Origin of the sequence: Collinsella aerofaciens (assembly GCF_015670795.1) — a bacterium.
Taxonomy (GTDB): domain Bacteria; phylum Actinomycetota; class Coriobacteriia; order Coriobacteriales; family Coriobacteriaceae; genus Collinsella; species Collinsella aerofaciens_Q.
This window is the reverse complement of record NZ_JADPCJ010000020.1, coordinates 1-46,897: the sequence shown is the minus strand read 5'-3', so window position 1 is coordinate 46,897 and position 46,897 is coordinate 1. Positions and strand designations below refer to the sequence as shown.

Genomic DNA, 46,897 nt, shown 5'->3' with positions numbered 1-46,897 from the left:
AACCTCGTTGCGGCGCGGCTGCGCCTATGGCACTTCAACATCATTGTCGCAGCCCCGACCCGCGGTCACGAGCGGGGGCTCCTATCTTTTTAGTGCCCTCGGATTGGGTCATAGTGTCTGGCCTGCATATTTATAGGTATTTGGGGACGGGCCCCAGATTGCTGCGGCGTGCTTTTGCGCGCGCATGGGCAATCTGGGGCCCGTCCCATTTTTCGCCACTTGTCGTCGCGGTGGTGGGCCGCACGTGCCTTGGGTGGGGGAGTTTGGGGGCGATGTGAACGCCATGTAAAAGGACGCAAAAATCGCCTCAAGGTCAACTTGAAGGTTGAGGTTGAAAGGCGGGGTGCCACAGGTGGCATCCCGCCTTTGCTGTAAACACAACATATTGTGTTTTCGAACATATGCTCGGGGGTGTTTTACAACATATTGGGGGTGGAATGGTGGGGCGGGGTGGGGGAAGGGGTGGGGAAAGGTGTTGAAAAATGGGGCGGTTCCCCATATTATTGATGACGTCGACAGGCGGGGTGGTTCCCCGCGTACGTGCCATCTGAGTAACCGAGGGGAGGGCGCACATGGGAATGACTGGTGCATACGAGCGCAATCTCGATGCAAAAGGTCGTCTATCCCTGCCTGCACCCCTTCGCGAGGAGCTTGGAGAGCACGTTCGCGTGTTTAAAGCCCTGGATGTCGATGCTCTGTACGTGTTCTCTGCCGAGGCCTTCGATAAGTGGGTCGAAGGACTCTTCGCGGGTCGTGAGGGCCACGAGGGTTTTAACCCGCGTGACATTAATGACCAGAAGCTCATGAGGGCGATCAACAAGCGCACCACGTCGATGGACGTGGACAGCGCCGGTCGTATCGGTCTTTCCGAGTCTCTCCGCAAGCAGGCGAACCTCGACCGCGAGGTCACGGTTGTGGGCAACTACGACCACCTTGAGGTTTGGGATCGCGCCGCGGCCGATGAGGACGATGACGATGAGGCCCTGCTGGACCTCTTCTTCTCGTAAGGGCAAGGCACGGGTAACGGATGGAGCGTGGGATCTTGACACAAGAATATCGGCATGAACCTGTCATGCTCGGCGAAGTGCTTGAGTCGCTGCGGCTAAAGAGCGGCTCCGTTGTCTGCGATTGCACCCTTGGCGGTGCCGGCCATTCGGTAAAGATGGCCGCGCAGGTGGGGGAGACGGGCCTTTTGCTCGGCGTCGATCAGGACGACATGGCCCTCGAGGCCGCTGGCGCCCGTCTGGACCGCGAGGTTCCCGGAGTTCCGCATCAGCTGCTGAAGGGCAACTTCGGCGACTTGGACGAGCTGCTTTGCTCGGCCGAGGTGCCCGGGGTCGATGGCTTCCTGTTCGATTTGGGCGTTTCGTCACCGCAACTCGATATCCCTGGCAGGGGCTTTTCGTATAACGAGGACGCCCCATTGGACATGCGGATGGATCCGGGTAATAACACCTTAAACGCAGCTGAGGTCATCAACACCTATAACGAACACGACCTCGCCCGGATTCTACGCGTCTACGGCGAAGAGAAGTTTGCCTCGCAGATCGCGCGCGAGATCGTGCGCCGCCGCGAGCAAGAACCGATCGAAACCACCGGCCAATTTGTCGAGATCATCAAGGCGGGTATCCCGGCTGCCGCTCGTCGGCATGGCGGACACCCGGCCAAGAAAAGTTTCCAGGCCATTCGCATCGAGGTCAATCACGAGCTCGATGTGCTCGAACGAGGGCTTGATGCCGCCACCAGGTGGCTCAACCCGGGCGGACGTATCTGCGTCATCTCGTATCACTCGCTCGAGGACCGTATCGTAAAGAACCACTTTAAGGAGATGAGCCAGGGGTGCACGTGTCCGCCGGAGATTCCGGTGTGCGTGTGCGGCAACGTGCCGATACTCAAGGTCATCACCCGCAAACCCTTGGTTGCCCAGCCTGATGAGGTTGAGCGCAACCCTCGGGCGAGATCAGCCAAAATCCGCGTGGCGCAGCGTCTGTAGGCGCGACCGCGCGATATTGGACCTCCCGCTCGCACCATAAACGAAGCTTAAACACACTACCAACGTACTCGGGATGGGAGGCGGCATATCATGGGCTACAACACTTCAAGCGCAGCACTTGCCTATGATATGAACGCCATGCCCGCCTATCGTGAGACGCCGCAGGCCCCCGTTGCTCCCCGTGAGCAGCGCACGCCGCGCTTTGATGTCTACACGGGCGCGGGCCGTCAGGCAAACCAGGCGGTAAGCCCGGTTTTCATGAGCGTTCTTAAAACGTTTTGCATCATTGCGGCTATCTTCATGACGATCGGCGTCGCCCGCGTGGCACTCGCCGGCGTTACGGCCCAGGTGCTCAACAGCAACGCCGAGCTTACCAACACGCTCGAAAAGGCGACCGATGAGAGCTCCGACCTGGAGGTCATGCATTCGGTCTATGGCGCCGACACGCGCATTCGCGACCTTGCGGGCGCTTATGGCATGGTGGAGCCCAGCGAGAGCGTTACACTTGACTTTTCGCAGGATGCAGCCGCGGGCGCCAACGCGACCGCGACCGCTCAGTAGCAAGACGGTAGCTGAGTATGACAAATGACTATCGCCGCGGTTCCGATGGGGGCCGCGGTTCTGGACGTCCCTCGTCGCGGGGACGTTCTGGTTATCAAGGAACGGGTCGGCAATCTTACAACGCCGGGCAGTCCCGTGGCAACGACCCGGCGTCGCGACTTCGCGGCTCGGACGGCCCTCAAATGCATAACACCAGGTCGCGCAAGAGTTCGTCGACCGAATGGCTCACAGGCACGCCTCTGCCTCGCCGCAAAGCCATCATGGGCTTCATCGGGCTTGGTTTGGGCTTGGGCGTCTTTCGCCTTGCCGACTATCAAATTGTCGAAGCCGATAAACTGCGCGAGCGTGCCGATGCGCGCCGCCTGCTTGCACAGACCCTCTATGCCAAACGCGGCACCATCTACGACCGCAACGGTAACGTGCTGGCGTCGTCGGTCGAATGTCGCAACATCGCCGTGAACCCGCAGCTTGTCGAGGATGTTGACAAGACGGTGTCGGCGCTGGTCAAGGCAACTGGAATCGATAAAAAGACCTGCCGCAAGCTCGTCGAGTCCGATGGCACCTGGGTGTATATCAAGCGCCAGGTGGACGAAGACGATGCTGCGGCGCTGGAGAAGAAGAACCTGCCCGGCGTGCTTTTTGAGCAGGCCATGAAGCGCGTATATCCATACGGCAATCTGGCATCGCAGGTGCTGGGTGTAGTGAATGTAGACAACGACGGCTTGACGGGTCTCGAAAAGCAATACAACAAGCTTCTGACCGGCACGAATGGTACCCTCGTGCGCGAGCGCGCGAGGGACGGCAGCTATATCGCGGGCGGTGCCTATAAAAAGGTGGCTGCGGTCGACGGCGTTGACATCGTGACGACGCTCGACGTCAATATGCAGCGAGCGGCTGAGGATGCTTTGGCGGAGGCTGTCGAGAAGACAAAGGCCAAGAACGGCTCGGCTTTGGTCACCGACCCCACGACTGGTGAAATTCTCGCCGCCTGCTCGTACCCGACCTACGACCAGACCGATCTGGAAAACGCCAAGACCGAGGATATGAACTTGCGCCTGGTCACCGACGCCTACGAGCCCGGCTCGGTCTTTAAGACGCTCGTGGCGGGCGCCGGCTTCGACTTGGGCGTCGTGCGATCGAGTACGTCGTTTGAGGTGCCGGCGAGCATCAAGGTGGGTGACGATACCGTCACCGATGCCGACAAGCGCGACTATGCCATGACCATGGATGTGCGCGAGATGATGCGCCGTTCGTCCAACGTGGGCTTTGTCCTGGTGGGGCGCAAGATCGGTGCGGATGACTTTGCCGCCTATGTGGACAAGTGGGGCATAGGTCACAGCTCCGGTGTCGATTTTCCGGGCGAGAGCCTGGGCATCGTCAAGGAGCGTGACCAGTATGACGGCGCCACGCTGGGTTCGATGAGCTTTGGACAGGCGCTGTCCGTCTCGCCGATTGAGATCGCACGTGCCGTGGGCGGCATCGCCAACGGCGGCGTGATGATGACCCCGCACTTCTATAAGTCCAGCAAAGGCGACGAGAAGGACTGGGGCGAAGGCGAGCGCGCGATTTCGGAGGACGCCGCATCCCAGGTGACATCGTGCATGCAGACGGTCGTGTCCGAGGGAACGGGCGTTGGCGGCGCGGTTGACGGCTATGACGTGGCGGGTAAGACCGGTACGGCCGAACGAGCCGACGAGAACGGCGGCTACCTCAAGGAGAACTACATGTCGTCCTTTATGGGCTTTGCACCGGCACAATCGCCCAAGGTGCTGTGCTATATCACGCTCGACGGAACGCCGAGCGGCTCAGATGCCGCTGCGGTGCCGTTCCAGTCCATTATGGCCAACGCGCTCGACGTGCTGGGTATCCCGCACACGAAGTAGGGGGTTACAATCTTTGGGGCGTGGTTTGTTGTCCCATATGAGGGGTGTTCACATGCCCTGCACCACGCATGCGCGGCGCTGGGATACAATACGCCGATAGCATTATTAGGTTTACAGGGGAGCTGCAATGATAGAGATCGCCGTCAACAACCTCGCGGCCGCAACAGGGGCCCGAACCGTGACGGGAGAAGCCGATCAGGTATGCCGCGGGTGCGTTATCGACTCGCGCCAGGTCGAGGAAGGGACGATTTTCGTCGCCTTTCCCGGTGAAAACGTCGACGGCAATGATTTTGCTTCCCGTGCCGTCCAGTCGGGTGCCGGCGCCGTCGTGATGACGCGTGAGCCCGAGGCCGAGCTGGTCTCGCTGGCGCAGGACAAGGGCTGTGCCATCTTGCTGACCGATGATCCCGAGGAGTTTCTGCTGCGTTTGGCGCACACGTACCGTCTGGAGCTTGGCTGCCTGGTCGTTGGTATTACCGGTTCCATCGGCAAGACGACGACCAAGGACGTGCTCGCCGCTGTGCTCGCCAAGCGCTATCGTGTCTGGGCCACCAAGGGCAATTTCAATAACCTGATCGGCATGCCACTCACGGTGCTTTCCGCTCCGGCCGATACCGAGGTCCTGGTGCTCGAGATGGGCATGAACCATTTCCACGAGATCGAGCGCCTGTCCCAGTCCGCCAATCCCAACCTTGCCATCGTGAGCAAGATTGGTACCTCTCATATCGGCATTTTGGGTAGCCGCGAGAACATCGCCCGCGCTAAGGCCGAGATTGTCCAGGGTATGTGCGCCGCTGGCGATTTCTTGCCGCTGCTGGTTTTGGGCGGCGAGGACGACTTTACGCCGTTCATTCGCGATACGTTCGCCCAGCCTGCTGGTATCGACGTGATGCTGGCCGGCGTCTCGGACGATGATGAGGTCCGTGCCCGCGACGTTCGAGTTGATGACGAGGGCCGTCCGGTCTTTACGCTCGATTTTGGTCAGGGCGAGACAATCGATACCATGCTTGCCATCCCCGGCGTGCAGTCCGTCCCAAATGCCGTTAAGGCCGCCGCGGTTGCCTATCGCCTGGGCGTGACGCCCGAGCAGATCGATGCTGCCTTTAGGGGCCTCACGATCACCGGTCACCGCCAAGAGATCAAGCGCGCCAAGAGCGGTGCCCGCGTCATCGACGATTCCTATAACGCCAGTGCCGAATCCATGGCTGCTGGCCTCGATCTGCTGTGCTCGCTTTCGTGCACGGGGTCTCGCATGGCGATCCTGGGCGAGATGGGCGAGATGGGCGATGAGGCTCCTCGCATGCATGAGCTCGTGGGCGCCTATGCCGCCGCCAAGAAGCTCGACATGCTGGCGTGCGTGGGTGGTGAGCTGGCCCAGCTTATGGCCGATGCCGCGCGCATGATGGGCATGGACGAGGACCGCATCCAGGTGTTCTCCGATTATCAGCAGGTGCTCGACCGCATGGGCGGCGCGCTTGAAAAACATGATGTTGTACTGGTCAAGGGTTCCCGTTTTGTTGAGCTCGACCGCTTTGTGGAAGGTGTGTGCTAGCCCATGTTCGGCAATCCCTCGTATCCAACGTATCAGGCTTTTTTGGGGCTTGGCATCGCCGCTGCCATTGCGCTGCTGCTCATGCCGTGGTGGATCAAGCTGCTCAAGGTCGAGGGTATCGGCCAGCAGGTTCGTGCCGACGGCCCCAAGCGTCATTTGGTTAAGCAGGGAACGCCCACCATGGGTGGCGTTGTCATCCTCGTCGCGATCTCGCTGACCTGCCTGCTGATGGGCAAGCTCACCACCGAGCTCGTGCTCGTGCTGCTCGCCACGCTGGCGACCGGCGTGCTGGGCCTGATCGACGACCTGACCTCCGTTACGCACGGGCGCTCGCTCGGTCTGACGCCTCATGCCAAGATGATCGGCCTAACCATTATCTGTGTCACCTTTACGGTACTTGCCGTCAACTGGTGCGGCGTCGCCCCCGAGATTCGTTTTCCCGGCGGCCTGACGATTGACCTTGGCGTGCTTTCGACCACCATCTGCGGCCTTTCGTTCCCGTGGCTCTACATTGTCTTTTGCTGGCTGATGATCGCCGGTCTTTCTAATGCCGTGAACCTGACCGATGGCCTTGACGGTCTTGCCGGCGGCACCTCCATGATTGCCATGCTCGCCATGGCTGCCATGGCGTTTTTGCACGGAGACGTGAACCTGTCCATCTTCTGCACCGCGTGTGCCGGTGCCTGCTTGGGCTTTCTGTGGTTCAACTGCTATCCGGCGAGCATCTTTATGGGCGATACCGGCTCGCTTGCCCTGGGCGCCGCGTTTGCCTGCACGTCCATCATGACCAACACCGAGGTCGTCTCCCTCATCATCGGCGGCCTGTTTATCGTTGAGACCCTGTCGGTCATGATTCAGGTTGTCTACTTCCACTTTACGCACAAGCGCGTCTTCCTTATGGCGCCCATCCATCATCATTTCGAAAAGAAGGGCTGGGCCGAGACCAAGGTCGTCATCCGTTTTTGGATTATCGCTGCGGCCTTTGGTGCCGTTGGCCTTGCTTTGTTCTTCCAGTTGGGATAGTGGTCTTTCATGCCTCTTGCTGATGTCTTTAGCCTGCTCGTTTTGGGTCAGGGCAAATCCGGTCTCGATGTCGCCCGCTGGGCGCTGGCACATCCCGAGCGCGTAAGCGCCGTTACCGTGTATGGCGGCGGCACCTCTGAGCCCAATGACGCCACGCGTGCGCTCGAGGCTGCTGGTGCGTCGTTTGTCTATGGGGCCGAACAGGTCGAGGGCGCCTATGACGTGTGCGTGACATGCCCGGGTATTTCGGAGTTCTCGTCCTTCTTTAAGGCGGGGCGTGAGCATGCCGCTCAGATTATGGGCGAGCCCGAGTTTGCCTATCGCTTGTCTCCCCAAAATTGGATTGCCATCACGGGCACCAACGGCAAGACAACTACCACGTCGCTGACTGATTATCTGCTCAAGGCCGCCGGTGAAGCCAGCGTGGCCGTCGGCAATATCGGTGAGCCGCCGGTGAACGAGATCGACGGCCGCGCACATAATGAGTGGTTTGTGGCCGAGCTGTCGAGTTATCAGATTGCTACGACCGCCGAGCTTCATCCTCGCGTGGCGGTGCTGCTCAACATCACGCCCGACCACCTGGGCTGGCACAAGAGCCACAAGAACTATGCGCTTGCCAAGATCAAGTTGTTCGAGAATATGGTCGACGACGACCTCGTGGTTATCGACGTTGAGGATGCCGGCATCCATGAGTTCGATGAGTACATCTACATGCCGGGCCGCCGCATCTGCAAGGTCGCTTTTGACGAGCCCGAGGGTGCAGACGCCGCCTTTGTGCGCGACGGCAAGTTGGTCGTCCGCCTGAAGGGCGTCGAGACTCAGCTTGTCGCCACTTCCGAGCTCAAGATCTCGGGCCATCACAATGTCATCAATGCCCTATGTGCTGCCACGGCTGCTTTGGCCGTCGGTGCCGATCCCGAGGGCATTTGCCGTGGTTTGGCATCGTTCCAGCCGCTGGAGCACCGCGTTGAGCCCTGTGGCGAGATCGATGGCGTGCGCTACGTCAACGATTCCAAGGCAACGAACACCGATGCAGTCGAAAAGGCCCTGACGGCGTTTCCCGACGACGATGTGATTTTGCTGCTCGGCGGCCACGATAAGGGTACGCCGCTTGCGGACTTTGCCCGCGTCGTTATGGACAACGTGCGCTCGGTCGTTTGCTTTGGCGATGCGCGCGAGCGCTTTACCGCCGCTATGGACGAGGCCGATGTCGATGGTGACGTGGATATCGCCCAGGCGGATGACCTGCGCGATGCCGTGGACGTCGCCCGTTCGCTGTCGAGCCGTGGCGACGTGATCTTACTTTCTCCTGCCTGCTCTTCGTTCGATGAGTTCTCGGGCTATGAGGAGCGCGGCCGCGTGTTTAAGGACTATGTGGCCCAGCTTGCCGCTGCGGCGAAATCGCAAATGGAATAGGGGTTGCCGGTGAGAGAGGAGAGCCCCCGACAAGGTATGAGGAGGCCCGACTCGGACCGTGCTTCCTCACGGCGCAGCACACCGCGTTCCGGTCGCGGCGGGCAGACGTTTAGCGAACGCTATATTGCCGGCGTTCCCGCCCGTATCATGCGCCCCCGTTTGATATTCATGGCCTGCCTGTTTACCTTGGTGTGCTTTGGCCTGCTGATGGTGTACTCGGCGTCTTCGGTCGAGGCGCTGCACGAGAATGGCTCGGCGACGTTTTTTCTGTTTCGACAAGCCGCGTTTGCCGGAGTTGGCGTGCTGGCTATGGTTGCCATCGTGCGCATCTTGCCGGACAGTTGGTTTGGGGAAGACGTGCTCAGGATCTTCCTCATAGGCATGATAGGGCTACTGTTTCTGGTGTTCTTGGTGGGCAGCGGCAGCCGTGGCGCCACGCGCTGGCTCAACATCGCCGGCATTCAGTTCCAGCCTTCCGAGTTTTTAAAGCCATTTGCCATTGCGTATTCGGCCATCATGCTCGATCGCTTCTTTTCGCCCGGTGGCAACATCAACGAATTCCTTCGCAAGATGGGCATCTACCTGGGCATTTCGCTCTTTCTGATCTTTATCCAGCCCGATTTCGGTACTGTCCTGATCATCCTGTTGACCCTCATGTGCATGGCGTTGTTTGCGGGTCTCGACCCCAGATTTATCATCGGCGTGCTAATCTTCGGCATTCTCGTGATCGTGATTGCGCTTGTTGCAGAGCCGTACCGTATGGTGCGTATTCAGGTTGCCTTGAACCCTTGGGCCGACGAGTATGGTGACGGCTATCAGGCCACGCTTGCCATCATGGCCTTTGCCTCGGGCGGTCTGTTCGGCCGTGGCATCGGCAACTCAACCATGAAGTACTCGTATCTGCCCGAGGCGCACAATGACTACATCCTGGCCATCATTGGCGAGGAAGTCGGTTTTGTCGGAACCGTGCTGTTCTTCTTGGTGTTTGCGATGCTGATCTATTCGGCGTTTCGCATTGCCGAACAGGCGACCGATCGTCGGGGCGCGCTTATGGCGTCTGGCTCCGCGGTCATTCTCGCGGTGCAGTTTTTGATTAACGCGTTGGGCATCCTCAACGTGTTTCCCATGACGGGCAAACCGTTGCCGTTTATTAGCTACGGCGGTTCGTCGATTATTGTGTCGCTTATGCTTGCCGGGTTGATCCTGCGCGTTTCGTACGAGAGCGCCCGTCGCGATGAGTACGACCGTCGCCGCGAGAGCTTTGCCGTTATGGATGAGAGTACCGCCGGCGTGCCCCACGTGCGCGGCGAGCGATCTTCGCGTAACGGTTTTACCGTCCTGGATGGCTCTGCGACCGAGCCGGCAGCCCGCCCGCGTCAGCGAACGGCGCCGCAAGGTCGTCCTCAGCGCCCCACTCCTCGCAATGCGGGCGGCGGATATAATCGGATCGATTTGAACTCGGACCCGTCGGCGCGTCTGCGCACCGACGACCAGGGACCGCGTGTACGAAGGGACTACCATGACCGATAAAATGACCGTTGCTATTGCAGCTGGCGGCACGGCTGGACACATCAACCCCGCGCTCGCCTTGGCCGAAGAGCTGCGTGACCGTGGCCACCATGTTGTGTTCGTGGGCCAGTCGCGCAAGCTCGAGGGTCGTCTGGTCCCCGAGGCTGGGTTTGATTTTGTGCCCATTACGGTCACGGGCTTCGACCGCTCCCGTCCTTGGACGGCGCTGACCTCGCTGTGGCGTGTCAACAAGGCCAAGCGTGCGCTCGCCAGTCATTTCTCAAAGGTCGGCAAGCCCGATGCTGCCGTCGGTTTTGGTGCCTATGTCGAGGTTCCGCTGCTGGGGTGGTGCAAGGGCGCAGGCGTTCCGTATCTGCTGCATGAGCAGAACTCTGTTCCGGGACTGGCCAACAAGATGATGAACTCCCACGCCGCCCGCGTGTGCATCTCGGTGCCGGCAGCGCGTTCGGTCTTTGAGCGCGAAGGTGACCCTGACCACGTGCTCATGACCGGCAACCCCGTACGTCGCTCGGTAATCGAAGGCGATCGCGCTCGCGGCCGCAAGGCACTTGGCGTTCCCGAGGACGCTACGCTGCTGCTCGTCTTTGGCGGTTCACTTGGCGCCCAGCACCTCAACGAGCGCGTGGTTTCGCTCAAAAACGAGCTGCTTTCGTGCAAGAACCTCTATGTGTTGCATTCGACGGGTGCCGACGGCTTTGAGGAGACCGAGCGCGCTTTGGCGCTGACGCCCGAGGAGGCGAAGCGTTACCGCGTCCAGCCTTACATCGACAACATGGGCGATATGTTGGCTGCTGCCGATTTGGTGCTCTCGCGTTCGGGCGCATCGAGCGTGGCCGAGATCGCTGCGCTCGCCGTGCCCTCGGTGCTCGTGCCGTATCCGCATGCGACGGCCGACCACCAAACCACCAATGCCCGGTATTTGGTCGACGCCGGGGCCGGCGTGCTCTGCGCCGATGCCGATATCGACGGTTCTGCCTTTGCCGATGAACTGCTGCACCTGGTCGATGACGCGGCGGCGCGCGACGCCATGCGTCAGGCGGCGCGTGGTCTGGCTCAGGATAGGGCCGCCGCTCTTCTGGCGGATGCGGTAGAGGGTTTGCGTTAGTTAGACGGGATATCGTCGGTCGCCCTCGCGCTGATGCGGTAGGTGCGGTACAGTTAACGGGTTACAGGCAGTGTTTACGCAAGGAGTACACGAGCACATGGCTGATTCCCAGACTGCAACCTCCGCGCCCGAGTTTAAGAGCGCCCACTTTATCGGTATCGGCGGCGCCGGCATGAGCGGCATCGCCCTCGTTCTGCACGAGCGCGGTTATGCCGTTACCGGCTCCGACCTTAAGACGTCACGTTATATCCGCCAGCTTACCCGCGCTGGTGTGAAGGTACATGTGGGCCATGAGGCCGCCACGATCGACGAGGTCAAGCCCGACGTGGTTGTTGTCTCCACCGCTATTCCGGAGTCCAACCCTGAACTCGTGCGCGCTCGCGAGCTTGGTATTCCCGTGTGGCCCCGTGCCAAGATGCTCTCTGCCTTGGGCCACGGCTACACTACCGTCGCTGTTGCCGGCACGCACGGCAAGACCACCACGTCTTCGATGTGCGCCACCATGCTCGACCGCATGGGTCTGGATCCGAGCTTCCTGATCGGTGGCATCGTCGAGGGCTATGACACGAACGGCAAGAACGGCTCGGGCGACTACTTTGTCGCCGAGGCCGACGAGTCCGACAGCTCCTTCCTGTTCCTGAACCCCAACGTGGTCATTGTGACCAACGTCGAGGCCGACCACCTCGATCACTACTCGGGTATCGAGGAGATCGAAGCGACTTTCGCCAAATTCATGAGCCTGGTGGGCGAGGACGGCACCGTCATCGTCTGCGGTGAGGACCCGCATCTGGTCGAGCTCGCCAAGTCGACGGGCCGTCACGTGCTTTCCTACGGCTTTGCCGAGAGCAACGACATCGTCTGCATGCACCCGGATGTCAAAGGCATCCAGAGTGACTTTATCGTTCGCTTTGAGGACGGCACTGAGCATGCCGTGGAGATCAAGAGCAATCCCGGTCGCCACAACATGCTCAACGCCACGGCGGTGCTCACCGTCGCCCATGTCCTGGGCCTTGACATCGACGCCGCCGCCAAGGCGCTCTCGAGCTTTGAGGGCGTCCGCCGTCGCTTTACCTACGTGGGCGATATCGATGGCATCACCGTGGTCGATGATTACGGCCATCACCCCACCGAGATCAAGGCGACGCTTGCTGCCGCTTCGTCGCTGGGCTACAAGCATGTCGACGTCGTGTTCCAGCCGCACCGTTATTCGCGCCTGCAGGCCCTGTGCGACGACTTTGCCGATGCATTTGCCAATGCCGATAAACTGCTGCTGATTGATGTGTTCTCGGCTGGCGAGATGCCCATTCCGGGTGTTACCTCTAAGATGCTCGCCGATACCGTGCGCGCCAAGCATCCTGGCAAGGAGGTCGTGTACTGCTCCAGCCGTCTTGAGCTCAATCAGGAGCTCGAGCAGATGGTGGGCGAGGGCGATCTGCTGCTCACTATGGGTGCCGGTGACGTTACGACCATCGGTCCCGAGTTCATTGAGTATCTGACTGCCAAGAAAGACGCTTAAGTCTAATGGGTCTGTTTAACGCCGTCATGGCGCTCTCGGGCATGATCGACACGGATGTGATCGAGGACGAGCGCCTTGCGCGTCATACGAGCTATCGTATCGGCGGCAAGGCCGACCTCTTTGTGACGTGCCATAGCTATCATGCCCTCCGCCGCGCCGTGGCGGTGCTCGATCGCGAGCAGGTGCCGTGGGTCATCATCGGCAAGGGCTCCAATCTGCTGGTTGCCGATGGCGGTTATCGCGGCGCCGTCATTTCGCTCGGACGTGAGTTTCAGCGCACGGTTGTTGCCGATGACGGTTGTACGCTGACGGTCGGTGCGGGCGTGATGTTTGCGCGCCTGGTCAACGATGCCCTGTCGCGTAGCCTCTCGGGCCTTGAGTTTGCCGTTGGCATCCCTGGCTCGGTTGGCGGTGCGATATCTATGAATGCCGGCACACGGACCGAGTGGATTGGCTCGCTGGTTGAGGATGTCGTAACGTTTGACCCGGCATCCGGTATCAAGCATTATGCGGGGTCCGAGATCACTTGGGGCTACCGCGAATGTAGCCTTCCCCGCAATGAGATTATCCTCGAGTGCGTGCTCAAGCTTAAACCGGCGCCCAAGGCCGACATTCGCGAGCGCATGGAGCGGTACCTGACGAGGCGCAAGCGTACGCAGCCCATGGGTCGCGCATCCTGCGGGTCGGCCTTTCGCAACCCGCCCGATGCGAGTGTGGGCAAGCTTATCGAGGATTGTGGATTAAAGGGTTTTTCGATTGGCGGCGCGGAAGTTTCGCCCGTTCACGCTAATTTTATCGTTAATAACGGAACTGCCTCGGCCGATGACGTTGCCGCGGTTATCAGACATGTGCACGGAAAGGTGAGGGAGGCGTATGGCATCGAGCTCAGACCGGAAGTTAAATTCCTCGGCTTCTAGAGCATCGAAACCCACCTTCCGCCGCGCCGGAGGGCGTTCCGGCGCGCCTGCCAAACCTCAACGCAATACCGTCGCGCACTCTAAGTCTGTCGGGCATGCTCGACAGACCAGTCGTCCGGTTGTCGGCTCGCAGCTCGGTAATCGTCCGGCCGCAAAAAAGTCCTCGCGTCCCTCGGTGACGTCAAAGCCTGTTATGGGCGCCAAACCCGCCCGTCCCATGGCAACTCCTAAGCCCTCGACGGGAACTAAAGCGCCGCGTCCAGGTCGCACGCTGGGCGCATCGAAACCGCGCTCGCTGACATCGGTGCCGGCTACCGCCAAGAAGCCTTCGGGTAAAAAAAGCGTCAACCCGTTGTCTTCACTTGGGGCGATGGTAAATAAAACATCAGACGCCGCTTCTGTCGTTGCAGGCAAAGGCAAAATCGTGGGCGGCGTTCTGGCCGCCTTGGCCGTGCTCGTCGTCGTTGCCATCGTGGTGATCAACTCTGGATTGTTTACCGCCACTGATATTCAGATTCAAGGTAGCGAGCATGTGACGAAGCACGATGCTATCCAGCTGATCGATTTGCCCGAGGGAACGTCGCTTTTTAACGTCGATCCCGACCAGATTACCGAGGACCTCAAGCAGAATCCGTGGGTCTCGGGCGTGGATGTCCAGCGTCAGTTCCCGCATACGCTCATCATTACGCCGATGGAGCGCAAGGTCATCGCAATTGCCTATATCAGTTCCGATGACCTTGCCTGGGCCATCGGGGATGATGACACCTGGATCGCCCCACTGTCGACGTCGGTCGAAGTGAACGACCAAGGCAACGTCATCACGACAGGGCAGGGCTCAAATACCTTGACCGGAATCGATGCCGCGCTGGCGCTCGCTAAGCACTATGGCGCGGTGTTGTTGACTGATGTCTCGGCGGATGTCGCTCCGGTTTCCGGCCAGGCAGTGAGCTCCAAGGCCGTTAAGGCTGGCTTGGATTATGTGCGTGGTTTTTCGAGCGAGTTCTTGGGACAAGTCAAGGATATTTCCACGCCTTCGGTCGAAGCCATCTCGGCAAACCTCAATAACGGCATTGAGGTGTCGCTGGGCGATTCGAACGATATCGTCAAGAAGGAGCGCGTAGTCACCAAGCTGCTTTCGCAGGTAGAGGGCGTAACGTATATCAATGTGCGCTCTCCGGGTAACTATACATTTAGGAACGCTCCGACCTCGTAGCGCTGGTTGATGCTTTGTTGAGGGGCCATACCACGCCGTTTATCTGGTTTGTTTGGTTTTCACGGTCAATTATTTGACTGATACGTTCATAATGTGCAAACATAATACGGTTTACCTTTGCATTTACTTTCAACCTGAAGGTTAATGTGCGCAGGGGTCGACCCATGCTATGGCTATAACCTTTGTTCGGAGGACCGACATGCACGAGACAGAGATCAACAACTACCTTGCCGTCATTAAGGTGGTCGGCGTCGGCGGCGGCGGTACCAACGCGGTCAATCGAATGATCGAAGAGGGCATCCGCGGCGTCGAGTTTGTTGCCATCAACACCGATGCTCAGGCACTCGCGATCTCTGATGCCGATATCAAGGTGCACATCGGCACCGACCTTACCCGCGGCCTGGGCGCCGGCGCCAACCCCGAGGTTGGCCGCAAGGCTGCCGATGAGTCCCGCGACGACATTGCCGAGGCGCTCGCTGGCGCCGACATGGTGTTCATCACCTGCGGCGAGGGCGGTGGCACCGGTACCGGCGCTGCTCCCATCGTTGCCGATATCGCGATGAACGAGGTCGGTGCGCTGACCGTCGCCGTCGTGACCAAGCCCTTCACCTTCGAGGGCCGCAAGCGCAAGAAGAGCGCCGAGGAGGGCATTAAGACCCTCTCCGATTGCGTCGACACCATGATCGTCATCCCTAACGATAAGCTGCTCGACATCGCCGAGAAGAAGACCACCATGCTCGAGGCCTTCGCGATTGCCGATGGCGTCCTTTCCCAGGGCACCCAGGGCATCACCGACCTCATCACCGTCCCCGGTATCATCAACCTGGACTTCGCCGATGTTAAGACCATCATGAAGCAGGCCGGTACCGCCATGATGGGTATCGGTACCTCTTCTGGGGACACCCGTGCCGTCGACGCTGCCCAGCAGGCCATCTCCAGCCCGCTGCTCGAGAGCTCCATCGATGGTGCCACGCGCGTGCTGCTCTCCATCGCCGGTTCCAAGGACCTGGGCATCCAGGAGATCAGCGACGCCGCCGACGTTGTCGCCAACGCCGTCGACCCCGAGGCCAACATCATCTTCGGTACCGTTGTCGACGAGTCCCTGGGCGATCAGGTGCGTATCACCGTCATCGCTACGGGCTTCTCCGACTCCAACGTCAACCGTCAGGACGAGCTCTTTGCTGCTCAGCAGTCTCAGAGCAAGGCCGCTGCCTCCGCTGAGCCGCAGCGCACCGCTCCTGCCACGAGCCCGGCTCAGGCCGCTCCGACCCGCAACGTCGGTGGCACCGAGCTTCCTAACTTCGGCAACGATCAGTTCGAGCTTCCCGACTTCCTGAAGCGCGGTAGCTTCTAAGTCGTTCTTTGCATTGTTGTGCACAGGGGCGTGTCCGTATGGACGCGCCCTTTTTATTTCGACTTTGTAAACTAGAACCTCCAATCTCTTTACGTTCCCTTTACGATTGCCTCCAGCGCAGCAGGTATCCTTTTAGAGAAGTATGACAGCCGTATAAACGCGGGCTGTAGCGGCGATGCCGCGGTACTTGTGTTATTAGGAGGCTTTAGTATGGCAGCACGTGCGGACAAAGTTTCGCGTGTCGACCATGATGGAGTTACGTTGGTGGAGGGCGCGACATCCGATGTTCGCTTTGCCTTCACCGAGCGCGCCGGTGGCGTTTCCGAAGATGCGTACTCCTCACTCAACTTGGGCTCGCATGTTGGCGATGACCCCTTTGCTGTTCAAGAAAATCGTTGTCGTGCGCTCGAGGCTATGGGTGCCGCCGAGTGCGAGCACAACCTGCTCGTTCCCAATCAGGTCCATGGTGATCATATCGTTGCGGTGACCTCGAACGGCGCCGATGACCTTGAGGACGTTCGCGAGCAGATTGCCGAGGGCTGTGATGCCATCGTCTGCACGGCGCATAACGTGCCCGTGCTGCTCTGCTTTGCCGACTGCGTTCCCGTGGTGCTGGTGGCCCCCGGCGGATTTGCCGTGGTGCACTCCGGTTGGAAGGGCACGATTGCACGTATTTCCGCCAAGGCGTGCCAGGCGCTTTGCGATGCTGCCGGTTGCGATGCGAGCGACGTTTCCGCCTATATCGGCCCCCATATCTTGGGTGACGAATATGAGGTATCCCAGGAACTCATGGATCGCTTTGCCGCCGAGTTCTCTTGCATCGATGCGAATACCTCTCGCATGCTTGATCTTTCCGCTGCCATTCGCGAGGCGCTGGTAGATGTCGGTGTCGACGCGGATAATATCGTGGATACCCAGCTTTCGACCGTGCGTCAGAACGACCGCTTTTATTCCTACCGTAACGAGGACGGCACCTGTGGGCGCCATGCTGCGATCGGCGTGATGCTATGAGAAAGATCGTATCGGTCCTGAGCGCCGCTGTGCTTACGCTTACGCTGTGCGCCTGTTCTTCGGGATCTTCTACCTCTTCCATTACCGTGGCCGGCTCCACGACCTGCCTTCCTATCGCCGAGATTGCGGCCGAGGGCTTTAAGGAGGAGACCGGCATCGACGTGCTCGTTTCCGGTTTGGGTTCTTCCGCTGGGATCGAGGCCGTCAGCGCCGGCACGGCCGATATCGCCAGCTCCTCCCGTGGACTCAATGCCGACGAACAGGATCTGGGCCTGACTCCCATCGTCATTGCCCACGACGGTATTGCGGTCATCGTGAACGACGACAACCCCGTCGATAACCTCTCGACCGAGCAGCTCCGCGATATCTACGCCGGCAAGATTACCAATTGGAAAGAGGTCGGTGGCGAGGACCTGAGGATTCAGGTCATCAACCGAGACGAGGCGTCCGGTACGCGCGAGGCCTTCCGTACCATCGTGATGGATGGCACGCCGTTCGATCGCCGCTCGGCTGTTCTTTCGGGTACGGGCCAGGTGCGCGACGTGGTATCTCGTTCGCGTGGGGCCATCGGCTACATTTCGCTGGGCTTCGTCGATAGCCTCAACGCCAAGACCTCGGTCAAGGCCGTCTCGGTCAATCATGTTGAGGCGTCCGAGAAGACGGTCGCGAGTGGCGGCTATCCCATCTCGCGCGACCTTTACTTCTTTGTGAAGGGTGTGCCTTCGCAGCAGGCGCAGGATTACATCGACTATGTGACGTCCGAAAAGATGGACAAGCAGATTCGCGAGGCGGGCTTTATTCCCGTCACCAACGACGAGAAGGGGAGTGAGTAGCATGGAAGCACAGGAAAACTCCCAGACTGAGCAGAATGTTCAGACGCCCAAGAAGCGCGAGCTGGCGCTCGTATCGCGCAGTACCTATATCAAGGAGAAGGCGCTGCAGTGGATCTTCTTTGCCTGCGCGTTCTTGGCGGTCGTTACCGTCATCCTGATTTTTGTCTTTACCACGTACTCGGCGCTGCCCGTCTTTACTGACATCGGTCTGGCTGACTTCTTTAGCTTTACGTGGGCGCCTTCCGAGGGCCACTACGGCATCTTGTCGCTGCTTGCTGACTCGGGTCTGGTGACCGTCGGTGCGCTCGCCATGGGCGTGCCGCTGGGCGTGGGTACGGCCGTTTACCTGGTCGAGATTGCCAGCAAGCGCGTGCGCAAGCTCATCAGCCCCGCCGTTGACCTGCTGGCGGGCATACCCTCCATCATCTACGGCTTCTTTGGCATGATCATCATCCGCCCGTTTATCGCACAACTGACCGGCGGCCTTGGTTTTGGTGCGCTGACGGCGTGGTTTGTGCTCGCCATCATGATCGTCCCTACCATCACCACGCTCACCATCGATGCTCTCAATTCCATTCCCATGGGCATTCGCGAGGCATCGTATGCCATGGGCGCCACAAAGTGGCAGACCATCTATAAGGTCGTGCTACCTGCCGCGAAGCTGGGTATCGTTGATGCCATCGTGCTGGGTATGGGCCGTGCCATCGGCGAGACCATGGCCGTGCTCATGGTCGTAGGTAACGCCCCGGTTATTCCCGACAGCATTGCGAGCCCCATCTCGACGCTCACGAGCCAGATTGCGCTCGACATGAGCTATTCCTCGGGTCTACACCGCTCGGCGCTGTTCGGCATGGGTGTGGTCCTGTTTATCATCTCCGCCACGCTGGTGGGTATCGTTCGTCTGATTTCCAAGAGGAAGAGGGGGTAGGCTATGTCCGATTCCGTTGACACGACGGTCGATACGACCTCGTCGCGCGAGCGCATCAAGCGTGCCCTTTCCCACGGCAAGAAGGGCCGCATCAACAAGGACCTGTCCAACAAGATCATGCTTGGCGTGTTTCGTGCCGCTGCCTACATCACCACGCTGGTGCTGGTCGCTATCATCGCCTACGTGGTCATCAACGGCCTGCCACACATCTCGCTCGACTTTATCTTCGGTTGGCCCCAGGGCGTCAACGCCGAGGGCGGAATTTGGCCCACGATCGTCTCGACCGTCTACGTGACGGCGCTCGCCATGCTTATCTGCACGCCGATCGCTGTGCTGGCAGCCGTCTATCTGGCCGAGTACGCCAAGCAGGGCAAGGTCGTCGAGCTCATTCGCTACGCTGCTGACGCTTTGGCCTCGGTGCCCTCCATCGTTATGGGCCTGTTTGGCTACGCCTTGTTTGTCGAGGCTATGGGCCTGGGCCTTTCGATGGTCTCGGCCGCTCTGGCGCTCGCGCTCTTGATGCTTCCCATCGTCATGCGCACCACCGAAGAAGCCATTCGCGCCGTTCCGCGCTATATCCGTTGGGGCGCGTACGGCCTGGGCGCTACCAAGTGGCAGGTCGTCTCCAAGATCGTGCTTCCTTCGGCCTTTGGCCGCATTGCCACGGGCATCGTCCTTGCCATCGGCCGTGCCATCGGCGAGACCGCCGTGGTGCTCTACACCATGGGCCAGGCCATCAATCTACCTATCTCGCCGCTCGATTCCGGCCGCCCCATGACCGTTCACCTGTACCTGCTTGCCAACGACGGCATCAACATGAACGCAGCCTACGGCACCGCGCTCTTGCTGATGGTGATCATTTTGGCCTTCAACCTGTTTGCGCGCTTCCTGTCGCGCAAGCGCCGCTAGTTAAGGAGTCCCATGTCCGTCTATCAGTCCGCTCCCACGCTGGAGCAAGCGGCCATCACGGCCAAGGATTTCAACTTTTGGTACGGTGACTTTCATGCGTTGACGGGGCTTGACCTCAACATCGCCAAAAACGCCATCACCTCCTTCATTGGCCCTTCGGGCTGCGGCAAGTCGACGTTTTTGCGCTGCATCAACCGCATGAATGACCTGATCGAGGGCACGCGCGTCGAGGGCACCATGACGCTCGACGGCAACGATATCTATGCCGAGGGTGTCGACCCGGTCGACCTCCGTCGTCGCGTGGGCATGATCTTTCAGCAGCCCAATCCGTTTCCCAAATCCATCTACGAGAATGTCGCCTTTGGCCCTCGTCTGCAGGGCGTGACTAGCAAAAGTGACCTCGATGACATCGTGGAAGAATCGCTCAAACGCGCCAACCTCTGGAAAGAGGTATCCAATCAGCTCAACAAGGATGGTTTGGCGCTCTCGGGCGGTCAGCAGCAGCGTCTGTGCATCGCGCGCGTGCTTGCGGTGCAACCCGATGTCCTTCTGATGGACGAGCCCTGCTCCGCCATCGACCCCACGTCCGTCTCTAAAGTCGAGGATCTGATGGCCGAGCTGGCGCCCGAGATGACGATCATCATCGTCACGCATTCTATGCAGCAGGCAGCTCGTATCAGCGACTACACCGCATTCTTCTTGCAGGAAGTTGCCGGCGAGCCCGCCACGCTCATCGAGTATGGTCAAACCGACGCGATCTTCACCAGTCCGGTGGACTCGCGGACGGAAGACTATATCACCGGCCGCTTTGGCTGATCGGTGCGACTAGTCCCAAGCTGATCGGACCTGGTCCGGTGTGTATTCACTGTGCGGGCGGCATGACCGCACCCAACTGATTGGAGTGAACCATGCGCAAACTGTTTTCCCGTCAGCTCATCGAGGCCCGTCACGAGATGCTGAGCATCTACGAGGCCGTCGATCTGGCCCTCCACGATGCCGTGAAGGCCTATGTGACCGACGACCGCAAGCTCGCCACCAAGACCAAGAAGCGCACGCTTTCGGTTGACGCACGCTGCGCCAACCTGGAGGCCGTCTGCTACAACCTGATTGCCACGCAGTCACCGGTCGCCTCCGACTTCCGCTTGCTGCAGACGATCATCTACGTCGACTTTAACCTGCAGCACATGACCGATAAGGTTCGCCAGATTTGCCGCGCCACGCGTCATATGATCAAGGCCGACATCTCGCTGCCCAAGGAGCTTGTCGGCACGGTCGAGGCCGAGGCTGAGGCCGTCTACCAGGTGCTGGGCTCTTCGCTTTCCGCGCTCGTCACCAACGACATGTCCATCATCTGCAACTTGGCCGTCGAGGACGAGCCAGTGCACGCCGCCTACGAGAAGTTCTTCCGCACTTTCAACCGTATGGATACGGGCGACTTTATGGACGACGACAGCAACTATGACGACCTGCGCCGCGCCATCATGGTTTCGCGCTACCTCGATCGCATCGCTTCGATTTCCATCGATGCCGCCTGCCGTCTGACCTTCCTGTTGACTGGTCAGCGCATGAATGCCGGTGATATCGCCCGTACAGACGAGGATGAGCTCGAGAGCATGCGCGTGCCTTCGGGCGAGGGTGTCATCATGAGGCCCGCCGTCGACGCTCACTACGTTGCCAAGGTGCCCGCTAACGAGGTCAGCGAGGGTCTTCGCTACCTGCTCGATCATCTTGAGGACGAGGACGATGGCGAGGACGACGAGGAGTAAGTAATTCCGTTCGTCGAAAGATTGTAAATACCTAAGTGAGCGCGGCCTTGCACATGCGGGGCCGCGCTCTTGCGTTAGCATGGGACTACTTGTTTGGCTGTCAGCGGAGGCGATTGGCAATGGATAACTATTTGGACTTGATGCGCGCTCGCCGCGAGCAGATTCTGGAACGTTTTTATGCGGCGCTCGATCGCGCAGGCCGTCCCCACGACGCCGCGCGCCTCATTGCCGTGTCCAAGACCGTTGGTGTCGATGAGACCGTTGCCGCCATCCAGGCGGGGTATCGCCATTTTGCCGAGAATCGCCCGCAGGAGCTGGTTCGCAAGCTCACAGGTTTGGCGGAGCATCCGGAGCTGCCCGAGGTGCGCTTCGATATGATCGGCAACCTGCAGACCAATAAGATCAATGCGGTGCTGGGCTCAGCCGAGCTGATCCACTCGGTGGGTTCGCTGCATCTGGCGCAGGCGATCTCGAGCCGTGCTGTCCGCAAGATTGAGGCAGGCGAGCTCGCCGGCCCCCAGCGTGTGCTCATTGAGGTCAATGTGAGTGGTGAGGAGTCGAAGGGAGGCTTTTCGCCCGATGAGATTCGCGTCGCCGTGGGTGAGCTTGCGGAACTTGAGGGAATTTGCGTACAGGGGCTTATGACTATGGCGCCCCGGGGGAATAAGGATGTGGCACGCCGCACCTTTGCGGGGCTTCGTGAGCTGAGGGATGAGCTGGAGGCGGCGCATCCCGATTTGAACCTGCCTGAGCTTTCCTGCGGCATGAGCGAGGACTTTGAGCCTGCCCTTGAGGAGGGCTCTACGCTCGTTCGCCTGGGCAGGGTAGTATTTAGCCCGGAGTTTGCAGTAAAATAAGGCTCTGAAGTGCGCACTGATTATCGGGGCGCCTGCACTAAACCGCGAGAGGACACAACCATGGGCTTCCTTGACGAGATTAAAAATAAGATGCACCTGGGCGGCCAGCAGGGTTACGACCAGGGTTATGGCCAGGACGACGACTACGGCTACGATGACGGCTATGACGATAGTTATCAGGGCAACGGCTACAGCGGTGCTTCGGGCGAGGGCTTCTACACCCAAGACGAGCCGAGCAACGGCCTGCTTGGTCAGACGCGCCGCGGTGAAGCTGAGTCGGTTGCCGTGTATACGCGCTCCGGTCAGCTGGTCGGCGATGACTCCCGCCATGCTACGACGTATAACCCGCCTTCGCGCTCGCAGGACAGTGTTGCGAGCGGTTATCGTCCTGGTGCCTATGACACGCCGTCGAGCTACGCCGAGAACACCCGCGCCCGTGCCGTCGCTGCGCCCGCGCCTGCACCGAGCGATGCCTCGGCCTATGCGAGCAATATCATCAACGCCACACCGCAGCTGCCGGCCTATGTCCTGCGCCCCGAGAGCTATGACGACGTGGAGACCGTGGTGCGCCGCGTTCGCACCAAGCAGCCTGTCGCACTGATTTTTGTGGGCGTACGCACCGAAGTTGCCAAGCGCGTCTTGGACTTCTCTTACGGCTTTGCCTGCGGTCTGGGTGCCACGGTCAAGGAGGTGGGCGACCGCGTGTTCATGGTGCTGCCCGCCGGTTGCGAGGTCAAAGATTCCGATCTCAAGAAGCTTCGTGCCGACGGCTACCTTAAGTAAAGACAAGACGAGGAGATTCCCATCAACATCTACACTATCGTCCAGCTGGTCAACACGCTGTTCAACTTCTATTCCACGCTTATTGTCGTCTACTGCTTTATGACGTGGATTCCCATGAAGCAGGGTGGTTTGCTTCAGGATATTGCCGCGGTGCTTGATAGCGTGTGCGGTCCGTGGCTTAACCTGTTCCGTCGTTTCATCCCGCCGATGGGCGGTATCGATTTTTCGCCGGTCGTTGCGATTATTGCGTTGCAGTTGGTGCAGAGGCTGGTTCTGCAGCTTCTTATAGGTATACTCGTGTAGAACTGACTTAGTAACTTACGTCGGGCGTGTAGCGCCGAGGCGATGAAAAAGGAGACTTGTTATGGCTATTACCCCTGCAGACATCCAGGCTCAGACTTTCTCTGAGGCCAAGCGTGGCTACGATCCTGCTGAGGTCGACGTCTTCTTGGAGACGCTGTCCTCTGAGGTTGACGCTATGCTCGCTAAGATCGTCGACCTTAAGGGCCGTCTGACTGCTACCGAGCAGCAGCTTGCCGATGCGCAGGCTCAGCTTGCCCAGGCTCAGGATGCCCCCGCCCAGGCCGTTCCTGCCGCCCCCGTGGCTGCTCCCGCCCCTGACTTCTCCGCTCAGGAGCGCCAGATTTCCGCTGCCCTGATCGCTGCCCAGCAGACCGCTGAGACCATCGTCAACGATGCCAACGAGAACGCTGAGCGTATCCGCAACGAGGCTGACGCCAAGGCCCGCGAGGTTATCCGCCAGGCTCTGACCGAGAAGCAGGCCGAGCTCGAGGAGATCGATCGTCTCAAGGCTTCCCGTGAGGAGTTCAAGGCAGAGTATCTCAAGCTCATCCAGCACTTCATGGACGATGCCCAGAATTCCTTCCCGGCCGATCTGATGGCCTCCACGCCGGTCGGTTCTGCCGCTTCTCCTGCAGTGACTGTTCCCGCCGAGCCGCTGCCCGTCGCTGACCCGGTTGTCCCCGTGGCCGATCCCTTCGCCCCGATCGACAACTTTGCTGCCGACGACCTGGACTAACATTCGGCCTACAATTTAGTGCCTAGAAAGGACCCGCAGCTTGCGGGTCCTTTTTTATGACTGTACCGGGGCGCGCAACATAAAAAACCGAGCCCTGCACATAGTGGCGCAGAACTCGGCGAACCGGTGAGCGGTCAAGGATAGGTTTTAGGGCATGTCCCAAAATCTACTTGAGGAGGAAGCCGGAGAGGGGAATGTTACGGGCCTCGCGATGCTCGGGATCGGCGATGTGGTCGGCAGGATATCCGCAGACGAGCATGTGATAGGGATAAACGCCTTTGGGCAGGTTGAACTGCTCCTGTGCCACCTCGGGCTTAAAATGGCATACCCAGCACGTTCCCAGGCCCTGCTCGGTGGCCTCCATCATCATCTGATCGCACACTATGGACGTATCGATTTCACTGGAATTCATCTGGTCATACGGGCGCACCCAAGCGTCTTCGGTAACGCTACAAATAAGGAAGATGAGGTGAGCGCCAAAGATAGATCCATCACGAGCAAACCGAGGCTGACAAGCAGCAGCCTTCTCCAGAAGCTCAGGCGTATCCAACACCATCACACGGGTTGGATGATTATTGCAAGCAGAAGGAGCAATACGCCCAGTCTCAACAATGGCATCCACCACAGCCTGCTCAACAGCCCGAGCTTCAAATTCACGACAAGAATAACGAGAACGGGCCAGATCCAAATATCCCATAACCAAACCCTCCAAAGTCAGCAAATCAATCCAAAGTAAAACAAAAGGTACCCAGAGCCCCATCCAGCCAAACGCCCATCACCGCCCCAAAGTATCCAATCGGGCATAAAAGGTCGCATCGGCCAAGTCCCCATCGCATTCTAACTATCAGCCAAGGTTCCCAATGGTGGTACATAAGGGAGCGGGCCCGACCACTCATAACCTTTTGAACGACTCTGCTTGCAGCCGGAGTGAAAAAGGTTATGAGTGGTCGGGCCCGCGACCGGTGGGACACGTACCCCCAATTAACTGTTCTTCATGACAATCGAATCCACAACATCGGCCACATTCTCGCAGCAGTCGGCGCAGTACTCCAGGAAGGCGTAGACGTCACGCCAAGCGATGACCTCGAGCGGATCCTTGCCGTTAACGTGCAGGTTGCGCATGGCGTTGATGTAGAGCTCGTCGGCCTCGGACTCGATGGTGTTGATCTGGATGACCAGCTCGCGCAGCGTTTTGGACTTGCGGTAGTTGGGAAGCTCGACCATCAGGTCTTTCATGGCGCGGCAGGCGTCAGTCACCTTGTGGGCGATGACGATGGCGTCGAGATGGATGCTCTGAATGTTGGTGAAGTAGACGCGCTGCACGACGCCCTCAATACGGTCGAGCACGGTGTCGAGCGCGCAGCTCATCAGATCCAGATCCTCGCGCTCGAGCGGGGTGATAAAGGCGGTGAGCAGGGCGTCTTCGAGCTCGTGGTGCTTCTTGTCTGCCGCATGCTCAATCGCATGCATCTTATTGAGCATGTCGTGAATCTGCGCGGGATCGAAGTTCTCAAAAATCTGGGTAAGCAGCTCGGCGGCCTGGACGGCGAGGTCGGCGCAGGCGACGTAGTTGTCAAAGTAGAACGAATCGGGTTTCTTAGCCATGGGTGGGTCCTTTCGAGGCGAAGACGGGTGGGCGAAGTGTTGCGGTCCAGATGGACGTTCGGTTTGACTAGAGGAACATCATGAACAGCTTGGCCATGACAAAGCTGATGAGTCCGCAGGCGGGGAAGGTGAAGAACCAGGTGAACATCATGTCCTTAACGACGCCGAAGTTGATGGCCGAGAGGCGCTTGACGGCACCGACGCCCATGATGGCGCAGGTCTTGATGTGTGTGGAGGACACGGGGATGCCGGTAAGGGTGGCAAGCAGCAGGTTCGCGGCGCCCGCGAGGTCGGCGGAGAAGCCCTGATACTTCTCGAGCTTAACCATGCTCTGGCCGACGGACTTTATGATGCGCTCGCCGCCGACGCTGGTGCCGATACCCATGGTGGCCGAGCACAGCAACATAATCCAGATGGGGATGCCGGCATCGCCGACGCTGGTCTGGCCGTTTGCGAAGGCCACGCCTAAAAAGAGCACGCCGATGAACTTCTGTCCATCCTGCGCGCCGTGCATAAAGCTCATGGCCGCAGCGCTCGCGATCTGAGCGTATTTAAAGAAGACATTGGCACGTCGCCTGTTGGCGGCGACGAAAAGAATCGAGACGAGCTTGCACAGGACCCAGCCCATGACAAAGCCCAGGCCGATGGAGAGCGCCAGGCCGTAGATGACCTTCATCCACTCGTGGACGTTGACGCTGCTCGCACCGCCGAGGGCGATGGCGGCACCGGTCAGGCCGGCGATAAGGCTGTGGCTTTGCGAGGTGGGGATGCCAAAACGCGACGCTGTGGCGCCGTAGACGACGATGGAGAACAGCGCCGCGCATAGGCAGGCGAGCGCCATGGTGCTGTTTCCGCCAAAGTCGACGATATGTGAGATGGTGTTGGCGACGCTCGCGTTAAAGTGCGTCATGATGAGCACACCGAGGAAGTTGAATGCGGCGCTCATGAGAATGGCGGCGCGGGCGGGCATGCAACGCGTAGTGACGCAGGTCGCGATGGCGTTGGGCGCGTCGGTCCATCCATTGACGAAGATGGCGCCCAACGCGAGGATCACGGTGACGGCAAGGACTGGGTTCGACACAATTTGGCCGAGGAAGGTTGAGAACGTTACGTCCATATATGGGCTTTCTCGAAGTTTGCAGACACGTTACAAAAACATGATAAATCGTATCACCTCCTGCGGGTCTCTTTACCGAGTTCTGATGGGAGAAGTGAACTTTTTGGCACTAAAATTGAATATTAGCCCTGTTGACCGCGGGTGTTCTTTTTGCTAACACGCCATGCGGACACGTGCGATTACTACGACACTCCAAAACCACAGTCTGTTCGCTTTACAACATGCAAACATGCGTTCGATAATAGGAGGCATGGAATATCGACAGACAGACGGCAAAACTCGGCGCGTACACAAGCAGTATGTGGACGTCGTGGCTCGCATCCTCGCGGGCGGACAAGTCGTGCCGGTTACCGTCTGCTGGGTCGACGGTCGCTGCTTTACGATTGACGAGATTGTCTCGTCCACGGGCTTTGGCTTAACGGTTCACGGTGTTCGTACGGCGACCTATAAGGTGCGTTTTGGCGGGCACGCGACCGAGTTGTATCTGGAGGACCAGACGCGCGAGCGGGCGGACGGCTCGCAGGCACACGTGATGCGTTGGTGGGTCTGGGCCTTTGATCGCACGCTCGAGGGCGAGCGCCGTAGGTAAGGACGTACGGCATTCGGGTACAATGACAGGAATCTTGTCAGCTACTGCGCTGTCGCGGCGCTTTTGAAAGGACGAAATTATGAACGATATTCAGGGCTATCAGAACGGCCCCATCGAAACCGGCGCAAGCCGTGCCAAGGAGATGTCGCCGCGTGCGTATAATCTTGCCATGTCTGCCCTCATCTTCTTGGGCTTTTGTGCCATGGGCGCTGGTGCTTACTTTACGAGCACCATGGCGTTTGCCCGCATGATGATGAGCGGCGCCGCCCTGCCACTGGTCTTTGGCTCGTTTATTTTGACCATCGTCGGCATGGTCATGATGTCGGCCGCCGCCAGTAAGCAGTCCGTGGGCCTGTCCCTTGTGGGCTACGTAATCTTTGCGAGCACCTTTGGCCTGACCGCGTCGTTTGGCCTTGCCAACTACGACCTGCCCACCATCAACACTGCCTTTATCGCCACGGCCGCCATCACCTTTGTCTTTGGCGCCTTGGGCGTGACGTTCCCCAAGTTTTTCCAGCGCGTATATGGCATCGGTTTTGGCATTCTGCTCGCCACTATTCTGGTTGAGATCGTGCTGATGTTCATGGGCGTCTCGCAGACCATCACCGATCTGATCGTAATCGTGGTGTTCGCCGGCTTTATTGGCTACGACACCTATGTTGCCACGACGGTGCCGCCTACGCTGCCCAACGCCGTGCTCATGGCGTCCAATCTGTTCGTGGACATTATCAACGTGTTCCTGCGCATCCTGAACATCCTTGGCCGTCGCGACTAGTGGCGAATTGCGGCGGTGCTTGCCGTGCGTGTAAATCGATGCGAAAGGCGGTCCTTCGGGGCCGTCTTTTTTGTACTCGGCGGGGTATCATGGATGGGAAAAGCCGATAGCGGCAGCGACAGGAAAGGTGACCACTTATGGCAGACGTCGACAACAGGAACCGTAACCGCAGGTCCAACCGAGCGGGTCAGCCCAATCCCAAGCGCGAGGCCCGTGCCAAGGCCGCCGAGCGTCACGTGGCAACTGTGTCCGAAGCGTGCGCCAAGGATATCGAGCGTTCGCTTGCCGGCGTGTGCGAGTTCGATGGTATGCCTGCCGGTTTTGTCGCGGCGATGAAGGCCAAGGTTCAGAGTGCTGTGGCCGCCGAAGAACAGGTTGCCGAGGACGTCGAGGGCGCGGAGGCTGCCGAGACCGAGACGGCGCCCGAGACCGAGGCAGCGCCTGAGCCTGCCGAGGAAATCGCCGAAGCTGAGTCCGCGCCTGCTGAGGAGCCCGCTCCGGTTCTGCCTGAGGTCACCGTGCTCGATGCCTCCGCCACGCAGGCCATCCTGGACAACGGTCGTGGCTATGCGCAGTTCTGCGACATGGCCGTGCTCGCCTTTGCCTCGTTCACCAACCCGGGCGGTGGCTACATCCAGGGCTATCTGGGCCAGGAGGCCACGCTGTGCGCCGATTCGTATCTGTACAACGTTCTCGATAAGCAGCGCAAATGGTACGGCGAGAACCGTCGCCGCAACATCAACTGCGAGCTTTACCGCAACCGTGCGCTGGTGGTGCCTGCGGTGCGCTTCGACCGCAACCACGTGCATGCATACGCCGACGTGATCGTGGCCGCCGCGCCCAACGTTAAGCGCGCCCGCCAGGAGTATCGCGTGAGCGACGATGCTCTGCTGGACGCCCTGCGCGACCGCATTCGCTTTGTGCTTGCCATCTGCGACGAGCTAGGTCGCGAGAAGCTCGTGCTGGGCGCTTGGGGCTGCGACAACAACGGCTTTGACGCAGAGGCCGTGGCCGAGCTCTTCCGCAAGGAGCTCGCGTCGGGCGACTTTAAGGTCAAGCAAGTCTTCTTTGCCGTGCCTTCTACGCGCTGGGATGAGGATTTTGCCAAGTTCGAGCACGTGCTGGCAAACTTCCCCGAGCGCAACGAGGAGTCCTATGCCCAGGTTGCCGCTCGCGCTGCGGCAGCTCGCGCCGCCGAGCAGACCCAGGCTGCTACCGAGGATGATGAGGACGAGGACGATTGGCGCAAGTACCTGTAATCGGTACGTGCTGACAGATAGGTCGAGCCGGCGGGAGAGGCTGCTTCCGTCGGCTTTTTACTGAGCGAGGGGCTTACGATGAAAAACGTTCTATGCTTTGGCGACAGCAACACCTATGGTTACGATCCGGCGGGCATGCGCGACGGCACCGCGGTGCGCTATGCGCAGGATGTGCGCTGGTGCGGCGTGGCCCAACGTGACTTAGGCGAGGGCTGGCATGTAATTGAAGAAGGCCTCAACGGCCGCACGACGGTACGCGACGACATGTGCCATCTGGACACCAATCTTAACGGCATCCGCGCACTTCCGATGCTGCTCGAGGCCCATAAGCCGCTGGACGCCATTGTGATCATGCTGGGCACCAACGACTGTAAGACGGTCTTTAACGTGACAGCTTCCGATATCGCCCGTGGCGCCATGGCGCTGATTCGCGCCGTCCGCGCGTTTCCGTGGACCGACGCTGCGCCTTGTCCGCGCATTCTGCTGATGGCGCCTATCAAGATTAAGCCGCAGATCGCCGACGTATATATGACCGATTTTGACGAGCATTCCGTAGAAGCCTCGGAACATTTTGGTGAGTACTACGCGCATGTGGCTGAGCAGTTTGGCTGCGACTTTTTGAATGCCGCCGACTTTGCCGAGCCGGGCGATATCGACTATCTGCATATGATGCCCGAAAGCCATGAGAGCCTGGGTCACGCCGTGGCAGCCAAGCTCCAAGAGATGCTCGGAGAGTAGCGCGACCCCAAACCACCGCAAAGGGGGCGGGCGCCTTTGCGGTGGCTTAGGCTGCGAATCTTAATACTGCCACATGTGGTTGACGGGGCCGGAGCCTTTGCCCATGTCAAAGCCGGCGGCCAGAGCGCCCGTTAGGTATGCCTTGCCGGCGTTGACAGCGTCGGCAAGATCCATGCCCTGGGCCAGCGCGCAGGCGATGGCGGACGAGAGTGTGCAGCCGGTGCCGTGTGTGTTGTCGGTCTCGATGCGCTTGTGGCGGAACCACGTGGTGAGTGGATCTCCAAGATGGTTGCCCTCGTCATCGAGTGGCGCGGGTTCGGCCAGTACATCGTTGGCCTCGTTGACAAGATGCCCGCCCTTAACGAGGGATGCGCAACCAAAGCGGCGGGTGAGGAGCATGGCAGCATTTTGCTGCGTGCGCTCGGAGTCGACCTCGTAGTCGAGCAGGGCCATGGCCTCGGGAATATTGGGCGTGATAACCGTCGCTAGCGGGAACAGGCGGCGGGTGAGCGCCTCGGCGGCATCTTCGGCAATCAGCCGTGCGCCCGAGGTGGCTACCATGACGGGGTCGACTACCACGTTTGTCGCGTTCCAAGCGCTCAGGCGGTCGGCGATAACATCGATAATCTCGGCAGAGGAAACCATGCCAATCTTGACGGCGTTGGGGCGGATATCGTCAAAAACGGCATCGATCTGCGCCGCGACAATATCCGGGGAGATGTTCTGCACGGCGGTGACGCCCAGGGTGTTCTGTGCGGTGATGGCGGTGATGGCCGTCTCGGCATACAGGCGGTGCGCCGTGATGGTCTTGATGTCGGCCTGAATGCCGGCGCCACCGCTGGAATCGGATCCTGCGATGGATAGAACGGCAGGTACCTTACTGCGATCCATGTTCGCTCCCCTGTTCGGTCGGAATCAAATGGGTCTATAAGCCAGCATTATAATGATGCCCGGGCCGACTCTATGTCGAACCCGGGCGGGCGATGCAATCTTTACGCAAATGCAAGCAAATGTTCACACGTCAACAATTGACAGGCACCAGCTCGCCGACAGAAGCGGCCGCGGCGACAGGTTAGTCCTCCATGCCGAGGTCGATCGTGGTGCCCTCGAAGATCTTGTTGACGGTGCGGACGGCGCACATCTTGCCACACATGGTGCAAGTGCCCTCGGTGGCGGCGGGGGACTCCTCGTAGCGCTTCTTGCCCGTAACCGGGTCGAGCGCGCACTCCCACATGGCGTCCCAGTCGAGCTTGCGGCGTGCCTGGCCCATCTTGTCGTCCATGTCGCGGGCGTGGGGCACCTTTTTGGCGATGTCGGCGGCGTGTGCGGCGATCTTGGTGGCCATGAGGCCGTCGAGCACATCCTGGGCGTTGGGCAGGCATAGGTGCTCTGCCGGTGTCACGTAGCACAGGAAGTCGGCACCGGAGCTGGCGGAGATGGCGCCGCCGATGGCAGCGGTGATGTGGTCGTAACCCACGCCGATATCGGTCACCAGCGGTCCGAGCACATAGAACGGAGCATTGTGGCACAGGCGCTTCTGCAGTTTCATGTTGGCGGCGATCTCGTCGAGCGCCATGTGACCCGGGCCCTCGACCATGACCTGGACGCCGGCGGCCCAAGCACGCTTGCATAGCTTGCCCAGCTCGATCATCTCGGCGGTCTCGGTGGCGTCGTTGGAGTCGTAGAGGCAGCCCGGGCGGCAGGAGTCGCCGAGCGAAATCGTCACGTCGTACTCGTGGCAGATTTCGAGCACCTCGTCGTAGAACTCGTAGAAGGGGTTCTCGTTACCGGTGACTTCCATCCAGCCAAACAGCAGCGAGCCGCCGCGGCTGACGATGTTCATGAGGCGGCCGGTCTCCTTGAAGGTCTTGATGACCGATTTATTGATGCCGCAGTGGATGGTCATAAAGTCCACGCCGTCTTCGGCGTGTGCACGCACGACCTCGAGCAGATCGTTCTTGGTCAGCTTGACCAGCGGCTTTTCCATGTAGCCGATGGCGTCGTACATGGGGACGGTGCCTACCATGAGCGGCGTCTCGTCGATGAGCTGCTGTCGGAACTGGCGCGTCTTGCCCGAGTTGGAGAGGTCCATGATGGCGTCGGCGCCAAAGTCCTCGGCGATCTTGACCTTCTTCCATTCCTCGGCGGCATCGGCCTTGTCGCCCGAGATACCCAGGTTCACGTTGACCTTGGTGGACAGGCCCTCACCGACGCCAAAGGCGCGCATGCCCTTTTTGATGTGCACGATGTTGGCGGGAATGGCGATGCGGCCGTCGGCCACGCGCTCGCGGATGTACTCGGGGTCGCGATGCTCGCGCTCGGCGACTTCCTTCATCTGCGGTGTGATCTGCCCGGCGCGGGCGAAGTCGATTTGCGTGACGAGCTTGGGCTCGGTCTGTGTGCTCATTGGCACGGCTCCCTTCGTTGGCATTACCCATATCAGGTTTGCGGGTCAGGGCGGGCGCGCCCAGTCTCAGCCTGCCGTCTTGTCCTGCAAGCTCCCCGTTTATGTGGTGGGCTCAAGTATAGCCTGAATGGGTACGATTGGGCCAACGAGCGTGCCTGTGGGGAGGCGAACATGGAAGACAAGCATCTATATCGAGAGACGCAATGGGATGTATCGGCCGAGGAAAGCCGTGCGCACCATGGCCTTGTCGCGATTGGCTTTGCGGTGCTTGCCGTGCTGGTGATTGCCTTTTGTATTTGGACGTTTGGCGGTCGCGGCGGCGCTGCCTGGGAGTTTGAGGCCGACGATGCCCTGCCGATAATGACGGTGAGGGTCGCGGGCGGCAATACCGTTGCCGCGCCGGGGGACTATTGGTATCCGCGCGACGAGTTTGTGCAGCTGCAGCTGAGCGGCGGGTCTATTCCGGGCGAAGAAATCGAATGCGTGACGTTTGATGCGACGCTCAAAACGCTGACGGTGAAGCTCAAAGATCAAGGGGACGTGCCCACGACCATGGACATTGCGCTGACGGAATGGCGCTTGGAGCCCTCGGCGGGCGCTGCGGTATCCGAGGTGGAGCACGTTAAGATTACCTACCAAGATGGCTCGACGAGCGAGATTGCAAAGGCCGATGGCTTGGCGGAGTAATGGGGTGTTTGGAAACGGCGGGCCTATTGTGCCTGTGCGTTCATGAAAACCAGGGTGTTTTTGTCTGAAAGCTCGGGGATGTGCCGATAGCCGATGTTGAATGCGGTAAGTTCGCTTGCATCCTTGAGCTTGTTTTCTGCCATCCACCGCACCATGGAGCCGCGCGCCTTTTTGCTGGCGGTCGACCGTTGGATGGGCTTCCCGTTGCGGATGCCTTCGCCAAAGAGACATGTGACGACCGTGGCATCGGTGGTGAGGCGGGTGAGAACAGCTTTGGCGTATTCCGCGCTGGCGAGGTTGACGATCGTAGCGTTGGAGCCTGCCGGAGCGATAGTCCGTGCGAGCTTGTCGCCCCAAAATGCGTAGAGGTCTCGGGCACCGTCGACGACAAGCTTCGCGCCCATCTCCAGCCGATACGGTTCAACGGCATGGAAGGGGCGTACGCATCCGTAGAGTCCCGAGAGGATCCAGAGATGGTTTTGCAGCCAGTCGAGCTGTGCGGCATCCATGACCTCGGGCGCCATGCTTTGGTATTGGATGCCGTGATAGGACATGACGGCGGGGGAGATTCGACGCGCGATATCGGGATCGGCGAGGTCGGCATCGCTCAGGACGGGCATAAATTCGTGAAGCGTATCCAGGCACGCTGTAAGCAGCCTGTCACTTACGTTCCACAGCGCCTGCAGGCCGCCGCTGCCTTCATTCCGCTCGATATCTAGCAGTGCCCGGTGGAGGCGAGCCGTCTCGTGCACAAAGGGTGGAATGCCCAGGACTTCAAAAGCATCTTGGGCCGCGCGCATTTGCTTGGCGGGCGAAATGATGACTTGAAGCATAGACTCTCCTCTGCCAAAAAAGTTGCGGTGGAATACGGTCTGTTTTGGCCGTTTATGGGCCAGTTTAGTCCGCATTTCACCGCAAGTTATGAAGGGCTGGTTAGGCGCGCTCGAGGAAGGCCTTGTAGCCGCGGTAGGCCTCGTAGATATCGGCCTTGTTGGCGACCTCCCATAGGGCGTGCATGGACAGAACGGCAACGCCGGAGTCGATGACATTCATGCCGTACTTGGCCATGATGTAGGCGATGGTGCCGCCGCCACCTGCGTTGACGCGGCCGAGCTCACAGGTCTGGAAATCCACGCCTGCCTTGTCCATGATGTCGCGGACGAGGGCCACATACTCGGCATCGGCGTCGTTGGAGCCGCCCTTGCCGCGGCTGCCCGTGTACTTGTTAAAGCACAGGCCGCGACCCATAAAGGCGGCGTTCTTGGTCTCGAACTTGGCGGCATAGCCCGGGTCGAAGCCGGCGGACACGTCAGAGGAGAGCATGCGGCTGCGGGCGAGCGCGCGGCGCAGGGCCAGCGGGCTACCCTCGCCGGCGAGCGTCATGATCTCGGCGACGGTGTTCTCGAAGAAGCGGCTCGTCATGCCGGTGGCACCCACGGAACCAATCTCCTCTTTGTCGACGATGAGCGTGATGCTCGTGCGCTCCACGTTGGTGACGTTGATCTGGGCGAGCATAGAGGGGTAGGCGCAGACGCGGTCGTCGTGGCCATAGCCCAAGATCATGGAGCGGTCGAGGCCCATGTCGCGGGCGGGGCCGGCGGGCACGACCTCGATCTCGGCGGAGAGGAAGTCCTCCTCCTCGACGTCGTACTGCTCCTTAAGGATGTCCAGAAACATTTGCTTGACGGGCTCCTTGGGGGCGTCCTTGTCGTCCTCATCGAACTTGACGGGACGGCCGCCCACGATCACGTCGAGGATCTCGGCGTCGACGGCGTCCTTGGCAGGCTTAGACATCTGCTCACTCGAGAGATGGATCAGCAGGTCGGAGATGGTAAAGACCGGGTCGTCGGCCTTGTCGCCGATATTGATGTCGACGGTGGTACCGTCCTTTTTGCAGATGACGCCCACGAGTGCGAGCGGGGAGGCCACCCAGTGGTAGCTCTTGACGCCGCCGTAGTAGTGCGTGTCGAGATAAGCCATGTCGCCGGCCTCGAAGGCGGGGTTCTGCTTAAGGTCTAGGCGCGGCGAGTCCACGTGGGCGCCCAGGATGTTAAAGCCCTGCTCGAGCGGGGCGTTGCCCAGGTTGACGAGCATGAGGTCCTTGCCGTGATTGGCGGCGTACACCTTGTCGCCTGCCTTGAGCTCGCGGCCTTCGGCGATCACGGTCTCCAGGTCGACGTATCCCGCCTCCTCGGCCATCTTGATGCCGGTCTTGACGCACAGGCGCTCGGTCTTGTTCTCGCTCAAAAACTGCTTATAGCCGCGGCAAAGCTCCTCGAGCTCCTCGACTTGCTGTGGCGTGTACTTTTTCCATGCGCAGGGACGCTCCATGACGCAGGCTCCTTTCGGATCGATCGTGCTGGTTGATGTACCGTGAGCCATCGTATCACGCGCGGGCTCACGGTGGCGGGGGAGCTTGATGTGAGGTGGCCGCGGGGCGGGGAGCGTGTAAACTGGAGTGAGCAAACCGTGCCCAGCCCAAAGCGAGGTATTTAATATGTCTGACAAGCGCCGCACTTTTGCCGTTATCGACGGCAACTCGCTCATGCACCGCGCCTTTCACGCCGTGCCGCCGACCATGAACGCGCCGGACGGTCGCCCCACCAACGCGATCTTTGGCTTTCTGAACATGTTTCTTAAGATGATTGATGCCTTTAACCCCGACGGTGTGGTCGTGGCGTTTGACAAGGGTAAGCCGCGCGTGCGCATGGAGATGCTGCCGCAGTATAAGGCGCAACGCCCGCCCATGGACCCCGATCTGCATGCGCAGTTCCCTATGATTAAGGAGCTGCTCGGTGCGCTCAACGTGCCGATTCTGCAGTCCGAGGGCTGGGAAGGCGACGATATCCTGGGAACCATGGCGCGCTTGGGCGAGCAGGCCGGCTGTGACATGCTGCTGGTGACCGGTGATCGCGACATGTATCAGCTTGTTACCGAGCACGTCAACGTGGTCTCGACCCGTAAGGGCCTTTCCGACGTAGCGATTATGACGCCCGAGAGCGTGGATGACCTGTATCACGGCATTACGCCGGCGCTTGTGCCCGATTTTTACGGTCTGAAGGGCGACACGTCGGATAACATCCCCGGCGTACCGGGCATCGGCCCCAAAAAGGCGAGTGCGCTCATTGCGAAGTACGGTAGCCTGGACGAAGTCATCGCGCATGCCGACGAGGTCAAGGGCAAGATGGGCGAGAACCTGCGTGCACACATCGATGACGCACTACTGAGCCGCAAGGTTGCGACAATTCGCACCGATGCGCCCGTCGAGCTCGACTTTGAGGCGACGTCCTTCCCGGCGTTTTCTGCCGATGAGGTTTCCGCGGCGCTGGGTACGCTTGGTATCACCGCCATGCAGAACCGTTTCTTGGCGCTGATCGGCGGCGAGGGCGGGGCTGCTGCCTCCAGTGTGTTTGAGATACCTGCTATGGTTCGCTCAGCCGCCGGCGATGCTGACGCGCTTGGTGCCGTTGCGGCTGAGGTCTCCCGCGCGATTGATGCCGGCGAGTGGGTCGCCGCCGTGGTGGACGACGACAAGGAAGAGGGCGCGCTCTTTGGACTGACGCGCACGCTGTGGCTGGCGACGTCCAAGGGCCTGTTCGCGCTCGAGGAGGGCGACTGCTGTGCGGCGGCTGAGGTTGAGGGCTTCAACTTCGTCCACGGCGTGATTGCCGGCGTGCTCGCGCGTCTGTTTATGGAGGGTCGCGTGGCGAGCCCGGATATGAAGGCGCTGTTGCACGAGCTTTCGCCCATCGATTCTTCTGAGCCCGAGCTTATGGACCCGCTGGCAGTCGATTCCACGCGCATCTTCGATACCGTGGTTGCCGCCTACCTGCTGGATTCCGACCGCTCCGAGTTCGATGAGGCGTATCTGGCCGATACCTATCTGCAGATGGCGCTGCCTGCGGCGCGCGGTGCAGAGGGTGCCGGCGAGGACGCCCCCGCGCCCGCCGCTCGCACGGCGGCCTTAACGCTGGCGCTGGTCGCACCGCTGCGCGACCGCATGGCCCGTGAGAACGCCACCAACGTGTTCGACGGCATCGAGATGCCGCTCGTGCCGGTGCTTGCCAAGATGGAGCGCGCGGGCATGCTCGTGGATCCCGACCGCCTGCGCAATCTGTCCGAGGGCCTGGCGACCCAGATTACCGAGGTCGAGCGCAGCATCCGCGACCTGGCGGGTGACGAGACCTTTAATATTGGCAGTCCCATGCAGCTGTCGCACGTACTCTTTGATGTGATGGGGCTTCCGACCAAGGGCCTCAAGAAGACCAAGCGCGGTTACTATTCGACCAACGCCAAGGTGTTGAGCGATCTTGCCCGCGATCACGAGATCGTGCGCCTGATTTTGGACTGGCGTGAGAAGTCCAAGATTAAGTCGACCTATCTGGACACGCTAGGTCCGCTGCGTCGTGGCGACGGTCGTGTGCACACCACGTACAACCAGACCATCACCGCGACGGGGCGTCTGTCTTCAAGCGACCCCAATCTGCAAAACATTCCGACGCGCTCGGAGCTGGGGCGTACCGTCAAGACGGCGTTCTCGGCGGGTGAGGGCAGCGTCTTTTTGGCGGTGGACTACTCGCAGATCGAGCTGCGCCTGCTCGCGCATCTTTCGGGTGATGAACATCTGGTACGTGCCTTTAACGAGGGCGAGGACTTCCATGCCGAGACGGCCGCGCGCGTATTTGGCGTGCCGGTGTCCGAGGTAACGCCCGACCTGCGCAGCCGCGCCAAGGCCGTGAACTTTGGCATCGTGTACGGCCAGCAGGCCTACGGTCTGTCGCAGTCGCTGCATATCTCGATGGCCGAGGCGCGCGACATGATCGACCGCTACTACGAGGCCTACCCGGGCGTGCGCACGTTCCTCGACAATGTGGTGGCGCGCGCCAAGCAGACGGGCTATGCCGAGACCATGTATGGCCGCAGACGCCATATTCCCGAGCTCAAGGCCAAAAACCCGCAACTCCGCGGCTTTGGTGAGCGCACGGCCATGAACCACCCCATGCAGGGCACCGCGGCCGACATCATCAAGATCGCCATGGCCCGCGTAAGCCGCCACCTGGAAGAAGAGGGCTTTGCCGCCCACATGATCCTGCAGGTACACGACGAACTGGACTTTGAGTGCCCCATCGACGAAGTCGAGCGCCTCACCGCCATGGTCCGTGACGTCATGGAGCACGTAGTAGACCTCCGCGTCCCCCTAATCGCCGAAGCCAGCACCGGCATAACCTGGGCCGACGCCAAATAGGGAAGTGCCCACAACCCTAAAGTAACCAAACCAGAAGGGGGCTCCTTGCCAACAAGGAGCCCCCTTCATTCCAAAAAATCAGCCAAGTATCTAGGCGCCAAGACGCCACCCAGACGGCGAGCAAGTCACCCAAGGACCTGGCCGGGCGAGGCGGGTAAGTTTTTCGTAGATTCCGCACGAGCCGGAAAGCACTTAATGTGCTTTCCGAGCGAGCCCAGGACCTGACCGAGCGAAAAACTTACCCGCCTCGCCCGGCCAGGTCCGACGAGCCACGTTAACAAGCCGCCAAGATGGCGTCGATGAGCGTCAGTACGCCCCCGTCGTTGTTGCTCGGAATGCGCCACTTGGCGTGCGCGTTCATGTGCTCCTCGGCATTGTCTACGATAAAGCTGTGACCGACGCGCTCCAGCATGGGGATGTCGTTGTACGTATCACCCACGGCGGCGGCGTCGGCAATATCGATGCCCAGGTGCTCGCACAGATGCGCGACGCCGGCGCCCTTGTCGACACCCAGGTTCATAAAGTCGATCCACTCGCGCCCGGCGTTGGTGACGTAGAGCTTGCCCGAGAACTCGGGGCTATAGGTCTCGCGGAAAGCGGGCTCGGCGTCGTAGCCGGGGAAGAAGACCGAAATCTTGTTGGACTCGAAATCAATGCCCTCAAAGCTGTCGACGTAGTTGATTGTGTTGTAGTAGACGCTGATCTCGTCGTGGTACTGATGGTCGCGGGCAAGCACGTAGAACTCGTCGAAGCAGCACAGGACGGGAACGGCGCGCGGGTCCTCCGAGGCACGGCTCAAGACCTGCTGGTACAGCTCCACGTCGATATTGCTCTTATAGATATAACTGCCGCGATAGATTACGCACGCTCCGTTGTCGGGACAAAAGGCGAGGCGGTTCTTGATGTCCTCGAACATCTCCTCGAGCTTGGGGGCTGGACGTCCGCTAGCGGGGCAGAATACGATGCCGGCGTCGGCGAGCTTGTCCAAGCGCTCATCAAGACCCTGCGGCAACACGCGCTCGTCGGTCAGCAGCGTTTTGTCCATGTCGACGGCGATGAGCTTAATGTTTCCGATATTGGCGTCCGATTCGTAAGTTTGCATAAAAGCGAGCCTTTCGTTTCGAAATTGTTTCAGATGTTATAACCATCAACTCGTAGTCAGGCGTATTTTCGCAGGAACGGAGCGTATTTGCACCACGCTTCACAAAGTAATGAAAAAACTTTTCAGAAATTTGAATTTGTCGCTTGTGCTGCGGGCACTTTAGCGTAATATAGCGACCATCGAAAACGGAGACGGCAAAAGAGCCGCTTACCGAGGAAAAGGTACCGTTTACGATATTTGAATTGCGCCCGGCGATAGGTGAAAGGAGAGGCAGATGCAGTTCGTAAAGATCATCACTACTGCAGACAATGCCATCCGACGCCAGCGCGCAATTTCCCGACGACGATAACAATCGTCTCTGTCCGCATGGGGCGAATTGCCTCAACAGAGTCATTTTGAGGTCGTTGGGTTTTAGCACGACATAGACGCATGTTTCTAGGGCATGTTGTGCTGCTTTTTGCTATTTAACCTGATATTGCACGGTTTTTGACCTCGAAATGACTTGCAACTGACCGATGTTCTAACTAGCTACCAAGGGCGAAAGGAAACAGCCATGAGCAAGGAAAAAGTCGTTCTCGCATATTCCGGTGGTCTTGATACATCCGTATGTGTCAAGTGGCTCCAGGACGAGAAGAATCTCGATGTCGTTTGTGTCTGCGGCAATGTGGGCCAGGAGGAGACCGGCCTGGACGCCAAGAAGCAGAAGGCGCTTGACCTGGGCGTTCTCGATTGCCAGGTACTCGACCTGCGCGACGAGTTCTCCGATGAGTTCCTGACTAAGGCCATCGCCGCAAACTCCATGTACGAGAACAAGTACCCGCTGCTCTCCGCCCTTTCTCGCCCGCTGCTCGCCAAGAAGCTTGTCGAGGTCGCTCACGAGTTTGGCGCGACCTACGTCGCCCACGGCTGCACCGGCAAGGGTAACGACCAGGTTCGTTTTGAGGCTGCCGTCAAGGCCCTCGACCCCGAGCTCAAGGTTATCGCCCCGGTTCGCGAGTGGGATCTGAAGTGCCGTCCCGACGAGGTCGCCTATGCTCACGCTCACAATGTGCCGGTTCCCGAGGGTGCCAACGACAACCCCTATTCCATCGACGACAACCTGTGGGGTCGTGCCATTGAGTGCGGCCACCTGGAGGATCCCTGGAACGAGCCGCTCGACGACGCCTGGGTTATGACCAAGAATCCCGAGGACACGCCCGATACCCCGACTTACACTGAGATTGAGTTTGAGGCGGGCAAGCCCGTCGCCGTCGACGGCAAGAAGATGAAGCTCTCCGAGATCGTCATCGCCCTCAACAAGATTTCCGGCGACAACGGCTTTGGCCGTCTCGACCTGGTCGAGGATCGTCTGGTGGGCCTCAAGAGCCGCGAGTGCTACGAGGTTCCCGGCGCCCTGACGCTCATCACCGCCCACAAGGCACTCGAGGACATCTGCGTCGAGGGCGACCTGCTCAAGACCAAGATCAAACTCGAGCAGGATTGGGCCACCGCCGTGTACAACGGCCAGTGGTACAGCCCGCTCAAGAACGCGCTCGACGCCTTTATGGCCGACACCCAGAAGTTCGTGACCGGCACCGTCCGCCTGAAGTTCTTTAAGGGCAACTGCCATGTCGTCGGCCGCAAGAGCCCGTTTAGCCTGTATGACTACGGTCTGGCTACCTACGACCGTGACACCACGTTTGACGAGAAGGCCAGCGCCGGCTTTATCGAGATCGATACGCTGTCGCTCAAGACGTGGGCCAAGGTCCAGGGTCCCAGCTCTGCCGCTGCCCAGGCTTAAGTCTTCCTTTCCTTGGTATCCGCGCGGCCCATCCGCGTGATACATAACGGGCGCATGGGGTCCCTACCTTTCGTTATGCTTGCTGACACTTCTTAACATCGGTGGCCCCTACGTTCCGCCCGCATATATGACGCCGCGACTGCGGCTGAGTCCGAGCCCCGCCGGGGTTGTCCGGCGGGGCTCCTTCTATCAATTTGGCGGCTCTGCGCCTATATATATGAGGAGTATCCATTATGTTCAATGCTGTCGTGCATGCTTTACTTGCCCTCGCGCCCGAGCTCGATGCTGCAAAGGTCGAGGACGTCCCTATGAGCCTGAAGGCTTGGATTGACGGTTCGCAGGGCAACATTCGGAGGGGGACGTTGGGTGCCAGGTGCATGGTGCGTCACTTCTTTGCAAATTAGCTATATGGCCTCGCGCACGTTAGGGAATATGCAAAACTAGCGGTTGAAAAATCGCTTTATCGACATGGCGCATTTCATTGGGCGCTTCGTTTGGTATTTGATGAAAGGGGACGATTCCATGGCTCTTTGGGGCGGTCGTTTTGAGGCGGGTGTGGCCGAGGTCACGCAGGAGTTTGGTGCGTCGTTGCCGGTCGACAAGCATCTCTATAAGCAGGATATCGCCGGCTCTAAGGCGCATGCCAAGATGTTGGCCGCCCAGGGCATCATCAGTGTCGAGGACGAGCAGGCGATTGCCGAGGGCCTGACCGGAATCGAGCAGGATATCGATGCCGGCAACTTCACCTTCGATATCAACGACGAGGACATTCATATGTCCATCGAGAGCGAGTTGACGCGCCGCATCGGCGAGGCCGGTAAGCGCTTGCATACCGGGCGTTCGCGCAACGACCAGGTGGCGACCGATACGCGCCTGGGCGTCAAGGCGCTTGCCAAGGAGCTCATGGAGGCCAATCTTGAGCTGCGCCATGTGCTGGTGGATGCGGCCAAGAAGTACGACAAGGTGATTCTGCCGGGCTACACGCATATGCAGCACGCTCAGCCCGTGCTGCTGTCGCATCATCTGCTGGCATATTCCTGGATGTTCGCGCGTGACTTTACGCGCCTGAAGGCCGCCTTTGATGCCGCCGACAACTGTCCACTGGGTGCTGCCGCGCTTGCCGGTACGAGCTATCCGCTGGATCGCCAGATGACGGCTGCCGAACTTGGCTTTGCGGGCGTGATTCCCAACTCGCTCGATGCAGTTTCCGACCGTGATTTCCTGCTCGACCTGCATTACGCCGGCTCCGTTATGGCCATGCACCTGTCGCGTCTTTCCGAGGAGATCGTGCTGTGGTCGAGCTCCGAATTTGGCTTTATCACGCTTTCAGACTCTTACTCCACCGGCTCGTCTATCATGCCGCAGAAGAAGAACCCCGACTTTGCCGAGCTTATTCGCGGCAAGAGCGGCCGAGTCTATGGCAACCTGGTGCAGCTACTCGTGACCATGAAGGGCTTGCCGCTCGCCTATAACAAGGACTTGCAGGAGGACAAGGAGGGCGCGCTCGATACCGCCCATACGCTCATGCAGTGCCTGTCCGTTATGGCCGGAATGATTTCGACTTGGACCGTCAACGAGGATGCCATGGCGCGCGAGTGCGGCGTGGGGCACCTTGCCGCTACCGATGTTGCCGATTACCTGGCCAAGCGTGGTCTGCCGTTCCGCGAGGCACATGCCGTGGTGGGACATCTGGTCCTGATGTGCGAGAAGCGCGGCTGCAATCTTGAGGATCTGCCGTTTGAGGTGTTCCAGGAGGCAAGCCCGCTTTTTGAGCGCGATATTACCGAGGCGCTCGATATCCCGTCGATTGTCGCCGCACGCACGACCGAGGGCGGTACCGCCCCTGCCGCCGTGGGCGTGCAGCTGCAGCGTGCCGAGGCGCAGCTCGTGGCCGACGAGGGCGTGTTTGGGTCGCTGACCAAGGTCGTCGAGATGGGTCGCGGGGCAAAGTAAGGTTTGGCTTAAGCGGCTTTGGCCATTTATTGATAAATCGTTTTCGCTTTACGGGCGCCTGCTGATGTGGGCGTCCGTATTTTGTTGCTATGGGGGAGGGGCTTGTCGAGAACTTCTGTAGGACCTTTGGGCAGGTTGTGAAGGGGGTACGTTCGCGGGCGGCAACCGACCGTCTGCTCTGTTCGATGCGGTTGATGGGCAGTCGGATGGTACTCTAATCGGGCTTCGAAACAGAAGTGACACATATGGAGCGCTTTAATAAATTGTAGCGTTTCAATAGACAGCTTTTTGTTTAACTGCAGCTAAAACTCTGTTACGATGCAGTCCAGGCGGGTGCCGGAATGGGACTTGGGCACGCGCGAACCTACTTGAAAGGCTACCTTATGGCTATCGAGAAGACCTTCATCATGATTAAGCCCGACGCCGTGCGCGACCGCAAGATCGGCGAGATTGTTGCTCGCATCGAGCGCAGCGGCCTTGTCATCGAGCGCATGGAGATGACCACGCTCGAGCGCGCTACCGTCGAGGAGCACTACGCCCATCTGGCCGACAAGCCCTTCTTTGGCGGTCTCTGTGACTTTATGACGAGCGGTCCGGTCGTCAAGATGGTCGTTTCCGGTCTCTCCGCTGTTGCTAAGATGCGCACCCTCATGGGCGCTACTAATCCGCTTGACGCTGCTCCTGGTACCATCCGCGGCGACTTTGCCGTCGATGTCAACGCCAACGTGATCCACGGCTCCGACTGCCTGGAGAACGCCGAGATTGAGATCAAGCGCTTCTTTGGCTAAACCAGCTTTGACTCCTTAAAGCTGTTAGCGTGTGGCTTGGGCGCCGCGGAACTCCATCCGCGGCGCCCTTTTATTCCAAAATCTATGAAGGGGCCCGTTCGGTCATGAGTTCCGAGCGGGCCCCTGCTGTTAGCTTGTGGCACTGAGATGTTTAGGCCTCGTCGACGACCTTGAGGCCGCGCGTGTGGTCGATCTCGTTGAGGAGGTTAACGCGACGCTCGTGACGACCGCCCTCAAACTCGGCGTCGAGCCACTCGTCGACAATCATCTTGGCGAGCTCGGAGCCCACGACGCGGGCGCCAAAGGCGAGCACGTTGGTATTGTTGTGCATGCGGGAGAGCTTGGCGCTGAAGGGCTCGGAGCACACGACGGCGCGTACGCCCTCGACCTTGTTGGCAGCCAGGCTAATCCCGACACCGGTGCCACAGATGAGGATGCCCAGGTCGACGTCACCGTTGGCAACGGCCTTACCCACCTTGTAGCCGGCGATGGGGTAGTCAAAGCTCTCGGAGGTGTCGGTGCCAAAGTTCACGACCTCGCAGCCGCGCTCCTTCAGGTGCTCGGAGATGATGTTCTTGAGCTCGACGGCGGCGTGGTCGTTACCGATACCGATCTTCATGGATGGTTCCTCTCTGGTCTGTGCGGCGCAAATGCTAAAGGTGTTTACCGCGTTCGACTGCATGATAGCGCGACTTTTGCGTAAACGCTCGAGCGTTTTTTGGTCAAACGCTTTAGCAGGCAACAAGACTGGCTTCTCGTGAATGAATGTCGTCAGTTTGCGCTTGAGCGCCGTCCGCCGGAACCATGGTTGCGGTTTTTGATGCATTGTTATCAAATAAAGGAGCTAACATTTTTTGAGAGCCTAGCCCGTTATGCAAGCAGGAGATACCTATGCCTACCGATTCCCTTCGTGATGCCGCGTTTTGCGATGTTTTGAACCGCGAGCTTGTCCGTGCACTCGGCTGCACCGAGCCCATTGCCGTTGCCTATGCAGCGGCGCTGGCGAGTCAGACGCTCGGTTGCGAACCCGATCATATGGATGTTGCATGCTCGGGCAACATCATCAAGAACGTCAAGAGCGTGACCGTGCCCAACTCGGGCGGTATGCACGGTATTGAAGCCGCGGCCGTGCTGGGTGCCGTGGGCGGCGACGCCAAGAGCGCTCTCGAGGTGCTCGAGAGCGTTGACGACGAAGATCGTGCTCGCGTGACCGAGCTCCTCGCCGACGCCGGCTACTGCGATGTGTCGCTTGTCGAGGGTGTGCCCAACCTCTACATCAAGGTGACTGCGACGGCCGGGGGCCATACCGCGGTCGTCGAGATTACCGACCACCACACCAATGTCACGTGCCATACCCTCGACGGTATTCCGGTGTGCGGCAAGTCGGCGGGGGAGTGTGCCGCCTGCGCCGAGCGCGTCGTGGCCGAGCGGGCGGCAGATAACGCCGATACGCCCATGTCGATTGAGACCATCATCGACTTTATCGAGGACGGTGACATTGAGGACGCCCGCGCTGCCGTTGAGCGTCAGATTGAGCTGAATGGCGCAATCAGTGCCGAGGGCCTTGCGCACGCTTGGGGCGCCGAGGTGGGTCGTACGCTGCTGGGTGCTCGTGCCGATGACGTCGCCTGCCGTGCCCGTGCCCGTGCAGCCGCCGGGTCCGACGCCCGCATGAACGGTTGCGCGCTGCCGGTCGCCATTGTGTGCGGCTCGGGCAATCAAGGTATTACCTGCGCGTTGCCCGTCATGGAGTATGCCGAGTACCTGCGTTGCGACCACGAGCGCCTGGTGCGCGCCGTGATGCTGTCCGATCTTATCGCCGTGCATATCAAGAGCTATATTGGTGCGCTCTCGGCGTTTTGCGGTGCTATTTGCGCCGCGTGCGGCGCCGGCGCCGCGATTACCTGGCTGTGCGGTGGCACGCGCGAGCAGATTGGCGCGACGGTCTCGAATACGCTCGGTAACGTGGGCGGCATCGTGTGCGACGGCGCCAAAGCGAGCTGCGCCGCCAAGATCTCGGCTGCCGTCGATGCGGCGATTCTGGGCCATGATATGGCCATGCAGGGTCGCGGCTTCCGCGCCGGCGAGGGCCTGATCCAGGATACCGTTGAGCAGACAATCGCCAGCATGGGCTACGTGGGCCGTGTGGGTATGAAAGATACTGACGTCGAGATCCTCAACATCATGATCGGTAAAACCCAGGTTTGTTAGTTACGCGGTTTTACCAAACCGCGCAACCAGCCGACGCTGCAAGCCCGCCAGAGCGGCAATCTGCCTTTCAACTTCGGCGGCATGACCAGAAGGTCAATGCCGTCTTGTTTCAAGGCACCTTGCTCGCTCTGGCGGGCTTTCGCTCATATGACCCAATCCGCTGTCAAGAGCCACAATGGCCCCGCCGACCGCTTGCAATCGGTCGGCGGGGCCTGCCGTTAACCCGTCCCGGTCCGCCCCCGGCATGTCATCGACGCCTTCGGCTCAGTCTCATATCCGCGGATACCGTTCTGCCGGCCCGCACTCCATTCCTTCGGCGGGGTTCCCCAAGTCTGTCGAGGCGCATGCGGAGGGCTCCGCGCGCACAGCGAAATAGGGGGTATCCCCGAAGGCCGCCCGGCTCGCCGGGACGGGGGCCATGTCTATTCCGCGCCCTCCCGGCACATCGCGCC

The 46,897-nt window shown here is 59.9% G+C and carries 43 protein-coding genes; 34 read left to right on the top strand and 9 right to left on the bottom strand.

Annotated elements, in window-relative coordinates; genetic code table 11:
* Window positions 1-572: 572 nt before the first annotated feature.
* The 23 genes from I4W09_RS07200 (at window position 573) to I4W09_RS07090 (ending at window position 24,189) form a co-directional block, all read left to right on the top strand.
* On the top strand, window positions 573-1,007 hold the full coding sequence (locus tag I4W09_RS07200; protein ID WP_006234269.1) for a division/cell wall cluster transcriptional repressor MraZ: 435 nt from the start codon (window positions 573-575) through the stop codon (window positions 1,005-1,007).
* A gap of 20 nt (window positions 1,008-1,027) precedes the next feature.
* Window positions 1,028-1,993 carry a 16S rRNA (cytosine(1402)-N(4))-methyltransferase RsmH gene (rsmH, locus tag I4W09_RS07195; protein ID WP_006234266.1) on the top strand — a complete coding sequence of 322 codons (966 nt, stop codon included), beginning with the start codon at window positions 1,028-1,030 and terminating at the stop codon, window positions 1,991-1,993.
* A gap of 90 nt (window positions 1,994-2,083) precedes the next feature.
* Window positions 2,084-2,554: a hypothetical protein gene (locus tag I4W09_RS07190; RefSeq protein ID WP_022094483.1), complete on the top strand. Its 471-nt coding sequence runs from the start codon at window positions 2,084-2,086 to the stop codon at window positions 2,552-2,554.
* A 182-nt stretch (window positions 2,555-2,736) separates the two neighbouring features.
* A complete protein-coding gene (locus I4W09_RS07185; protein WP_230318723.1) occupies window positions 2,737-4,437 on the top strand; it encodes a peptidoglycan D,D-transpeptidase FtsI family protein in 1,701 nt (566 codons plus the stop codon).
* A gap of 127 nt (window positions 4,438-4,564) precedes the next feature.
* The gene (locus I4W09_RS07180) at window positions 4,565-5,989 is read left to right on the top strand and encodes a UDP-N-acetylmuramoyl-tripeptide--D-alanyl-D-alanine ligase (RefSeq protein ID WP_196033217.1); all 1,425 of its coding nucleotides are present in this window, start codon (window positions 4,565-4,567) and stop codon (window positions 5,987-5,989) included.
* 3 nt (window positions 5,990-5,992) lie between these two features.
* Window positions 5,993-7,012, top strand: a complete 1,020-nt coding sequence (gene mraY, locus I4W09_RS07175; protein WP_006234262.1) for a phospho-N-acetylmuramoyl-pentapeptide-transferase — start codon at window positions 5,993-5,995, stop codon at window positions 7,010-7,012.
* Between the two features lie 9 nt (window positions 7,013-7,021).
* Window positions 7,022-8,428 carry a UDP-N-acetylmuramoyl-L-alanine--D-glutamate ligase gene (gene murD, locus I4W09_RS07170; protein WP_161115920.1) on the top strand — a complete coding sequence of 469 codons (1,407 nt, stop codon included), beginning with the start codon at window positions 7,022-7,024 and terminating at the stop codon, window positions 8,426-8,428.
* Between the two features lie 36 nt (window positions 8,429-8,464).
* Window positions 8,465-9,958 (top strand): putative lipid II flippase FtsW, encoded by a 1,494-nt coding sequence (gene ftsW / locus I4W09_RS07165; RefSeq protein ID WP_230318722.1) that lies wholly within the window; start codon window positions 8,465-8,467, stop codon window positions 9,956-9,958.
* On the top strand, window positions 9,948-11,063 hold the full coding sequence (gene murG / locus I4W09_RS07160) for an undecaprenyldiphospho-muramoylpentapeptide beta-N-acetylglucosaminyltransferase (protein WP_196033209.1): 1,116 nt from the start codon (window positions 9,948-9,950) through the stop codon (window positions 11,061-11,063). The genes ftsW and murG overlap by 11 nt, the downstream gene beginning before the upstream one ends.
* Before the next feature lie 97 nt (window positions 11,064-11,160).
* Entirely contained in the window at window positions 11,161-12,579 is a 1,419-nt protein-coding gene (gene murC, locus I4W09_RS07155; protein WP_196033206.1) for a UDP-N-acetylmuramate--L-alanine ligase, read from the top strand.
* 5 nt (window positions 12,580-12,584) lie between these two features.
* Entirely contained in the window at window positions 12,585-13,496 is a 912-nt protein-coding gene (gene murB / locus I4W09_RS07150) for a UDP-N-acetylmuramate dehydrogenase (RefSeq protein WP_196033203.1), read from the top strand.
* Between the two features lie 424 nt (window positions 13,497-13,920).
* Window positions 13,921-14,709, top strand: a complete 789-nt coding sequence (locus I4W09_RS07145) for a cell division protein FtsQ/DivIB (RefSeq protein WP_271756785.1) — start codon at window positions 13,921-13,923, stop codon at window positions 14,707-14,709.
* A 199-nt stretch (window positions 14,710-14,908) separates the two neighbouring features.
* On the top strand, window positions 14,909-16,063 hold the full coding sequence (gene ftsZ / locus I4W09_RS07140; RefSeq protein ID WP_022094491.1) for a cell division protein FtsZ: 1,155 nt from the start codon (window positions 14,909-14,911) through the stop codon (window positions 16,061-16,063).
* Window positions 16,064-16,273: 210 nt separating this feature from the next.
* Window positions 16,274-17,074: a purine nucleoside phosphorylase YfiH/LACC1 family protein gene (locus I4W09_RS07135; protein WP_196033197.1), complete on the top strand. Its 801-nt coding sequence runs from the start codon at window positions 16,274-16,276 to the stop codon at window positions 17,072-17,074.
* On the top strand, window positions 17,071-17,907 hold the full coding sequence (locus I4W09_RS07130; RefSeq protein ID WP_022094493.1) for a phosphate ABC transporter substrate-binding protein: 837 nt from the start codon (window positions 17,071-17,073) through the stop codon (window positions 17,905-17,907). The genes I4W09_RS07135 and I4W09_RS07130 overlap by 4 nt, the downstream gene beginning before the upstream one ends.
* Window position 17,908: 1 nt before the next feature.
* Window positions 17,909-18,835, top strand: a complete 927-nt coding sequence (gene pstC, locus I4W09_RS07125; protein ID WP_196033194.1) for a phosphate ABC transporter permease subunit PstC — start codon at window positions 17,909-17,911, stop codon at window positions 18,833-18,835.
* A 3-nt stretch (window positions 18,836-18,838) separates the two neighbouring features.
* A complete protein-coding gene (pstA, locus tag I4W09_RS07120) occupies window positions 18,839-19,744 on the top strand; it encodes a phosphate ABC transporter permease PstA (RefSeq protein WP_006234250.1) in 906 nt (301 codons plus the stop codon).
* 12 nt (window positions 19,745-19,756) lie between these two features.
* Window positions 19,757-20,560, top strand: a complete 804-nt coding sequence (gene pstB / locus I4W09_RS07115) for a phosphate ABC transporter ATP-binding protein PstB (RefSeq protein ID WP_089571588.1) — start codon at window positions 19,757-19,759, stop codon at window positions 20,558-20,560.
* Between the two features lie 92 nt (window positions 20,561-20,652).
* Window positions 20,653-21,510, top strand: coding sequence for a phosphate signaling complex PhoU family protein (locus I4W09_RS07110; RefSeq protein ID WP_196033191.1), 858 nt, complete (start codon window positions 20,653-20,655; stop codon window positions 21,508-21,510).
* Window positions 21,511-21,629: 119 nt separating this feature from the next.
* On the top strand, window positions 21,630-22,367 hold the full coding sequence (locus tag I4W09_RS07105; RefSeq protein WP_196033188.1) for a YggS family pyridoxal phosphate-dependent enzyme: 738 nt from the start codon (window positions 21,630-21,632) through the stop codon (window positions 22,365-22,367).
* A 60-nt stretch (window positions 22,368-22,427) separates the two neighbouring features.
* A complete protein-coding gene (locus tag I4W09_RS07100; protein ID WP_055309820.1) occupies window positions 22,428-23,150 on the top strand; it encodes a cell division protein SepF in 723 nt (240 codons plus the stop codon).
* Window positions 23,151-23,165: 15 nt separating this feature from the next.
* Window positions 23,166-23,453, top strand: a complete 288-nt coding sequence (locus I4W09_RS07095) for a YggT family protein (protein WP_040358293.1) — start codon at window positions 23,166-23,168, stop codon at window positions 23,451-23,453.
* Between the two features lie 61 nt (window positions 23,454-23,514).
* On the top strand, window positions 23,515-24,189 hold the full coding sequence (locus I4W09_RS07090) for a DivIVA domain-containing protein (protein ID WP_022094499.1): 675 nt from the start codon (window positions 23,515-23,517) through the stop codon (window positions 24,187-24,189).
* 166 nt (window positions 24,190-24,355) lie between these two features.
* Here the strand turns inward: I4W09_RS07090 and I4W09_RS07085 are convergent, their stop codons facing one another.
* The 3 genes from I4W09_RS07085 to I4W09_RS07075 all read right to left on the bottom strand — a co-directional run bounded on the left by I4W09_RS07085 (window position 24,356) and on the right by I4W09_RS07075 (window position 26,911).
* A complete protein-coding gene (locus I4W09_RS07085; protein ID WP_196033185.1) occupies window positions 24,356-24,886 on the bottom strand; it encodes a nitroreductase family protein in 531 nt (176 codons plus the stop codon).
* A 284-nt stretch (window positions 24,887-25,170) separates the two neighbouring features.
* Window positions 25,171-25,794, bottom strand: coding sequence for a DUF47 domain-containing protein (locus I4W09_RS07080; RefSeq protein WP_196033182.1), 624 nt, complete (start codon window positions 25,792-25,794; stop codon window positions 25,171-25,173).
* Between the two features lie 67 nt (window positions 25,795-25,861).
* Window positions 25,862-26,911: an inorganic phosphate transporter gene (locus I4W09_RS07075; RefSeq protein WP_196033179.1), complete on the bottom strand. Its 1,050-nt coding sequence runs from the start codon at window positions 26,909-26,911 to the stop codon at window positions 25,862-25,864.
* A 250-nt stretch (window positions 26,912-27,161) separates the two neighbouring features.
* Here I4W09_RS07075 and I4W09_RS07070 point away from each other — a divergent pair, with 250 nt between their 5' ends.
* The 4 genes from I4W09_RS07070 (at window position 27,162) to I4W09_RS07055 (ending at window position 30,272) form a co-directional block, all read left to right on the top strand.
* On the top strand, window positions 27,162-27,500 hold the full coding sequence (locus I4W09_RS07070) for a hypothetical protein (RefSeq protein WP_055309824.1): 339 nt from the start codon (window positions 27,162-27,164) through the stop codon (window positions 27,498-27,500).
* Between the two features lie 79 nt (window positions 27,501-27,579).
* Window positions 27,580-28,275 (top strand): Bax inhibitor-1 family protein, encoded by a 696-nt coding sequence (locus tag I4W09_RS07065; protein WP_148332186.1) that lies wholly within the window; start codon window positions 27,580-27,582, stop codon window positions 28,273-28,275.
* Between the two features lie 137 nt (window positions 28,276-28,412).
* A complete protein-coding gene (locus tag I4W09_RS07060) occupies window positions 28,413-29,534 on the top strand; it encodes a TIGR02452 family protein (RefSeq protein WP_006234233.1) in 1,122 nt (373 codons plus the stop codon).
* Between the two features lie 78 nt (window positions 29,535-29,612).
* Window positions 29,613-30,272, top strand: coding sequence for an SGNH/GDSL hydrolase family protein (locus I4W09_RS07055; RefSeq protein ID WP_117843475.1), 660 nt, complete (start codon window positions 29,613-29,615; stop codon window positions 30,270-30,272).
* A gap of 60 nt (window positions 30,273-30,332) precedes the next feature.
* On the opposite strand, the gene thiD is transcribed toward I4W09_RS07055, so the two are convergent.
* The gene (thiD, locus tag I4W09_RS07050; RefSeq protein ID WP_117786658.1) at window positions 30,333-31,163 is read right to left on the bottom strand and encodes a bifunctional hydroxymethylpyrimidine kinase/phosphomethylpyrimidine kinase; all 831 of its coding nucleotides are present in this window, start codon (window positions 31,161-31,163) and stop codon (window positions 30,333-30,335) included.
* A gap of 181 nt (window positions 31,164-31,344) precedes the next feature.
* A complete protein-coding gene (gene thiC, locus I4W09_RS07045) occupies window positions 31,345-32,679 on the bottom strand; it encodes a phosphomethylpyrimidine synthase ThiC (RefSeq protein WP_196033176.1) in 1,335 nt (444 codons plus the stop codon).
* A 171-nt stretch (window positions 32,680-32,850) separates the two neighbouring features.
* Between thiC and I4W09_RS07040 the strand changes: the two genes are divergently transcribed.
* Window positions 32,851-33,366: a hypothetical protein gene (locus tag I4W09_RS07040; RefSeq protein WP_196033174.1), complete on the top strand. Its 516-nt coding sequence runs from the start codon at window positions 32,851-32,853 to the stop codon at window positions 33,364-33,366.
* A gap of 23 nt (window positions 33,367-33,389) precedes the next feature.
* Here the strand turns inward: I4W09_RS07040 and I4W09_RS07035 are convergent, their stop codons facing one another.
* Both I4W09_RS07035 and I4W09_RS07030 read right to left on the bottom strand, forming a co-directional pair.
* Window positions 33,390-34,199 (bottom strand): YaaA family protein, encoded by an 810-nt coding sequence (locus I4W09_RS07035; protein WP_195521824.1) that lies wholly within the window; start codon window positions 34,197-34,199, stop codon window positions 33,390-33,392.
* A gap of 100 nt (window positions 34,200-34,299) precedes the next feature.
* Window positions 34,300-35,697 carry an aminopeptidase gene (locus I4W09_RS07030; protein ID WP_196033171.1) on the bottom strand — a complete coding sequence of 466 codons (1,398 nt, stop codon included), beginning with the start codon at window positions 35,695-35,697 and terminating at the stop codon, window positions 34,300-34,302.
* Window positions 35,698-35,863: 166 nt separating this feature from the next.
* Between I4W09_RS07030 and polA the strand changes: the two genes are divergently transcribed.
* On the top strand, window positions 35,864-38,611 hold the full coding sequence (gene polA, locus I4W09_RS07025; protein WP_196033167.1) for a DNA polymerase I: 2,748 nt from the start codon (window positions 35,864-35,866) through the stop codon (window positions 38,609-38,611).
* A gap of 274 nt (window positions 38,612-38,885) precedes the next feature.
* On the opposite strand, the gene I4W09_RS07020 is transcribed toward polA, so the two are convergent.
* A complete protein-coding gene (locus I4W09_RS07020) occupies window positions 38,886-39,713 on the bottom strand; it encodes a Cof-type HAD-IIB family hydrolase (RefSeq protein ID WP_196033164.1) in 828 nt (275 codons plus the stop codon).
* Between the two features lie 553 nt (window positions 39,714-40,266).
* Here I4W09_RS07020 and I4W09_RS07015 point away from each other — a divergent pair.
* From I4W09_RS07015 to ndk, 4 genes are all read left to right on the top strand, one after another.
* Window positions 40,267-41,493, top strand: a complete 1,227-nt coding sequence (locus tag I4W09_RS07015; protein WP_035138001.1) for an argininosuccinate synthase — start codon at window positions 40,267-40,269, stop codon at window positions 41,491-41,493.
* A gap of 233 nt (window positions 41,494-41,726) precedes the next feature.
* Window positions 41,727-41,897, top strand: coding sequence for a hypothetical protein (locus tag I4W09_RS07010; RefSeq protein ID WP_196033161.1), 171 nt, complete (start codon window positions 41,727-41,729; stop codon window positions 41,895-41,897).
* Window positions 41,898-42,015: 118 nt separating this feature from the next.
* Window positions 42,016-43,446, top strand: coding sequence for an argininosuccinate lyase (gene argH / locus I4W09_RS07005; RefSeq protein ID WP_196033158.1), 1,431 nt, complete (start codon window positions 42,016-42,018; stop codon window positions 43,444-43,446).
* A gap of 383 nt (window positions 43,447-43,829) precedes the next feature.
* Window positions 43,830-44,234, top strand: a complete 405-nt coding sequence (gene ndk / locus I4W09_RS07000) for a nucleoside-diphosphate kinase (RefSeq protein ID WP_006234152.1) — start codon at window positions 43,830-43,832, stop codon at window positions 44,232-44,234.
* A gap of 151 nt (window positions 44,235-44,385) precedes the next feature.
* On the opposite strand, the gene rpiB is transcribed toward ndk, so the two are convergent.
* Window positions 44,386-44,853 carry a ribose 5-phosphate isomerase B gene (gene rpiB, locus I4W09_RS06995; RefSeq protein WP_006234151.1) on the bottom strand — a complete coding sequence of 156 codons (468 nt, stop codon included), beginning with the start codon at window positions 44,851-44,853 and terminating at the stop codon, window positions 44,386-44,388.
* Between the two features lie 272 nt (window positions 44,854-45,125).
* On the opposite strand from rpiB, the gene I4W09_RS06990 reads away from it, so the two are divergent.
* Window positions 45,126-46,445, top strand: coding sequence for an L-cysteine desulfidase family protein (locus I4W09_RS06990; RefSeq protein WP_196033155.1), 1,320 nt, complete (start codon window positions 45,126-45,128; stop codon window positions 46,443-46,445).
* Window positions 46,446-46,897: the final 452 nt, after the last annotated feature.

What these genes read in the sequence shown, in the direction of transcription:
- I4W09_RS07070 (WP_055309824.1), top strand. Translation starts at nt 27,162, where the DNA reads ATGGAATATCGACAGACAGACGGCAAAACTCGGCGCGTACACAAGCAG.
- I4W09_RS07185 (WP_230318723.1), top strand. Translation starts at nt 2,737, where the DNA reads ATGCATAACACCAGGTCGCGCAAGAGTTCGTCGACCGAATGGCTCACA.
- I4W09_RS07035 (WP_195521824.1), bottom strand. Translation starts at nt 34,199, where the DNA reads ATGCTTCAAGTCATCATTTCGCCCGCCAAGCAAATGCGCGCGGCCCAA.
- I4W09_RS07010 (WP_196033161.1), top strand. Translation starts at nt 41,727, where the DNA reads ATGTTCAATGCTGTCGTGCATGCTTTACTTGCCCTCGCGCCCGAGCTC.
- I4W09_RS07130 (WP_022094493.1), top strand. Translation starts at nt 17,071, where the DNA reads ATGAGAAAGATCGTATCGGTCCTGAGCGCCGCTGTGCTTACGCTTACG.
- murB (WP_196033203.1), top strand. Translation starts at nt 12,585, where the DNA reads ATGGGTCTGTTTAACGCCGTCATGGCGCTCTCGGGCATGATCGACACG.
- I4W09_RS06990 (WP_196033155.1), top strand. Translation starts at nt 45,126, where the DNA reads ATGCCTACCGATTCCCTTCGTGATGCCGCGTTTTGCGATGTTTTGAAC.
- I4W09_RS07090 (WP_022094499.1), top strand. Translation starts at nt 23,515, where the DNA reads ATGGCTATTACCCCTGCAGACATCCAGGCTCAGACTTTCTCTGAGGCC.
- rsmH (WP_006234266.1), top strand. Translation starts at nt 1,028, where the DNA reads ATGGAGCGTGGGATCTTGACACAAGAATATCGGCATGAACCTGTCATG.
- I4W09_RS07055 (WP_117843475.1), top strand. Translation starts at nt 29,613, where the DNA reads ATGAAAAACGTTCTATGCTTTGGCGACAGCAACACCTATGGTTACGAT.
- pstC (WP_196033194.1), top strand. Translation starts at nt 17,909, where the DNA reads ATGGAAGCACAGGAAAACTCCCAGACTGAGCAGAATGTTCAGACGCCC.
- ndk (WP_006234152.1), top strand. Translation starts at nt 43,830, where the DNA reads ATGGCTATCGAGAAGACCTTCATCATGATTAAGCCCGACGCCGTGCGC.
- murC (WP_196033206.1), top strand. Translation starts at nt 11,161, where the DNA reads ATGGCTGATTCCCAGACTGCAACCTCCGCGCCCGAGTTTAAGAGCGCC.
- murD (WP_161115920.1), top strand. Translation starts at nt 7,022, where the DNA reads ATGCCTCTTGCTGATGTCTTTAGCCTGCTCGTTTTGGGTCAGGGCAAA.
- rpiB (WP_006234151.1), bottom strand. Translation starts at nt 44,853, where the DNA reads ATGAAGATCGGTATCGGTAACGACCACGCCGCCGTCGAGCTCAAGAAC.
- murG (WP_196033209.1), top strand. Translation starts at nt 9,948, where the DNA reads ATGACCGATAAAATGACCGTTGCTATTGCAGCTGGCGGCACGGCTGGA.
- I4W09_RS07040 (WP_196033174.1), top strand. Translation starts at nt 32,851, where the DNA reads ATGGAAGACAAGCATCTATATCGAGAGACGCAATGGGATGTATCGGCC.
- ftsW (WP_230318722.1), top strand. Translation starts at nt 8,465, where the DNA reads ATGAGGAGGCCCGACTCGGACCGTGCTTCCTCACGGCGCAGCACACCG.
- I4W09_RS07085 (WP_196033185.1), bottom strand. Translation starts at nt 24,886, where the DNA reads ATGGGATATTTGGATCTGGCCCGTTCTCGTTATTCTTGTCGTGAATTT.
- I4W09_RS07060 (WP_006234233.1), top strand. Translation starts at nt 28,413, where the DNA reads ATGGCAGACGTCGACAACAGGAACCGTAACCGCAGGTCCAACCGAGCG.
- I4W09_RS07065 (WP_148332186.1), top strand. Translation starts at nt 27,580, where the DNA reads ATGAACGATATTCAGGGCTATCAGAACGGCCCCATCGAAACCGGCGCA.
- I4W09_RS07200 (WP_006234269.1), top strand. Translation starts at nt 573, where the DNA reads ATGGGAATGACTGGTGCATACGAGCGCAATCTCGATGCAAAAGGTCGT.
- I4W09_RS07110 (WP_196033191.1), top strand. Translation starts at nt 20,653, where the DNA reads ATGCGCAAACTGTTTTCCCGTCAGCTCATCGAGGCCCGTCACGAGATG.
- I4W09_RS07015 (WP_035138001.1), top strand. Translation starts at nt 40,267, where the DNA reads ATGAGCAAGGAAAAAGTCGTTCTCGCATATTCCGGTGGTCTTGATACA.
- argH (WP_196033158.1), top strand. Translation starts at nt 42,016, where the DNA reads ATGGCTCTTTGGGGCGGTCGTTTTGAGGCGGGTGTGGCCGAGGTCACG.
- I4W09_RS07190 (WP_022094483.1), top strand. Translation starts at nt 2,084, where the DNA reads ATGGGCTACAACACTTCAAGCGCAGCACTTGCCTATGATATGAACGCC.
- I4W09_RS07105 (WP_196033188.1), top strand. Translation starts at nt 21,630, where the DNA reads ATGGATAACTATTTGGACTTGATGCGCGCTCGCCGCGAGCAGATTCTG.
- I4W09_RS07080 (WP_196033182.1), bottom strand. Translation starts at nt 25,794, where the DNA reads ATGGCTAAGAAACCCGATTCGTTCTACTTTGACAACTACGTCGCCTGC.
- I4W09_RS07020 (WP_196033164.1), bottom strand. Translation starts at nt 39,713, where the DNA reads ATGCAAACTTACGAATCGGACGCCAATATCGGAAACATTAAGCTCATC.
- ftsZ (WP_022094491.1), top strand. Translation starts at nt 14,909, where the DNA reads ATGCACGAGACAGAGATCAACAACTACCTTGCCGTCATTAAGGTGGTC.
- thiC (WP_196033176.1), bottom strand. Translation starts at nt 32,679, where the DNA reads ATGAGCACACAGACCGAGCCCAAGCTCGTCACGCAAATCGACTTCGCC.
- I4W09_RS07100 (WP_055309820.1), top strand. Translation starts at nt 22,428, where the DNA reads ATGGGCTTCCTTGACGAGATTAAAAATAAGATGCACCTGGGCGGCCAG.
- I4W09_RS07030 (WP_196033171.1), bottom strand. Translation starts at nt 35,697, where the DNA reads ATGGAGCGTCCCTGCGCATGGAAAAAGTACACGCCACAGCAAGTCGAG.
- thiD (WP_117786658.1), bottom strand. Translation starts at nt 31,163, where the DNA reads ATGGATCGCAGTAAGGTACCTGCCGTTCTATCCATCGCAGGATCCGAT.
- I4W09_RS07135 (WP_196033197.1), top strand. Translation starts at nt 16,274, where the DNA reads ATGGCAGCACGTGCGGACAAAGTTTCGCGTGTCGACCATGATGGAGTT.
- I4W09_RS07075 (WP_196033179.1), bottom strand. Translation starts at nt 26,911, where the DNA reads ATGGACGTAACGTTCTCAACCTTCCTCGGCCAAATTGTGTCGAACCCA.
- I4W09_RS07180 (WP_196033217.1), top strand. Translation starts at nt 4,565, where the DNA reads ATGATAGAGATCGCCGTCAACAACCTCGCGGCCGCAACAGGGGCCCGA.
- pstA (WP_006234250.1), top strand. Translation starts at nt 18,839, where the DNA reads ATGTCCGATTCCGTTGACACGACGGTCGATACGACCTCGTCGCGCGAG.
- mraY (WP_006234262.1), top strand. Translation starts at nt 5,993, where the DNA reads ATGTTCGGCAATCCCTCGTATCCAACGTATCAGGCTTTTTTGGGGCTT.
- pstB (WP_089571588.1), top strand. Translation starts at nt 19,757, where the DNA reads ATGTCCGTCTATCAGTCCGCTCCCACGCTGGAGCAAGCGGCCATCACG.
- polA (WP_196033167.1), top strand. Translation starts at nt 35,864, where the DNA reads ATGTCTGACAAGCGCCGCACTTTTGCCGTTATCGACGGCAACTCGCTC.